The organism is Streptacidiphilus anmyonensis (assembly GCF_000787855.1).
Lineage (GTDB): Bacteria > Actinomycetota > Actinomycetes > Streptomycetales > Streptomycetaceae > Streptacidiphilus > Streptacidiphilus anmyonensis.
Genome location: NZ_BBPQ01000002.1, coordinates 45,432 through 99,351, shown reverse-complemented (window position 1 = coordinate 99,351; position 53,920 = coordinate 45,432). Strand labels below are relative to the sequence as shown.

57 protein-coding genes (1 of these 57 running past the window's edge) are annotated in these 53,920 nt (G+C 73.2%); 30 read left to right on the top strand and 27 right to left on the bottom strand.

The genetic code is table 11. The annotated features are described in order from the left end of the window. Window positions 1–581, bottom strand: partial view of a DEDDh family exonuclease gene (locus tag TR50_RS03090; RefSeq protein ID WP_042413624.1) — the 5' portion only. 460 nt of this gene lie to the left of the window's left edge; 581 of the gene's 1,041 nt are visible here — the first part of the coding sequence; the start codon lies at window positions 579–581; its stop codon lies off the left edge, out of view. Between the two features lie 76 nt (window positions 582–657). On the opposite strand from TR50_RS03090, the gene TR50_RS03085 reads away from it, so the two are divergent. Then, window positions 658–1,701, top strand: coding sequence for a zinc-dependent alcohol dehydrogenase family protein (locus TR50_RS03085; protein ID WP_042413622.1), 1,044 nt, complete (start codon window positions 658–660; stop codon window positions 1,699–1,701). Window positions 1,702–1,821: 120 nt separating this feature from the next. On the opposite strand, the gene TR50_RS03080 is transcribed toward TR50_RS03085, so the two are convergent. The 4 genes from TR50_RS03080 to TR50_RS03065 form a co-directional block, all read right to left on the bottom strand. Beyond that, the gene (locus TR50_RS03080; RefSeq protein WP_439654192.1) at window positions 1,822–2,805 is read right to left on the bottom strand and encodes a sigma-70 family RNA polymerase sigma factor; all 984 of its coding nucleotides are present in this window, start codon (window positions 2,803–2,805) and stop codon (window positions 1,822–1,824) included. A gap of 1 nt (window position 2,806) precedes the next feature. Continuing rightward, a complete protein-coding gene (locus TR50_RS03075) occupies window positions 2,807–3,535 on the bottom strand; it encodes an SDR family oxidoreductase (RefSeq protein WP_042413618.1) in 729 nt (242 codons plus the stop codon). Between the two features lie 98 nt (window positions 3,536–3,633). Further along, window positions 3,634–4,821, bottom strand: coding sequence for an acyl-CoA dehydrogenase family protein (locus TR50_RS03070; protein ID WP_042413614.1), 1,188 nt, complete (start codon window positions 4,819–4,821; stop codon window positions 3,634–3,636). Then, on the bottom strand, window positions 4,818–6,065 hold the full coding sequence (locus TR50_RS03065) for a CaiB/BaiF CoA transferase family protein (protein WP_042414414.1): 1,248 nt from the start codon (window positions 6,063–6,065) through the stop codon (window positions 4,818–4,820). Before TR50_RS03065 ends, TR50_RS03070 begins: the two co-directional genes overlap by 4 nt. A 178-nt stretch (window positions 6,066–6,243) precedes the next feature. Between TR50_RS03065 and moaA the strand changes: the two genes are divergently transcribed. Together moaA and TR50_RS03055 are read left to right on the top strand one after the other, a co-directional pair. Further along, on the top strand, window positions 6,244–7,284 hold the full coding sequence (moaA, locus tag TR50_RS03060; protein ID WP_152648225.1) for a GTP 3',8-cyclase MoaA: 1,041 nt from the start codon (window positions 6,244–6,246) through the stop codon (window positions 7,282–7,284). Between the two features lie 112 nt (window positions 7,285–7,396). Further along, the gene (locus TR50_RS03055) at window positions 7,397–8,698 is read left to right on the top strand and encodes a glycosyltransferase 87 family protein (RefSeq protein ID WP_042413611.1); all 1,302 of its coding nucleotides are present in this window, start codon (window positions 7,397–7,399) and stop codon (window positions 8,696–8,698) included. Here TR50_RS03055 and TR50_RS43900 read toward each other — a convergent pair. From TR50_RS43900 to TR50_RS03035, 4 genes are all read right to left on the bottom strand, one after another. After that, entirely contained in the window at window positions 8,628–8,891 is a 264-nt protein-coding gene (locus tag TR50_RS43900) for a hypothetical protein (RefSeq protein ID WP_042413608.1), read from the bottom strand. The genes TR50_RS03055 and TR50_RS43900 overlap by 71 nt on opposite strands. Window positions 8,892–9,070: 179 nt before the next feature. Beyond that, on the bottom strand, window positions 9,071–9,403 hold the full coding sequence (locus TR50_RS03045; protein WP_042413605.1) for a DUF3099 domain-containing protein: 333 nt from the start codon (window positions 9,401–9,403) through the stop codon (window positions 9,071–9,073). Window positions 9,404–9,524: 121 nt separating this feature from the next. Further along, window positions 9,525–10,946: a TldD/PmbA family protein gene (locus TR50_RS03040; protein ID WP_042413604.1), complete on the bottom strand. Its 1,422-nt coding sequence runs from the start codon at window positions 10,944–10,946 to the stop codon at window positions 9,525–9,527. After that, window positions 10,946–12,442, bottom strand: a complete 1,497-nt coding sequence (locus TR50_RS03035; RefSeq protein WP_042413601.1) for a TldD/PmbA family protein — start codon at window positions 12,440–12,442, stop codon at window positions 10,946–10,948. The genes TR50_RS03040 and TR50_RS03035 overlap by 1 nt, the downstream gene beginning before the upstream one ends. A 217-nt stretch (window positions 12,443–12,659) precedes the next feature. Between TR50_RS03035 and fabG the strand changes: the two genes are divergently transcribed. Together fabG and fabI are read left to right on the top strand one after the other, a co-directional pair. Continuing rightward, entirely contained in the window at window positions 12,660–13,364 is a 705-nt protein-coding gene (gene fabG, locus TR50_RS03030) for a 3-oxoacyl-[acyl-carrier-protein] reductase (RefSeq protein ID WP_042413598.1), read from the top strand. Window positions 13,365–13,369: 5 nt separating this feature from the next. After that, window positions 13,370–14,140 (top strand): enoyl-ACP reductase FabI, encoded by a 771-nt coding sequence (fabI, locus tag TR50_RS03025; RefSeq protein ID WP_042413595.1) that lies wholly within the window; start codon window positions 13,370–13,372, stop codon window positions 14,138–14,140. A gap of 138 nt (window positions 14,141–14,278) precedes the next feature. Here fabI and TR50_RS03020 read toward each other — a convergent pair whose 3' ends face one another. Further along, a complete protein-coding gene (locus TR50_RS03020) occupies window positions 14,279–14,881 on the bottom strand; it encodes a hypothetical protein (RefSeq protein WP_042413592.1) in 603 nt (200 codons plus the stop codon). Window positions 14,882–14,920: 39 nt separating this feature from the next. After that, entirely contained in the window at window positions 14,921–15,586 is a 666-nt protein-coding gene (locus tag TR50_RS03015; protein WP_042413589.1) for a FadR/GntR family transcriptional regulator, read from the bottom strand. Between the two features lie 103 nt (window positions 15,587–15,689). On the opposite strand from TR50_RS03015, the gene TR50_RS03010 reads away from it, so the two are divergent. Genes TR50_RS03010 through TR50_RS03005 form a run of 3 tightly spaced genes read left to right on the top strand, consistent with a single transcriptional unit; the run spans window position 15,690 to window position 17,675 of the window. Next, window positions 15,690–16,976: a CynX/NimT family MFS transporter gene (locus tag TR50_RS03010; protein WP_042413585.1), complete on the top strand. Its 1,287-nt coding sequence runs from the start codon at window positions 15,690–15,692 to the stop codon at window positions 16,974–16,976. Between the two features lie 17 nt (window positions 16,977–16,993). Next, window positions 16,994–17,116: an SGM_5486 family transporter-associated protein gene (locus TR50_RS49640; RefSeq protein ID WP_268874044.1), complete on the top strand. Its 123-nt coding sequence runs from the start codon at window positions 16,994–16,996 to the stop codon at window positions 17,114–17,116. Window positions 17,117–17,156: 40 nt separating this feature from the next. Continuing rightward, the gene (locus TR50_RS03005; RefSeq protein ID WP_042413583.1) at window positions 17,157–17,675 is read left to right on the top strand and encodes a SixA phosphatase family protein; all 519 of its coding nucleotides are present in this window, start codon (window positions 17,157–17,159) and stop codon (window positions 17,673–17,675) included. A 121-nt stretch (window positions 17,676–17,796) separates the two neighbouring features. Here the strand turns inward: TR50_RS03005 and TR50_RS03000 are convergent, their stop codons facing one another. The 3 genes from TR50_RS03000 to pnuC form a co-directional block, all read right to left on the bottom strand. Next, window positions 17,797–18,111 (bottom strand): putative quinol monooxygenase, encoded by a 315-nt coding sequence (locus TR50_RS03000; protein WP_042413580.1) that lies wholly within the window; start codon window positions 18,109–18,111, stop codon window positions 17,797–17,799. Between the two features lie 81 nt (window positions 18,112–18,192). Then, entirely contained in the window at window positions 18,193–19,308 is a 1,116-nt protein-coding gene (locus tag TR50_RS02995) for an AAA family ATPase (RefSeq protein WP_042413577.1), read from the bottom strand. Further along, window positions 19,305–19,961 carry a nicotinamide riboside transporter PnuC gene (pnuC, locus tag TR50_RS02990; RefSeq protein WP_042413573.1) on the bottom strand — a complete coding sequence of 219 codons (657 nt, stop codon included), beginning with the start codon at window positions 19,959–19,961 and terminating at the stop codon, window positions 19,305–19,307. Before pnuC ends, TR50_RS02995 begins: the two co-directional genes overlap by 4 nt. Before the next feature lie 74 nt (window positions 19,962–20,035). Here pnuC and TR50_RS02985 point away from each other — a divergent pair, with 74 nt between their 5' ends. Next, window positions 20,036–20,407, top strand: coding sequence for an ArsC/Spx/MgsR family protein (locus TR50_RS02985; protein ID WP_042414408.1), 372 nt, complete (start codon window positions 20,036–20,038; stop codon window positions 20,405–20,407). A 12-nt stretch (window positions 20,408–20,419) separates the two neighbouring features. Here TR50_RS02985 and TR50_RS02980 read toward each other — a convergent pair whose 3' ends face one another. After that, entirely contained in the window at window positions 20,420–21,322 is a 903-nt protein-coding gene (locus tag TR50_RS02980; protein WP_152648224.1) for a hypothetical protein, read from the bottom strand. Between the two features lie 240 nt (window positions 21,323–21,562). Here TR50_RS02980 and TR50_RS02975 point away from each other — a divergent pair, with 240 nt between their 5' ends. Both TR50_RS02975 and TR50_RS02970 read left to right on the top strand, forming a co-directional pair. Next, window positions 21,563–22,039 (top strand): carboxymuconolactone decarboxylase family protein, encoded by a 477-nt coding sequence (locus TR50_RS02975; RefSeq protein ID WP_042413568.1) that lies wholly within the window; start codon window positions 21,563–21,565, stop codon window positions 22,037–22,039. A 57-nt stretch (window positions 22,040–22,096) separates the two neighbouring features. Beyond that, entirely contained in the window at window positions 22,097–23,068 is a 972-nt protein-coding gene (locus TR50_RS02970) for an RNA polymerase sigma-70 factor (RefSeq protein ID WP_042413565.1), read from the top strand. Here the strand turns inward: TR50_RS02970 and TR50_RS02965 are convergent. Beyond that, window positions 23,065–24,678 carry a peptide chain release factor 3 gene (locus TR50_RS02965; RefSeq protein WP_042413563.1) on the bottom strand — a complete coding sequence of 538 codons (1,614 nt, stop codon included), beginning with the start codon at window positions 24,676–24,678 and terminating at the stop codon, window positions 23,065–23,067. The genes TR50_RS02970 and TR50_RS02965 overlap by 4 nt on opposite strands. 156 nt (window positions 24,679–24,834) lie before the next feature. Between TR50_RS02965 and TR50_RS02960 the strand changes: the two genes are divergently transcribed. Continuing rightward, window positions 24,835–25,629, top strand: a complete 795-nt coding sequence (locus TR50_RS02960; protein WP_042413559.1) for a methyltransferase domain-containing protein — start codon at window positions 24,835–24,837, stop codon at window positions 25,627–25,629. Here the strand turns inward: TR50_RS02960 and TR50_RS02955 are convergent. The 5 genes from TR50_RS02955 to TR50_RS02935 form a co-directional block, all read right to left on the bottom strand. Then, window positions 25,601–26,680, bottom strand: a complete 1,080-nt coding sequence (locus TR50_RS02955) for a monodechloroaminopyrrolnitrin synthase PrnB family protein (RefSeq protein ID WP_152648223.1) — start codon at window positions 26,678–26,680, stop codon at window positions 25,601–25,603. The genes TR50_RS02960 and TR50_RS02955 overlap by 29 nt on opposite strands. Window positions 26,681–26,840: 160 nt before the next feature. Beyond that, a complete protein-coding gene (locus tag TR50_RS02950; RefSeq protein ID WP_042413556.1) occupies window positions 26,841–27,491 on the bottom strand; it encodes a response regulator in 651 nt (216 codons plus the stop codon). Then, a complete protein-coding gene (locus TR50_RS02945; protein WP_042413546.1) occupies window positions 27,479–28,729 on the bottom strand; it encodes a sensor histidine kinase in 1,251 nt (416 codons plus the stop codon). The genes TR50_RS02950 and TR50_RS02945 overlap by 13 nt, the downstream gene beginning before the upstream one ends. Before the next feature lie 123 nt (window positions 28,730–28,852). After that, complete coding sequence (locus TR50_RS02940) at window positions 28,853–29,983, bottom strand: Zn-dependent alcohol dehydrogenase (RefSeq protein ID WP_042413543.1); 1,131 nt, start codon at window positions 29,981–29,983, stop codon at window positions 28,853–28,855. A 144-nt stretch (window positions 29,984–30,127) separates the two neighbouring features. Then, window positions 30,128–31,546: an aldehyde dehydrogenase family protein gene (locus TR50_RS02935; protein ID WP_042413539.1), complete on the bottom strand. Its 1,419-nt coding sequence runs from the start codon at window positions 31,544–31,546 to the stop codon at window positions 30,128–30,130. Between the two features lie 139 nt (window positions 31,547–31,685). On the opposite strand from TR50_RS02935, the gene TR50_RS02930 reads away from it, so the two are divergent. Further along, complete coding sequence (locus TR50_RS02930) at window positions 31,686–32,369, top strand: TetR/AcrR family transcriptional regulator (protein WP_236654237.1); 684 nt, start codon at window positions 31,686–31,688, stop codon at window positions 32,367–32,369. A gap of 17 nt (window positions 32,370–32,386) precedes the next feature. On the opposite strand, the gene TR50_RS02925 is transcribed toward TR50_RS02930, so the two are convergent. Beyond that, a complete protein-coding gene (locus TR50_RS02925; RefSeq protein WP_042413533.1) occupies window positions 32,387–33,958 on the bottom strand; it encodes a phytoene desaturase family protein in 1,572 nt (523 codons plus the stop codon). Window positions 33,959–34,002: 44 nt separating this feature from the next. Beyond that, window positions 34,003–35,226 carry a PucR family transcriptional regulator gene (locus TR50_RS02920; RefSeq protein WP_084699688.1) on the bottom strand — a complete coding sequence of 408 codons (1,224 nt, stop codon included), beginning with the start codon at window positions 35,224–35,226 and terminating at the stop codon, window positions 34,003–34,005. A gap of 125 nt (window positions 35,227–35,351) precedes the next feature. On the opposite strand from TR50_RS02920, the gene lysA reads away from it, so the two are divergent. The 8 genes from lysA (at window position 35,352) to TR50_RS02880 (ending at window position 43,586) form a co-directional block, all read left to right on the top strand. Further along, window positions 35,352–36,692, top strand: coding sequence for a diaminopimelate decarboxylase (gene lysA, locus TR50_RS02915; protein WP_042413528.1), 1,341 nt, complete (start codon window positions 35,352–35,354; stop codon window positions 36,690–36,692). Between the two features lie 76 nt (window positions 36,693–36,768). Next, entirely contained in the window at window positions 36,769–38,244 is a 1,476-nt protein-coding gene (locus TR50_RS02910) for an APC family permease (protein WP_042413526.1), read from the top strand. Between the two features lie 102 nt (window positions 38,245–38,346). Next, the gene (locus TR50_RS02905; RefSeq protein ID WP_042413523.1) at window positions 38,347–39,129 is read left to right on the top strand and encodes an ABC transporter ATP-binding protein; all 783 of its coding nucleotides are present in this window, start codon (window positions 38,347–38,349) and stop codon (window positions 39,127–39,129) included. Window positions 39,130–39,148: 19 nt separating this feature from the next. Continuing rightward, complete coding sequence (locus tag TR50_RS02900; RefSeq protein WP_042413520.1) at window positions 39,149–39,952, top strand: ABC transporter permease; 804 nt, start codon at window positions 39,149–39,151, stop codon at window positions 39,950–39,952. A 26-nt stretch (window positions 39,953–39,978) separates the two neighbouring features. Next, on the top strand, window positions 39,979–41,286 hold the full coding sequence (locus TR50_RS02895; RefSeq protein WP_052440632.1) for a sensor histidine kinase: 1,308 nt from the start codon (window positions 39,979–39,981) through the stop codon (window positions 41,284–41,286). Then, window positions 41,283–41,939: a response regulator gene (locus tag TR50_RS02890; protein ID WP_304941197.1), complete on the top strand. Its 657-nt coding sequence runs from the start codon at window positions 41,283–41,285 to the stop codon at window positions 41,937–41,939. The genes TR50_RS02895 and TR50_RS02890 overlap by 4 nt, the downstream gene beginning before the upstream one ends. 171 nt (window positions 41,940–42,110) lie before the next feature. Continuing rightward, complete coding sequence (locus tag TR50_RS02885) at window positions 42,111–42,713, top strand: hypothetical protein (RefSeq protein ID WP_236654236.1); 603 nt, start codon at window positions 42,111–42,113, stop codon at window positions 42,711–42,713. Between the two features lie 156 nt (window positions 42,714–42,869). Beyond that, window positions 42,870–43,586, top strand: coding sequence for a bifunctional DNA primase/polymerase (locus TR50_RS02880; RefSeq protein ID WP_042413514.1), 717 nt, complete (start codon window positions 42,870–42,872; stop codon window positions 43,584–43,586). Window positions 43,587–43,635: 49 nt separating this feature from the next. On the opposite strand, the gene map is transcribed toward TR50_RS02880, so the two are convergent. Then, on the bottom strand, window positions 43,636–44,484 hold the full coding sequence (map, locus tag TR50_RS02875) for a type I methionyl aminopeptidase (RefSeq protein WP_439654191.1): 849 nt from the start codon (window positions 44,482–44,484) through the stop codon (window positions 43,636–43,638). Between the two features lie 53 nt (window positions 44,485–44,537). Here map and TR50_RS02870 point away from each other — a divergent pair, with 53 nt between their 5' ends. The 6 genes from TR50_RS02870 (at window position 44,538) to TR50_RS02845 (ending at window position 49,688) form a co-directional block, all read left to right on the top strand. After that, window positions 44,538–44,729 carry a hypothetical protein gene (locus TR50_RS02870; protein ID WP_042413508.1) on the top strand — a complete coding sequence of 64 codons (192 nt, stop codon included), beginning with the start codon at window positions 44,538–44,540 and terminating at the stop codon, window positions 44,727–44,729. 173 nt (window positions 44,730–44,902) lie between these two features. After that, the gene (locus TR50_RS42250; RefSeq protein WP_052440629.1) at window positions 44,903–45,868 is read left to right on the top strand and encodes a DUF4129 domain-containing protein; all 966 of its coding nucleotides are present in this window, start codon (window positions 44,903–44,905) and stop codon (window positions 45,866–45,868) included. Then, complete coding sequence (locus tag TR50_RS02860) at window positions 45,868–46,584, top strand: hypothetical protein (RefSeq protein ID WP_152648221.1); 717 nt, start codon at window positions 45,868–45,870, stop codon at window positions 46,582–46,584. Before TR50_RS42250 ends, TR50_RS02860 begins: the two co-directional genes overlap by 1 nt. A gap of 61 nt (window positions 46,585–46,645) precedes the next feature. Then, complete coding sequence (locus tag TR50_RS02855; RefSeq protein WP_439654190.1) at window positions 46,646–47,689, top strand: AAA family ATPase; 1,044 nt, start codon at window positions 46,646–46,648, stop codon at window positions 47,687–47,689. Next, entirely contained in the window at window positions 47,686–49,020 is a 1,335-nt protein-coding gene (locus tag TR50_RS02850) for a DUF58 domain-containing protein (protein WP_042413505.1), read from the top strand. The genes TR50_RS02855 and TR50_RS02850 overlap by 4 nt, the downstream gene beginning before the upstream one ends. Next, complete coding sequence (locus TR50_RS02845; RefSeq protein ID WP_052440626.1) at window positions 49,017–49,688, top strand: hypothetical protein; 672 nt, start codon at window positions 49,017–49,019, stop codon at window positions 49,686–49,688. The genes TR50_RS02850 and TR50_RS02845 overlap by 4 nt, the downstream gene beginning before the upstream one ends. 34 nt (window positions 49,689–49,722) lie before the next feature. On the opposite strand, the gene TR50_RS02840 is transcribed toward TR50_RS02845, so the two are convergent. Both TR50_RS02840 and TR50_RS02835 read right to left on the bottom strand, forming a co-directional pair. Beyond that, window positions 49,723–50,769, bottom strand: coding sequence for a terpene synthase family protein (locus TR50_RS02840; RefSeq protein WP_042413502.1), 1,047 nt, complete (start codon window positions 50,767–50,769; stop codon window positions 49,723–49,725). Between the two features lie 127 nt (window positions 50,770–50,896). Further along, window positions 50,897–51,499, bottom strand: a complete 603-nt coding sequence (locus TR50_RS02835; protein WP_042414387.1) for a hypothetical protein — start codon at window positions 51,497–51,499, stop codon at window positions 50,897–50,899. 47 nt (window positions 51,500–51,546) lie between these two features. Here TR50_RS02835 and npdG point away from each other — a divergent pair, with 47 nt between their 5' ends. Both npdG and TR50_RS47555 read left to right on the top strand, forming a co-directional pair. After that, window positions 51,547–52,263: an NADPH-dependent F420 reductase gene (npdG, locus tag TR50_RS02830; protein ID WP_042413496.1), complete on the top strand. Its 717-nt coding sequence runs from the start codon at window positions 51,547–51,549 to the stop codon at window positions 52,261–52,263. Window positions 52,264–52,370: 107 nt separating this feature from the next. Further along, on the top strand, window positions 52,371–52,547 hold the full coding sequence (locus TR50_RS47555) for a hypothetical protein (protein WP_162837946.1): 177 nt from the start codon (window positions 52,371–52,373) through the stop codon (window positions 52,545–52,547). Window positions 52,548–52,568: 21 nt separating this feature from the next. Here the strand turns inward: TR50_RS47555 and TR50_RS02825 are convergent, their stop codons facing one another. Next, entirely contained in the window at window positions 52,569–53,384 is an 816-nt protein-coding gene (locus TR50_RS02825; RefSeq protein WP_042413493.1) for a site-2 protease family protein, read from the bottom strand. A 191-nt stretch (window positions 53,385–53,575) separates the two neighbouring features. Between TR50_RS02825 and TR50_RS02820 the strand changes: the two genes are divergently transcribed. Continuing rightward, window positions 53,576–53,920 (top strand): AfsR/SARP family transcriptional regulator (locus TR50_RS02820; RefSeq protein WP_042413490.1); only part of this gene is annotated, 345 nt, incomplete at its 3' end.

Below are 53,920 nucleotides of genomic sequence, written 5' to 3'. Positions count from 1 at the left end.
GGGATGCACGGCACGAGCGGCAGCCGCAGCCCGGACTCGGCCGCCAGCCGCAGGCTCGGCCGGAAGACCTCCGCCAGCACCCGCGCGTCGTCCAGCGCGTGGTGCGCGTGCCGCGTCTCGACGCCGAAGTGCGCCGCCAGGGTGCCGAGTTTGTGGTTGGGCAGCGGCAGCCCGAGATCGCGGGAGAGCACGATGGTGCACAGCCGCTGCTCGATCGGCGCGCGGTCGCTCATCCGGGCGTACTCACGCGAGATCATCGACCAGTCGAACAGGGCGTTGTGAGCGACCAGCACCCGCCCCGCCAGCCGCCGGCTGAGCTCCTCGGCCACACCGGGAAAGGTCGGCGAGCCCTCAAGCATGTCGCTGGTCAGCCCGTGGATCCAGACCGGCCCGGGATCGCGCTCCGGGTTGACGGTCGCGTACCAGTGGTCCTGGACCGCACCGCGCGGGTCGAGCTGGTAGACACCGACGGAGATGACGCGGTCCGTCCGGCCGAGCCCGGTGGTCTCCACGTCGACCACGGCCCACCCCGCGTCCGGGTAGTCCGCGGGCCAGGTCTCGGTGTCAGATCCAGGAAGCACGGTGGAACACAATACGGTGGAAGGCCGACAGCGCCCGACCGGCCTGCGCGGAGAGAACCAGAGAGAGACGAGCAACATGCGCGCCACAGTGATCCACGGACCGAACGACATCCGGGTGGAGGAGGTCCCCGACCCCGTCGTGCGGAAGTCCACCGACGCCGTGGTCCGCACGGTCCTCGCCTGCATCTGCGGCAGCGACCTGTGGGCCTACCGCGGCGTCGCCGCACGCGAGAAGGGGCAGCGGATCGGGCACGAGTTCCTGGGCGTGGTCGAGTCCGTCGGCGCTGACGTCCGCGGCGTCAAGCCCGGCGACCTGGTGGTCGCGCCGTTCGTCTGGTCGGACGGCGTGTGCGAGTTCTGCGCCGAGGGCCTGCAGACCTCCTGCCCGCACGGCGGGTTCTGGGGCGAGCCCGGCTCCGACGGCGGCCAGGGCGAGGCGGTCCGTGTCCCGTTCGCCGACGGCACGCTGGTCAAGCTCCCCGCTGACGCCCAGTCGGACCCGCGGCTGCTGACCGCGATGCTCGCCCTGTCCGACGTGATGTCCACCGGCCACCACGCGGCCCTGGCGGCGGGCGTGCGTCCCGGCGCGACGGTCGCCGTCGTCGGCGACGGCGCGGTCGGCCTGTGCGGCGTCCTCGCCGCCAAGCGGTTGGGCGCGGAGCGCATCATCGCCATGGGCCGCCACGAGACCCGCACGGCCATCGCCCGCACCTTCGGCGCCACCGACGTCGTCGCCGCCCGCGGCGACGAGGCGGTCGACGCGGTGCGCGAGCTGACGGGCGGTCTGGGCGCGCACGCGGTGCTGGAGGCGGTGGGCACCGAGCAGTCCATGAAGACGGCGATCTCCATCACCCGCGACGGCGGCGCGGTCGGCTACGTCGGCGTCCCGCACGGCGGCAGCGCGGGCGTCGACATCAGCCAGATGTTCAACCGCAACGTCGCCCTGCGCGGCGGCGTGGCCCCGGCCCGCGCCTACATCCCCGAGCTGCTGGCGGACGTCCTCGCTGGTGTCATCGACCCCTCCCCGGTCTTCGACGCCGAGGTGCCGCTGTCCGGGGTCCCGGACGGCTACAAGGCGATGGATGAGCGCACGGCGCTGAAGGTGAAGATCACCTTCTAGTTCAATCTGACGACCGCGGCGCTGATGGTGCTGCTGTTCCGCACCGGTGTGGTGCTGGTCGGCGAGGACACGGTCCGTCGCCGACCGGCCCGCCGGTCCCCGCTTCGGCGTCGGCCGGGCTCAACCCCGCGACGGCGCGGAGCTGAACAACGGGACCAGGCCCGGGTCGTTGAAGGACGTGACGCGGGCCACCGCCGATCCGTTCAGCGTCAGCACCTGGACGCCGTACGGGTGGTAGCCGCCGTCCTCGCCGCGCCTGCGGATGACGACGGCGGCCTGGCCGTTGGCGCGGGTCGGTTCCATCCGCCACAGGCCCGGACGCATGACCTTGGCGGCGAGGAAGCCGACGACCGCCGGGCGGCCGGTGAACCAGGTGGGTGTCGGCGGCATCTCCAGCTCGACGTCGGCGCGCAGCAACCGCACCAGCGCGTCGGGGTCGGCGCGGGTGAACGCGTCGACGTAGTCGTCGAGCAGGCGGCGCCGCGCGGTCTCCTCCGGTTCGGCGAGGTCGTCCGCGACGGGGCCGACCTCGGCGAGGACCGTGCGGGCGCGCCGCAGCGCGCTGTCGACCGCGGCGGCCGTGGTGTCCAGCATCTCCGCGACCTCGGCGCCCCGGAACGCCAGCACGTCACGGAGCGTCAGGACCGCGCGCTGGCGGGCCGAGAGGAACTGGAGCGCGGCGATGAACGCCAGCCGCACGCCGCTGCGCGCGGCGACGACCGCCGCCGGGTCGTCCCCGCCCCCGCCGAGCAGGGTGTCGGGCGCGGGCTCCAGCCACGGCACGCTCGGCTCCCGCTCGGCGACGGCGACCCGGTGGTCGTCCTGCGGCGCGCCGAGCCCGGACGGCAGCGGCCGCCGCGACCGGGTCTCCAGCGCGGTCAGGCAGGCCATGGTGGCGATCTTGTAGAGCCACCGCCGGATCGAGGACCGCCCCTCGAACCGGTCGAAGCCGCGCCACGCCCGCAGGTACGTCTCCTGCACCAGGTCCTCGGCGTCGTGGATCGAGCCCAGCATCCGGTAGCAGTGCGCGAGCAGCTCCGGCCGGAACGGCTCGGTGAGCGTGGCGAACTCGGGGGCCTGGACCATGGAGTCCACGGTAGTCACGTCAGCGGTCCAGCGGCTTCAGGCCCGCGCCGGCGACGACGTACTCGGCCGCGCTCGAAGGGTCGGTGGCCACCTGGAGGACCGCTTTCGCGACCAGCTCGGGAGTCAGGACCGGCTCCAGGCCCCTGACGAAGGTCTCCCGGTCCACCCCGGCCCGTGCGGCGTACCCGTCGACGGCGAGCGAGCCGATCCCGGTCAGCGGCGTCAGCTGCGGCAGCAGCGCGACGAAACGGATCCCGAGGCCGGCCCGGGCCGACTCCTCCGCGCCGTAGCCGCTGATGAAGCGGATCGCCGCCTTGGCCGACGCGTACCCGCCGCTGAGCGGGGAGCCCTTGAGCGCGGCCCCGCTGGACATCTCCACCACGACGCTCCCGGGTGCGAGCGGCTGCCGCAGGGCCGCGCGGGTCCAGACGAAGGCCTGGCGGGTGTCGGTGTTCCAGTTGACGGTGAAGGTCTCCCACGTCTGCTCGTGGACGGCCCCGAGGTGCGGCCCCACCCCGGCGTTGAGGACGAGCAGCTCCGGGCGGTGCTCGCTGAGCAGCCGCTCGGCGAGCGCCTCGTCGGTGGCGTCGCCGACGACGGGTACGAACTCCTCGCCGAGCTCGTCGCGGACGGCGGCGAGCTCGGCCCTGTCCCGGGCGATCCCGAGGACGCGGTTCCCGTTCGCGACGAGTGCGGCGGCGATGGCGCGGCCGAAGCCACGGCTCGCGCCGGTGATGATCGCGGTCATCGGATTCTCCTTGCGGCTTGTCGGTGCGGCTGGTCGGTGCTGTCGGTATTCAGACCAGCCGCAGCGCGGGAATCCGTCGCGGTCCGCCGGGGGATCTGCTACCGGAACGCGTCCTGGCCGGTCAGCACCTTGCCGATGACGAGCTGGTGCATCTCGACGGTGCCCTCGTAGGTCAGCACCGACTCCAGGTTGTTGGCGTGGCGCATGATCGGGTACTCGTAGCTGATGCCGTTCGCGCCGAGGATCGTCCGGGCCGTGCGCGCGATCTCGATGGACTCGCGGACGTTGTTGAGCTTGCCGTAGCTGACCTGCTCCGGGCGCAGCGTGCCCGCGTCCATGCGGTTGCCCAGGTGCCAGGCGAGCAGCAGGCCCTTGTTGAGCTCCAGGGACATGTCGGCCAGCTTGGCCTGGGTCAGCTGGAACCCGCCGATCGGCTTGCCGAACTGCTCGCGGGTGATGCTGTACTCGCGTGCGGTCTCCAGGCAGCTGCGGGCGGCGCCGAGCGCGCCCCAGACGATGCCGTAGCGGGCCTGGTTCAGGCAGGAGAGCGGGCCCTTCAGGCCGCGGACCTCCGGGAAGACGGCGTCGGCGGGGAGCCGGACGTTGTCCAGCACCAGCTCGCTGGTGACCGACGCCCGCAGCGAGCCCTTGTGCTTGATCTCCGGCGCCGAGAAGCCGGGGGTGTCGGTGGGGACGGCGAAGCCGCGGATGCCCTCGTCGGTCTGCGCCCAGACCACCGCGACCCCGGCGACGGAGCCGTTGGTGATCCACATCTTGCGTCCGTTGAGCACCCAGTCAGCCCTGTCGGACGAGCCGTCGCGCTTCGCGGTGGTGCGCATCGAGGCCGGGTCGGAGCCGTGGTCGGGCTCGGTGAGGCCGAAGCAGCCGATGATCTCGCCCGCGGCCATGCCTGGCAGCCACCGCTGCTTCTGCTCCTCGCTGCCCCAGCGGTGGATCGCGTACATCGCCAGCGAGCCCTGGACGGAGACCAGCGAGCGCAGGCCCGAGTCGGCCGCCTCCAGCTCCACGCAGGCCAGGCCGTACTGGACGGCGGTCGCGCCCGCGCAGCCGTAGCCGTGCAGGTGCATGCCGAGCGCGCCGATGGCGCCGAGCTCGCGGGCCAGCTCGCGCACGGTCGGCAGCTCGCCCGCCTCGTACCAGTCGGCGATGTGCGGCAGCACCCGGTCCGCGCACCACGCGCGGACGGTGTCGCGGACCGCGAGGTCCTCCTCGCTCAGCAGGTCGTCGAAGCCGAGCGGGTCACGGGGGTCGAGAGCGGTGCTCATGCGCGGTCCTTGTCAGCGGGGAGAGGCGGGTGGGAGACAGGCGGGTGGGGGAGAGGCGGGAGAGCATGGGAGGCGGGAGCGGCGAGCCAGGCGCGTACGGCGTCATTGTGCTCGCCGAGTCGCGGCGGCGCGACGGGCGGCCGGACGGGGGTGGCGGTCAGCGTCAGCGGACTGCGCACCTGCGGCACCCGGCCAGGGCCCACCTCCGCGACCGGGTCCAGGCCCAGTGAGGCGGCGAGCGTGAACGCGCCGGCCAGGTCGTTGACGGGGCCGCACGGCACGCCCGCGTCTGTCAGCAGCGTCTGCCACTCGGCCGCGCCACGCGCGGCCAGCGCCGCCTCCAGCACGAGGACCAGCTCGGCGCGGTTGCGCACGCGCTCGCCGTTGGTGGCGTAGAGCGGGTCCTCGGCGAGGCCCGGTACGTCGAGGGTCCGCGCGAGCGCGCGGAACTGCCCGTCGTTGCCGCAGGCCACCGCGAGCAGCTCGGCTCCGCCCGCGCCGCAGTGCAGCGTCTCGTAGGGGGCGATGCTGGGGTGCCGGTTGCCCATCCGGCCGGGCGCACGGCCGGTGGCCAGGTAGGAGGAGGCCTGGTTGGCCAGTGAGCCGAGCAGGCTGGCGAGCAGGTTCACCTCGACGTGCTGGCCCTGACCGGTGCGCTCGCGGTGGTGCAGCGCGGCGAGGATCGCGGCGACCGCGTCCTTGGCCGTCAGCACGTCCACCAGCGCGACGCCGACCTTGTGCGGCTCGCCGTCCGGCGCGCCGGTGATGCTCATCAGGCCGCCCACGGCCTGGACCACGAAGTCGTAGCCGGGCAGCGCGCTGCCGGTGCCGAAGCCGGTGATCGAGCAGTAGACCAGCCCGGGGTTCGCGGCCAGCGCGGAGGCCTGGTCCAGGCCGTAACGGGCGAGCGAGCCGGGCTTGAAGTTCTCGATCAGGATGTCGGCGCGGGCGGCGAGCTCGCGGGCCAGGGCGGCGTCGTCGGCGTCGGCCAGGTCCAGGGTGACGCCCTGCTTGGAGCGGTTGGCGCAGTCGAAGTAGGCGGCGGTGCCGTCGACGAACGGCGGGCCCCAGGCACGGGTGTCGTCGCCCTCGCCGGGGCGTTCGACCTTGACCACGGTCGCCCCCAGGTCGGCGAGCGTGGCCGCGGCGAGCGGGCCGGCCAGCACGCGGCTGAAGTCGGCCACGAGCACGCCGTCGAGCGGCGGTGGACTGGATGCGGGTGGGACATCCGGGGTGCTTGCCATGGACGTCATGCTTGCAAGATCCAAACAAGGGTTGGAAGAGGCCCCAGCGGTGAGAAGCCCGACATGGACACTCCTCAGTGTCCATGGCGTGTCCGTGTCCACGGCGTGGTCGGCGGGGCGGCCGTGTCGCACACGGGCACTAGGCTGGAGCGGAGGCGAACGGAAGGCGGACGGCATCGTGACCACGGCGGAGAGGGGCCCGGCGGAGCGGGGCCTGCTCGACACCTACGGGCGTCGTGCGGTCGACCTGCGCGTGTCGCTGACCGACCGCTGCAATCTGCGCTGCACGTACTGCATGCCCGAGGAGGGCATGCAGTGGCTGGCCAAGGACACCCTGCTGACGGACGACGAGGTGGTGCGGCTGGTCCGCATCGCCGTGCGGGAGCTGGGCGTCCGCGAGGTCCGCTTCACCGGCGGCGAGCCGCTGCTGCGCCCCGGGCTGGTCGGCATCGTCGCCCGCTGCGCGGAGCTCACGCCGCGACCGGAGCTGTCGCTCACCACCAACGGCATCGGCCTCGCACGGACGGCGTCCGCGCTGAAGGCCGCCGGGCTCGACCGGATCAACGTCTCCCTGGACACCCTCGACCGCGAGACCTTCCGTACGCTGTCGCGCCGAGACCGTCTCGACGACGTCCTGGCCGGCCTGGCCGCGGCGGAGGCGGCCGGCCTGCTGCCGGTCAAGCTGAACGCCGTGCTGATGCGCGGTGTGAACGACCACGAGGCGGCGGATCTGCTGGCCTGGTCGCTGGAGCGCGGCTACGAGCTGCGCTTCATCGAGCAGATGCCGTTGGACGCCCAGCACGGCTGGGTCCGCGCGAACATGATCACGGCGGAGGAGATCCTCGACCGCCTCTCCGCGCGCTTCACGCTGACCCCGGAGCCGAGCGCGGCCCGCGGCGCGGCGCCGGCGGAGCGCTGGCTCGTCGACGGCGGCCCGGTGCGGGTCGGCGTCATCGCCTCGGTCACCCGGCCGTTCTGCCGCGCCTGCGACCGTACGCGGCTCACCGCCGACGGCCAGATCCGCAACTGCCTGTTCGCGACGGACGAGACGGACCTGCGCGGCGCGCTGCGCGGCGGCGGCACGGACGCCGACGTCGCGGAGCTGTGGCGCAAGGCCATGTGGGGCAAGAAGGCCGCCGCCGGCACGGACGCCCCGGCCGGCATCGACGCCCCGGCGTTCCACCAGCCCGACCGCCCGATGTCCGCCATCGGCGGCTGAAGCCCCTTCAGGGGCGCGGCAACGTCTCCTCGACCGGATATGAACGGTCGTGCGAATCCCGTACGGGCAGGGCATAGAGTGGCGCGTGCCATCCGAGCCTGGGGGAGCCCGCATGTCGCGTGAGACCCGGACGTTCCGTCCGCTTCTGCTGCCGACCCGTCATCCCGCAGCTGCCATATCCCTGGTGCTGGGCGTGACCGCGGTCGTGGGCTGGGTGCTCGGGTGGCCGATGGGGTTCGACGACGCGGTGTACCGGGCCGGCGCCTGGGCCGTCCTGCACGGCAAGCCGCTGTACGAGCCGCTGGCGACCCTCCCGGACTGGTCGCAGGTGCGGCAGCTGCCCTTCACCTATCCGCCCGTCGCGGCCCTGCTGTTCACGCCGCTGACGCTCCTTCCGCTGCAGCTCGCGTGGGGGGTGATGGCCGTCGCCTCGACCCTGGCCCTGGCGTTCGTCGTGCGGACGCCCCTCGGGGTCGGGAAGGCCCGGTGGACGCCCGCCGCCGCGCTGACCCTGGTGGGGGCGTTCGCGCTGGAGCCGGTGTGGCGCACCTTCTCGCTGGGGCAGGTGAACCTGCTGCTGCTCGCGCTGGTCGTCGCGGACGCGCTGCTGCTGCCCCGCACCCGCTGGGGCGGGACGCTCATCGGGCTGGCCGCGGCCGTCAAACTGACGCCGCTGGTCTTCGTCGCGCACCTGCTGGTCACCGGACGCCGCGCGGACGCCGCGCGGGCGGTCGGCGTCTTCGTCGGGCTCAACCTGCTCGGCGCGCTGCTGCTCCCGGCCGACACCGTCAGCTACGTGACCGGGGGCATGACCGGCGGAGACGACGCCACCGGGAACGCCTGGGGCGGCAACCAGTCGCTCAACGGGCTCGTGCAGCGGCTGACGGGGCAGGCGAGCTGGGCCTTCGCCGTCGCGGCGACGGCGGCCTGCGTGTGCGTCGTCGTCGCGCTGCTCCTCGCGCGCAGGCTGCACCGCCGTGGCGAGGCGCTCGGCGCGCTGCTGGTCACCGGGTGCGCGGGCGCGCTGGCCAGCCCCATATCGTGGAGTCACCACTGGGTCTTCGTGGTCCCGCTGGCCGCCCTGCTGGTCCGTCAGGCGCGGCGCTCGTCGGCGCGTGGGCCGCGTCTGCTGCTGGGGGCGCTGGTGGCCGTCTTCAGCGGCTGGTCGCTCTTCGTCGTGCCCATCGGCGAGCAGCGCGAACTGACGTGGAATCCGCTGCAGATGCTGCTGGGCAACGCGTATGTGCTCGTGGGTGTGGCCGCGCTGGCGCTGCTGGCGTGGCGGCTGCTGCGTCCGGGGGCCGAACCGGCGCCGGCGTTGCCGGCGCTCTCGGCGGTGCGGATCAGCTTGCCCGGGGCTCGCCCTCCTGCGACCGGGCAGCCTGCCAGTCGGTCAGTGTCACGACGTCCTTGAGGAAGCCGCGCAGGTCCAGGAACTGCGACAGGTGGTCCTTGTGCTCGTCGCAGGCGAGCCAGGTCTTGCGGCGCTCGGGGGTGTGCAGCTTGGGGTTGTTCCAGGCCAGCACCCACGCGGCGTCGGCGCGGCAGCCCTTGGCCGAGCAGACGGGCTGATCCGGGGTCTCGGAGGCGAGGGTGTCGGAGCTCATGCCGACCACCCTAGTCCGCGCGGCGGGCAAGGCGATGCCGGGCAGCCACGGGGGGAGCCGCCCGGCATCGGTCCGTCGCTCCGACGGGGGATGCGGAGCGCGTCAGCAGTATGGCATGAAGGCATGTGCCGTTGGCCAGTGATCCCGGGAAACTAGTCCCGCCTCCGGCCAAGGCTCCGTCAGGGCTTGAGGCTGTCGGTGGTCGAGTCGTCGGCGCCCGCGCCGGGGCCCAGCGCGGGCGGCGGGCGGAAGTCGACGGCGAAGGACTCCGGCGCCTTCGGCGCGCCCTCCCGGCCGGCGTTGGCGAAGACGACGGCGAAGTAGGGGATGACCGTGCCGCCGACCAGCGCGACGATCGCCGCGATCCGCGACTCCTGCCAGAGCACCACGGCGAGTATCACGCAGACGGTGCGGACCAGCATGGAGAACATGTAGCGGCGCTGCCGCGCGCGCACGTCGTCGGTCAGGCTCGACCGCGCGCCGGTGATCCGGACCGCCTTCGCCTTGCCCATCCTGCCGTACCGCCCCTCAGCGCTCTGCGGGGCTCGCTCCCCCGTCGCTCCACCGTACGCCGCGGGCACCCGCCCGAGGAGAGGGGGGTGCCCGCGACATGCCGGAGAGGCCGGAAGGGTGCTACGACGCCTGGCTCACGGAGCTCATGTGGAAGTCCGCGACCCGCACCGGCGGCATCGCCGCGCGGGTGAACCAGTCGCCCCACTCGCGCGGCAGGCAGGGCTCGGTGCGGCCGACCTCGGTGATCCGGCCGAGCAGGTCCACGGGGGACTCGTTGAACCGGAAGTTGTTGACCGCGCCGGTCACCTCCCCGTTCTCGACCAGGTAGACGCCGTCACGGGTGAGGCCCGTCAGCAGCAGCGTCGCCGGATCCACCTCGCGGATGTACCACAGGCAGGTCAGCAGCAGGCCGCGCTCGGTGCGGGTGACCATCTCCTCCAGCGTCGGGCCGGCCTGCGGGTCGGCGCCCTCGAAGACGAGGTTGTCGATGGCGGGGCGGACCGGCAGTCCGGTCAGGCCCGCCGAGTGACGCGTGGTCAGCAGGTTGGTCAGCTCGCCGTCGCGGATCCAGTCCGTCGGGGCGAGCGGCAGGCCGTTGTCGAAGACCGAGCTGTCGCCGCCGGAGGCGTGCGCGACGACGAAGGGCGACGCCTCCAGGCCCGGGTAGGCCGGGTCGCTGCGCAGCGTCAGCGGCAGCCGGGCCAGCTTCTCGCCCAGCCGGGTCTGCCCGCCGGGCTTGGAGAAGACCGTGCGGCCCTCCTTGGCGTCGCGGCCGCCCGCCGACCAGCTCATGTAGATCATGAGGTCGGCCAGCGCCGAGGGCGGCAGCAGCGTCTCGTAGCGGCCGGCGGGCAGGTCCACCTTCCGCTCGGCCCAGGCCAGGCGCTGCGCGAGCTGCGCCTGGAGGGCCTCCACGTCCACGTCGCGGAAGTCGCGGGTGGCCGCGCCCGCCCAGGCGGAGGCGGACAGGTCGGCGGTCTTGGCGTTGAGCTCCAGGGTGCCGGAGGGCTGGTCGTGCCGGAGCCGGATGCCGGTGGAGGTGCCCAGGTAGGTCGAGGTGACCATGTGGTTCGCGAAGCCGTAGAGCAGCTGGCCGCTCTTGCGCGCCAGCGCGAACGCCTCGCCGAGCGCCGGCGCGAAGGCGGCGAAGACGTCGGCGGTGGTCTCGGCCGGGGCCTCGGTGAAGTCGGCGGAGGCCGGACCGTCGGCCGCGAGCAGGGGCTGGGCGTCCTCGGCCGGGCCCGCCGCCCGCGCGGCGGCCTCGGCGGCGCGGACCAGCGCCTCCAGGTCGTCCCTGGTGACGGCCTCGCGGGAGACGACGCCGGAGGCGGTGCCCTCCTGGCCGTCGACGGTGGCGACGACGGTGAGGGTGCGGCCGCGGGTGACGCCGTTGGTGGTGAGGCTGTTGCCCGCCCAGCGCAGGTTGGCCGTGGACTCCTCGTCGGCGATGACGACGCAGCCGTCGGCGCGGGACAGCTCCAGCGCGCGCTCGACCAGCTCGTGGGGCCGGGCGGAGTTCTGACCGGAGTTCTGTGCGGTCATCAGCGACCTGCCTCCTGCTGGGTGTTGAGCACGTTGACGGAGCGGAACAGGGCCGAGGGGCAGCCGTGCGAGACGGCCGCGACCTGGCCGGGCTGGGCCTTGCCGCAGTTGAACGCGCCGCCCAGCACGTAGGTCTGCGGACCGCCGACGGCCTCCATGGAGCCCCAGAAGTCCGTGGTGGTCGCCTGGTAGGCGACGTCCTTGACCTGTCCGGCCAGCCTGCCGCCGCGGATGCGGAAGAACCGCTGCCCGGTGAACTGGAAGTTGTAGCGCTGCATGTCGATCGACCAGGAGCGGTCGCCGACGATGTAGAGGCCGTCCTCGACGCCCGCGATCAGCCCGGCGGTGTCCGGGCCGTCGGCGGCGGGCCGGAGCGAGACGTTGGCCATCCGCTGCACCGGCACGTGCGCGGGGGAGTCGGCGAAGGCGCAGCCGTTGGAGCGGCCCAGGCCCTTCAGCTTCGCCATCCTGCGGTCGAGCTGGTAGCCGACGAGGGTGCCGTCCTTGACCAGGTCCCAGGTCTGCGTCCGCACGCCCTCGTCGTCGTAGCCGATCGTCGCGAGGCCGTGTTCGACGGTGCGGTCGCCGGTGACGTGCATCAAGTCCGAGCCGTAGCGCAGCGAGCCGAGCTTGTCGAAGGTGGCGAAGGAGGTGCCCGCGTAGGCGGCCTCGTAGCCCAGCGCCCGGTCCAGCTCGGTGGCGTGGCCGATCGACTCGTGGATGGTCAGCCACAGGTTGGACGGGTCGACCACCAGGTCGTAGCGTCCGGCCTCGATGCTCGGGGCCTTCATCTTCTCGGCCAGCAGCTCGGGCATCTCGGCCAGCTCGGCGTCCCAGTCCCAGCCGGTGCCGCGCAGGTACTCGAAGCCGCGGCCGACCGGCGGGGCGATGGTACGCATCGAGTCGAACGCGCCGGTCGCCTCGTCGACGGAGACGGCCTCCAGCTCCGGGTGCACCCGGACGCGCTGCTGGGTGGTGGTGGTGCCCGCCGTGTCGGCGTAGAACTTGTTCTCCTGCACGGCCAGCAGCGAGGCCGTCACGTGCGAGACGCCCTGGGCGTCCAGCAGGCGGCGGCTCCAGTCGGCCAGCAGCGCGACCTTCTCCGCGTCCGGTACGTCGAAGGGGTTCTCCTCGTAGGCCGAGACCCAGCTGACGTCGCCGTAGGCTGGCTCCTCGGCCAGCTCGACGGTCTCCTCGCTGAGCACCCCGGAGAGCCTGGCCACGGCCACGGCCTGGTCGGCGACCCGGGCGACGGCCTCCGGCGTCAGGTCCACGCCCGCGGCGAAGCCCCAGGCGCCGTCGACGACCACGCGCACCGCGTAGCCGAGCTGCATCGAGTCCGAACCGCCCGCCGGGCGCGCGTCGCGCAGGCGCAGCGAGGCGCTGCGCACCCGCTCGAGGCGGAAGTCGGCGTGGCTGACGCCGAGCGCCCGGGCCCGGCTGAGCGCTGCGTCGGCGAGGGGCCGCAGCGGCAGGGCGAGGAAGGAGTCGTCCATGCCTGGCGATGTCCGCGACATCGGTCTCCTCTGAAGGGGTCGAGGGAAGATTTGCTGGTACGCATCCTGCCCCGAACCGCGCGTTCCGTGCGTGCGACTGTCGGAAGCCGACAGATACCACCGCGCTGCGCTGTGGAGGGTCGATTCGCCCACGCCGTCGTGGAGCGGATAGCGTCGCAATGTCCGCGAGATCGCTGCACGTGAGAGAGGTATGCCTGTGAGCCGGTCGGTTCTGGTCACCGGAGGCAACCGGGGCATCGGCCTCGCCATCGCCCGCGCCTTCGCCGAGGCGGGCGACAAGGTCGCCGTCACCTACCGTTCCGGTGAGCCGCCGGAGGGTCTGCTGGGCGTCAAGTGCGACATCACCGACTCCGAGCAGGTCGAGCAGGCCTTCAAGGAGATCGAGGCCGCGCAGGGCCCCGTCGAGGTGCTGGTCGCCAACGCCGGCATCACCCGCGACACCCTGCTGCTGCGCATGTCCGAGGAGGACTTCAGCGCCGTCCTCGACACCAACCTCACCGGCACCTTCCGTGTCGTCAAGCGCGCGACCAAGGGCATGCTGCGCGCCCGCAAGGGCCGCGTCGTGCTCATCTCGTCCGTGGTGGGCCTGCTGGGCTCCGCGGGCCAGGCCAACTACGCGGCCTCCAAGGCCGGTCTGATCGGCTTCGCCCGCTCGGTGGCGCGTGAGCTGGGCTCCCGCAACATCACCTGCAACGTCGTCGCCCCCGGCTTCGTCGACACCGACATGACCGCGGTGCTGAGCGACGACCGCCGCGCCGAGATCGTCTCGCAGGTCCCGCTGGGCCGCTACGCCTCTCCGGCCGAGATCGCCTCGGCCGTCCGCTTCCTCTCCTCGGACGAGGCCGCATACATCACCGGAGCCGTCATCCCCGTGGACGGCGGATTGGGAATGGGTCACTGATCACCATGAGTGGAATCCTCGACGGAAAGCGCGTCCTGGTCACCGGCGTGCTGATGGAGTCCTCCATCGCCTTCCAGGTCGCCAAGCTGGCCCAGGAGCAGGGCGCCGAGGTCATCCTGACCGCGTTCCCCCGCCCGAGCCTGACCGAGCGCATCGCCAAGAAGCTGCCGAAGCCCACCAAGGTGCTGGAGCTGGACGTCACCAACGCCGAGCACCTCGCGTCCGTGGAGGACGCCGTGCGCGCGGAGCTGGGCGGCCTCGACGGTGTCGTCCACTCGATCGGCTTCGCGCCGCAGGACGCCCTGGGCGGCAACTTCCTGAACACCCCGTGGGAGTCGGTCGGCACGGCCATGCACGTCAGCGCGTTCTCGCTGAAGTCGCTGGCGATGGCCTGCCTCCCGCTGATGCCGGCCGAGGGCGGCTCCATCGTGGGCCTGACCTTCGACGCGACGGTGGCCTGGCCGCAGTACGACTGGATGGGCCCGGCGAAGGCCGCGCTGGAGTCGACCTCCCGCTACCTCGCCCGCGACCTGGGGAAGCAGAACATCCGCTGCAACCTGGTCTCGGCCGGCCCGATCAAGTCCATGGCGGCGAAGTCCATCCCCGGCTTCGAGCAGCTGGCCGACACCTGGAACGTCCGCAGCCCGCTGGAGTGGGACGTGACGGACCCGGAGCCGGCCGCGCGCGGCGTCGTCGCGCTGCTGTCGGACTGGTTCCCGAAGACGACGGGCGAGATGATCCACGTCGACGGCGGCCTGCACGCCATCGGCGCGTAGGCACGACCTGGCAGCACCGGGTCGAAGGGCGCGGGGAGCCTTGCTCCCCGCGCCCTTCGCCTTCACTGCTCGCCTTCACTGCTCGCCTTCACTGCTCGCCTTCACTGCTCGCCTTCACTGCTCGCCTTCACTGCGCGTTCACAGCGAGCCCGTGTAGAGCAGGGCGAGCAGCTTGCCGTCCTCGTCGTGGGCCTCGAAGCAGAGCGCCGACTCGTCGAGCACCGGGAACGCCAGGACGTTGGCACCGGTCTCCTCGTCGGCCACGACGCTCACCCAGGCCGCGCCCGACGTGCCGAGCTCCGACTCGACGTGGGCCACGAAGGCGTCCAGGTCCGCGAACCCCTTCGGCGGGGTGCCGCCCGGCCGGAACGAGTCCATCGCGGTCGAGTCCCACAGGAAGCCGGTCGCGGCGCCCAACGGCTGCCAGTCCTCGGCCGCGTCCTCGAAGCCCGCCCCGCCTATCGCCCCCGGGTCGGCCAGCGGGACGAACACCATGGTGACGAACGTCGAGGTGTCGCCGCTCTCCTGGTCCGTGCGCCGGACCGTGCCGATGTAGACGGGGTACTCGCCCGGCGGCACGTCGCCGCACTCGTACCACTCCGGCGGCTCCGGGCAGCTGAACACCACGCTCCCGGCGACCGTCAGGTCACCGGCGCGCTGGAACTCCTCGGGGCGGTCCCACTCCTGGACGTGCTCGTCCGCCAGCCGCCGCAGCAGCGTGTCGATCTCCATGGACTCCATGGACGCAGATCCTGCCAGGCGCCACCGACAGCGGGCGTGTCAGCTCCGGCACTGCTGGAGGGCGTTCGCCGCCTCCGCCGCCGCGCGTTCGGCGTCGCCGTCGCGGATCGCGTCGAGGATGCCGGCGTGGCTCACGTACCGGTGCTCCTCCAGGACCGGGCCGACCGTCTGCCGCAGCTCCGCGCGCAGGACCTCGCCGAGGTCGGCGTAGAGGTCCGACAGCACGCGGTTGTGGGAGGCGGCCATGACCGCCTGGTGGAAGGCCGCGTCGTTGAGCACGAAGGCCTCGGCGTCGCCCGAACTCCAGGCCTCCTCGCGGCGGTTCAGCGCGGTGCCGAGCAGGCGCAGGTCCTGCGCGGTGCGGCGGGTGGCGGCGAGGCGGGCCGCGGCGGCCTCCAGCGCCAGGCGCAGCTCCGTCACCTCGGACTTCTCCGCCTCCGCGAAGCGGCGGTGCATTACGCCCGCCAACTCGCTGGTGGCCAGCACGTATGTGCCGGAGCCCTGGCGGATGTCGAGCAGGCCGTTGTGCGCGAGGGCGCGCACGGCCTCGCGGACCGTGTTGCGGGCGACGCCGAGGCGTTCGACGAGCTCCGCCTCGGTGGGGATGCGGGAGCCGACGGGCCACTCGCCAGAGGTGATCTGCGCGCGCAGCTGCGAGATCACCTGATCGGCCAGCGGCTCGCGCCGGGGCGTCGTGAGGGCCATGTCACTCCTGATCCGTTCGTTTCCGATCCTGACACATCATCCCGCTCCGATCGGGGCGGGAAAACCGTTCTCCGGATTCATCCCATGATTGTATGATCCCCTCATGCCTGCCGAGTCGTCCACCGCGCCTGCCGCCGCGCCCCTCACATCCGCCCGGAAGAACCCCACGTCGCCCGCCGCTTCCCCCGTCGCCGCGCCGTCGCCCGCCGCCAGGGTCCGCGTCCGGTGGCTGCTCGCGCTCGCCCTCGCGGTCGCCGCGTTCAACCTGCGCCCCGCCGTGGCCGCGCTCGGGCCGCAGCTGGACCAGGTGCGCGGCTCGCTGCACATGAACGCCGGCGTGGCCGGTCTGCTGACCGCGCTGCCCTCGCTCTGCTTCGCGCTCGTCGGCCTCGCCGCCCCGCACCTCGCGCGCAGGCTCGGGCCCGCCGTCACCGTCTGCTTCGGCATGGGCGCGATCACCCTCGGCGTCGCCGCGCGTTCGTTCGCCCCGAACAGCGCCGCCTTCCTGCTGCTGAGCGCGCTCGCGCTGGCGGGAATCGCGGTGTCGAACGTGCTGATGCCGGTGCTGGTCAAGCGCTACTTCCCGGACCGGATCGGCCCCGTCACCGGCCTCTACTCGATGTCGCTGGCGCTCGGCACCTCCGTCGCGGCCGCCGTCGCGGTGCCGCTGACCAGCGCGCTGGGCGGCGGCTGGCGGGTCGGGCTCGGGGTCTGGTCGGGCGCGGCGGCCGTCGCCCTGGTGCTCTGGCTGGCGCAGGCGGCGATGCTGGGCCGCGACGGCGCCGGGGCGCCGAGCGCCCACGCACCGCGCATCCGGATCACCCGCAGCCCCACCGCCTGGCTGCTCGGCGTCTTCTTCGGCCTCCAGGCCACCGCCGCCTACGCGACCATGGGCTGGCTGCCGCAGATCTTCCAGGACTCCGGCATCTCCGCCACCGAGTCCGGCCTGCTGCTCGCCGTCACCATGGCCGTCGGCGCGCCGCTGTCCTTCCTGATCCCCTCGCTGGCCGCGCGGCTGCCGCACCAGGGTCCGGTCGCGGCCGTCCTCGCCGCCTGCGGGCTCGCCTCCTACGCCGGGCTGGCCTTCGCGCCCGGGGCCGCGCCGTGGCTGTGGGCGCTGCTGCTGGGCATCGCCAACTGCGCCTTCCCGCTCGTGCTCACCATGATCGGGCTGCGTTCGCGCACCTCCGAGGGCGTCGCCAAGCTGTCCGCCTTCGTCCAGGGCGTCGGCTACCTGATCTCGGTGCCCGGCCCGGTCCTGATCGGCGTGCTCTACCAGCGCGAGCACGGCTGGCACGGCGCACTGGCGCTGCTCGCCGGGCTGATGGCGGTCCAGCTGGTGCTCGGCCTGCGTGCCGGACGACCCCGGCAGATCGAGGACGAGGTGTGAGTGGCACACTCGTCGTCATGCCAGTTCTCGAACCGAACCCCACCGGCGGCAACAAGAAGCTGCTCCAGATGTTCGCGCTGATCGGCGCGATCCTCGTGGTCATCGGCATCATCGCGACGATCGCGTCCAACATGGGGTGAGCCCCTGCCGGTTCGTCCTGATTCTGGGAAGCTGGCAGTCATGAGCGTCGACACGACCCGCACGATCATCGTCCTCCGGCACGCGAAGGCCGACTGGCCCGCCGTGCCCGACCACGAGCGGCCGCTGGCCGACCGCGGCCGCAAGGACGCCCCGACCGCCGGCCAGTGGCTGGCGGTCGCGGGCATCACGCCCGACCTGGCCCTCTGCTCGACGGCCACGCGCACCCGGGAGACCTGGAAGCTCTTCGCGCACGAGCTGCCGCAGCGCCCCCGCACCGTCTACGACGACCGGCTGTACGAGGCCGCGCCGGGCCTGCTCATCGAGATCCTCCAGGAGCTGCCGGAGGACGTGCACACCGTCCTGCTCGTCGGGCACAACCCCGGCGTCCAGGGCCTGGCGGAGATCCTCTCCGGCGAGTTCGACGACGACTCCCTGACCCGCCTGCGCGCCACCGGCTTCCCGACCGCCGGGGTCGCGGTGATCGACGTCCCCGGCCCGTGGAAGGCCCTCGAACCGGGCGTCGGCCGCCTCCGCGCGTTCCACGCGCCGGTCGAGTGACGCGTCCCCGAGGCTGACGCAGGGCGCGATCCCCCGGCTCCGGCGACGGAGACGGGGGATCCGCTGTTTCAGGCGCGTCCGAACTCACCCGAACAGGTGAGTGGACGAACCGTTTCGTTCGCTACAGCGAACCCTTGCCCGCCGCGTCCGACCCGGCCGGGCGCTGCTCCAGCACGGTGACGTCCGCGGGCCGCTCCCGCAACGCGTCCAGCTCCGGCCCGAGCCGCGCCAGCACCTCGCCCTTCGCGTGCGCGTCGAGATCGGCCCGCGAGGCCCACTTCTCAATCACGACGATCGAGGCGCCGTCGGTGTGCAGCGCGTACAGCTCGCATCCGGGCTCGGCGTGCACGGCGTCGACGTACGCGCCGTAGACGGCGAGCGCATCCTCCAGCTTGCCGGGCTTCGGGTGCACCACGGCGGTGACGACGACGGACATCGGCGGTTCTCCTTCGGTTGCGGCCGGCTCCTGCCATTCCTGTCGGGGCCAACCGCGCCCGTCCCGGTGGTGTTCCCGACCTCAGCCGAGGGGGTCCGCCAGCGCCCATCCCCCGGCCAGCATCGCGTCCACCGCCGTGAGCGCCCGGCCGAGCCGTTCCTCGCGGTCGCCGCGCAGTTCGAGCCAGGGGACGCCCTGGGCGGCCAGGACGGCGCGGAAGCGTTCGTGCATCCACGGCCGGATGTCCTCGCCGTCGCGCAGGCCGTCGTCGTGGAAGGCCACCCCCTCGGGCGAGGTCAGCAGGTAGAGCGCCCGCGGCGGGACGGCCTCGGCGAAGGCGCGCACGGCGGGGGAGGTGGCGCCGAGGTAGCGCTCCTGCCAGACCGTGGTCGCCAGGGCGTCGGTGTCGCAGACCAGCACCGGCCCGCCGTCACGGGCCGCACGCTGCTCGGCCTCCAGCTGTCGGCGGCAGACGAGGTCGAAGTCCCGGTCGTCCCAGTCGAGGTCGAAGACGGTCGGTTCCGGGGCGGCGGCCGCGCGGGCCCGGCCCCGGGCGGCGGCCAGCTTCGCCGCCGTCAGTTCCCGCCCGTACTCGGGCACCCAGCGGGTGGCGCCGTGTACGCCGCCCCGGGCCCGCAGGGCGGCGGCCAGGTCGCGGGAGAGCGTCGTCGTCCCGGTGGACTCGGCGCCCAGCACCACCACGCGGCGCGCGAACCAGGCGCGTACGGGCGGGGCGAGCTGGTCCCAGGCGGCGACCGGGTCCTCGCGGACCTTGGTGCCGGAGACCGGGAAGGTGTCCCGTCCGGTGTCCAGGAGCACGGCCGTGGCGCCGAAGCGGTCGGCGAGTTCCAGCCCGTACGGCTCCGAGCTGAACACCGCGTCCACGAGGGGCTGGTGGCCGGCCAGCCGCACGCCGTCGCGCATCAGGGCGACATGGCCGGACCAGATCTCGTCGCTGTCGTAGTCCACGGTGAGGTCGTCCGCCACGCCCGCCACCCGCACGTGCGGCTCGTCGGTCCAGAACTCCCGGATCCAGCCGACGCGTTCGGCCAGCGGGACGGACTCGACGTCGGCGGCCATCACCACGACGGTGACGCGCTCGCAGGCGTCCGCGGCGCTGCGGATCAGGAAGTGGTGGCCGGCGTGCGGCGGGTAGAACTTGCCGATCACGAGCCCGTGCCGGAACCGCCCGCTCATGCCGACACCGCCACGGCCGCCGGGGCGGTCGGGGCGCCCTGAGCCCTGAGCCGACGCTGCCAGTCACGGAGACCGACCAGGCACATGGCCAGGAAGAGGCAGTAGACGATGGCCGTGAGGTCGAGCCGCTTGACGGCGTAGAGGGGGATGTAGACCAGGTCGGCGGCGATCCAGAAGTACCAGTTCTCCACCTGCTTGGCGTTCAGCAGCCACTGTGCGGCGAGCGACAGCGCGGTGGTGAGCGCGTCCCAGAACGGCGCGATGTCGTGCGCCTGCCGGAGCACCACGGTCAGTCCCCAGGCGGCGGGCACGACCAGGGCGACGAGCACCAGAAGGGTGCGTGGTGCGGCGTGCCCCATCGCCCGCCGGGAGCGCTGCGCGCCGCCGCGCAGCCACTGCCACCAGCCGAGCGCGCCGAGGACGAGGTAGACCACCTGGAGCGAGGCGTCGGCGTACAGCGCGGCGTTCCAGAACAGCACCAGGAAGAAGATGTTGTTGGCGATGCCGGTCGGGAAGTTCCAGATCGTCGCCCGGACGCAGAGCCAGACGCAGACCGCGCCGGTCACGAACCCGAGCAGCTCCGCCCAGGTGACGGCGTCCTCGCCGAGGTGGAAGAGAACGTGGTTGAGCACGTCCATGGTGATCGCCTCCATTAATGTCAGAGTGACGATAATGGAGGCGGTCACCGTGCGCAATCCCCGTGGGCGCCGCGCGTAGGCTGGCGCCCATGGAGATCTGGATCAATCCCCGCTGCTCGAAGTGCCGCGTCGCGATCGGCGAGCTGGACGCCGCCGGTGCGCAGTACACCGTGCGCCGCTACCTGGAGGAGCCGCCGAGCGTCGCCGAGCTGGAGGCGGTGCTGGAGCGGCTCCACCTGGAGCCGTGGGACATCACCCGCACCGACGAGCAGGCGGCCAAGGACCTCGGGATGAAGGACCGTGAGGCCTGGCCGCGCGACGCCTCCGGGCGGGCGCGGTGGATCGCGGCGCTCGCGGATCACCCGGTGCTGATCCAGCGTCCGATCATCACCGCCGACGACGGCACGACGGTCGTCGGCCGCACCGAGGAGGAGCTCGCCAAGGTGCTGCCGAAGTCCTGAGCGCGGCCGGCGCTAGGAGCAGGCGGGGGCCCAGAGGTGCTGCGGGAAGGTGCGGCCGTCGCTGGTCCGCGAGCTCACCATGAGGTTGAGTTCGGTCCCCGCGGTGGGCGTGACGGTGAAGCTGAGGGTCGCGTTGCCGTTCGTGTCGAACGAGCCGGTCTGGCCCTGGGTGTAGCCGGTGCTGCCGCCGTCGGTCCAGTAGTCCACCCAGGCGGGCATGCCCGCGTACGCGGCGCCGGTGAGGTTCTTGTTGTCCGGGCCCGCGTGCACGGTGACCGTCTCCCAGGGGAGGCGGATGATGCCGCCGTGCAGGACGTAGATGTAGCGGACGCCGCACGTCGCGGTGGCCGACGCCGACGAGAAGGGCCAGGAGCTGGCGGAGAACACGGCCGAGGACGGCGAACCGCCCGCGACGCAGCCCGTCAGCGGCGCCGTGAAGGTGTCGGTGTCCTGCGGCTCCGCCGGGGAGCTCCAGAACCCGGTCACCTTGAGGCTGAGGCTGTCCGCGGCGCTCGAGTCGGGGACCGCGAAGGTGAAGGTGGTGTTGTGCCGGCTCGCGTCGAAGCTCTGCCCCGAGCTGCCGGTGCGGGTGACGACGTTGCCGGGCGCGACGTCGCTGTAGGCGACGATCACGCCGGTGGAGGTGAGGCCGTTCTGCGGCCCCAGGTTCTCCACGTTGACCGTGATCTCGTCGGTCGGGACCCCGCCGACGGTGGTGCAGTGCTGGTCGAAGTAGGTGGACATGGGCGCGTCGAGGCCGGCGTGGGCGGCGGGCGCGAACACGGCCGAGGCCGCCAGGAAACCGCCGGTCGCGGTGAGCGCCGCCAACGCCGTACGCCGACGGCGCCTGCCGCCGCCGGACTGCCGCACTGCGTCGGACTGCCGCACTGTGTCGGACGGTTCGGATGAAGACATGTTTCCCCCCGGGATCGGGCCGGTGATCAGGACATGAGCCCGCTCGGCTGCCGCGCCGAACGATCCGCTCAACGGCCCTGACGCAGGGGGCGGCGTGGCGGTTGCTCCGGGCCGCGCCGACCACCGTCGAGCGCGCCGCGACCTTGCGGGTGTGGGCCAGGTCACATGCGGTGATGTCACGGGCGGGAGGGTTCGGTCGTCTCGGGGGTGTAGGCACTCACGAGTACGGAGGAACACACCATGGACGCGCGACTCGACTTCTTCGCCGCTCCCGTCTCCGGCAAGGCCCTCAAGCACTTCATGGCCGCGGGCAAGATCATCAGGGAGTCGGGGCTGCCGGTCACGCTGCAGGAGCTCGTCTCGACCCGGGTGAGCCAGATCAACGGCTGCGCCGTGTGCCTGGACATGCACGCCAAGGAGGCGCTCGCGGCCGGCGAGAGCCCGGTGCGGTTGGCGCTGGTGGCCGGGTGGCGGGAGGCCGCCGTCTTCAGCGAGGCCGAGCGGGCCGCGCTCGCTCTCGCGGAGGAGGGGACCCGGGTCGCGGACGCGGCCGAAGGGGTCGGCGACGGGGTGTGGGAGAACGCCGCCCGGCACTTCGACGCCGACCAGCTCACCGCGCTGGTGATCCACATCGGGTTCATGAACATGGTGAACCGGATGAACATCATCACCCGGCAGCCGTGCGTCGGCGACTACGTCGCCGGGCAGTTGCACTGAGACAGAGGCAGAACAGGGCAGGGCAGGCGGGCCGGGGAAAAGGGAAAGGACGGCGGAATGAGCAAGGTCGAGGAGTTCGCGGAGCTGCGGCCGCTGCTGTTCTCCATCGCCTACCGGATCCTCGGCAGCGTCGGCGAGGCCGAGGACGCGGTCCAGGAGTCCTGGCTGCGCTTCGAGGCCACCGACACCGAGCCGAGGTCGACCAAGTCCTTCCTCTCCGCGGTGGTCACCCGGATCTCCATCGACGTGCTGCGCTCCGCCCGGGTCCAGCGGGAGGAGTACATCGGGCCGTGGTTCCCCGAGCCGCTGCTCGTCGACCCGTACCAGGACCCGGCCCGCTCGGCCGAGCTGGCCGACTCCGTCTCGACAGCGGCGCTGTTGCTGCTGGAGCGGCTCAGCCCGCTGGAGCGGGCGGTCTTCGTGCTGCGTGAGGTGTTCGACTTCGGCTTCCCCGAGATCGCCTCCGCCGTCGGACGCTCCGAGGAGGCCTGCCGCCAGCTCGTGGTGCGGGCCCGGCGTCACATGAACGCCGGCCGGCCCCGCTTCGAGGCCGACCGCAAGGAGCGTGAGGAACTCGCCGCGCGGTTCTTCGACGCGCTGCGCGAGGGCGACGTCGAGGGCCTGCGGCACCTGCTCGCCGCCGACGTCTCCATGGTCGGCGACGGCGGCGGCAAGGCTCCGCAGCTGGCTCGGGCGATCATGGGCGCCGACAAGGTGGCCCGGCTGCTGGCCGCCGTCTTCCCGGGTCTGGCCCGGCTCGGTCTCACGACCGAGCCCCACGCGATCAACGGCCAGCCGGGCGCGATCGTCCGCGACCGCGACGGGAAGGTGTTGCACACTCTCGAACTGGACGTGCTCGACGGGCAGATCCAGGCGATCCGCATCGTGCTCAACCCCGACAAGCTGGGCCACGTCGGCCCGGTCGCGGACGCCTGGGAGGTCTCCCGCGAGTTCCGGGAGGCCCGCCAGTCCGGGAACCGCCCCTCCGGGAACCGCCCGTCCGGCAACCGCCCCTCCGGGAGTCGCTAGTCCGCGGTGGCGATCAGCGTCTCCAGCTTCACGTCCGGGTTGCCCCGGACGAAGCTGTTCAGCTGCCACTTGTCGCCGAACAGCGCGAGCATCGCGTTGTCGCTGCGGCGGGTCAGCGGCTCGCCGGTGACCAGGCGGGCCTTGTTCAGCACGTCCGCGCCGGCCGCGTCGGTGACGCGGGCGAGCGAGTAGGGCAGGCGCTCCAGCACGATCGGCGAGGAGAACTCGTGCTCCATGCGGTGCAGCACGACGTCGAACTGCATGGGGCCGACGGCGGCCAGCACCGGGGCCTGGTCGCCGCGGCGGTCCGAGGTGAGGACCTGGACGACGCCTTCCTCGTCCAGCTGCGAGATGCCCTTGCGGAACTGCTTGCTGCGGCTGATGTCCTTCGGGCGGGCCACGGCGAAGTGCTCGGGGGCGAACGCCGGCAGCGGCGGGAACTCGGCCTTCTTGCCGACGAAGAGTGTGTCGCCGACCCGCAGCGCGGTCGCGTTGATCAGGCCGACCACGTCGCCGGGGTAGCAGATGTCGGCGACGGTGCGCTCCGCGCCGAAGACGGTGTGCGCGTACTTGGTCGCCAGCGAGCGGCCGGAGGCGGCGCGGGTCACGTTCATGCCGCGCTCGAAGACGCCGGAGCAGACGCGGATGAACGCGATGCGGTCGCGGTGGGCCGGGTCCATGTTGGCCTGGATCTTGAACACCACGCCGGAGAACTCCTCCTCCACCGGGCGGCGGTCGCCGTTGGCCATCTCGCGCGCGTCGGGGGAGGGGGCCAGGTCCACGACGGCGTCGAGCAGCAGCCGGACGCCGATGTTGGTGAGTGCGGAGCCGAAGAAGACCGGGGTGATCTTGCCCTCGCGGAAGGCCTGCGGGTCCCAGCCCGGCCCGGAGTCGAGCGCGAGCTCCAGCTCCTCCAGCGCGGTCGGCCACAGCTCGCCCTCGACGGTCTCGGCCGCGGCGGCGTCCATCCGCTCCTCCACGGCCTCGTGGGTGCCGCCGGGGACGCGGGTGTACTTCAGGAACTGCTCGGTGTCCGCCGCCTCGACCAGGCCGCGGAAGTTGCCCGCGTTGCCGACCGGCCAGACCTGCGGGACGGGCGTGATCTCCAGGATGTTCTGGATGTCGTCCAGCAGCTCCAGCGCCTCGCGACCACGGCGGTCCCACTTGTTGATGAAGGTGATCACCGGCACGCCGCGGTGGCGGCAGACCGAGAAGAGCTTGCGGGTCTGCTCCTCCAGACCCTTGGCCGCGTCGACCAGCATGATCGCGCAGTCGACCGCGGACAGCACGCGGTAGGTGTCCTCGGAGAAGTCGGCGTGGCCGGGGGTGTCGACGAGGTTCATCACGTGGTCGCGGTGCCCGAACTGCAGCGCTGCGGAGGTCACCGAGATGCCTCGGTCCCGCTCCAGCTCCATCCAGTCGGACGTGACGCCCTTGCGCCCGCCCTTGCCGTGCACGGCGCCGGCCGAGGTGATCGCCTGCGCGTGCAGCGCCAGCGCCTCGGTCAGCGTCGACTTGCCGGCGTCGGGGTGCGAGATGACGGCGAAGGTGCGGCGGCGCGAGGCCTCCTGCAGAACCTGGGCAGCGGTGGCGGGGGAGTCGGTGCTCACGTCGTTCCTCAGGTCCTTCGCACGGTCTCGTTCTACGGCATGCCGTTCGGGGCAACCGCACCACTCTACCTGCCCGGCCGGGCGGAGCGGGCTCGGATGCGGAGCGGGCTCGGATACAGTGGGCCAAGATCCGCGACGCACAATGGGGGAGCGCCGATGGTTGAGTCGTATGTGTTCGAACAGACCTGGGAGAGCGAGCGGGATCGCCTGGCTTCGCTGGAGGCCGTCTACGACGGCCCGACCAGGGAGCGGCTCGCGGCGCTGGGCGTCGGCGAGGGGTGGCGCTGCCTGGAGGTGGGGTGCGGAGCCGGGAGCGTCGCACGCTGGCTCGCGGAGCGGGTCGGCGGCACCGGCCGGGTGCTGGCCGTGGATCTGGATCCGCGTTTCGCGCTCGGCGTGGACGTTCCCGGCCTGGAGGTGCGGCAGCACGACCTGATGGCCGATCCGCTGCCGGAGGGCGCGTTCGATCTGGTGCACGCCCGTGCGGTGGTGGAGCACATCCCGGAGCGGGACGAGGCGCTGCGGCGCCTGGTGGCCGCCGCCCGCCCCGGCGGCTGGGTGGTGCTGGAGGACTTCGACGTCGAGGGCCCGATGGCCGACGCGGTGGCGCGGTACTGGCCGTCCGGCTCCGAGGAGTTGGCGGGGCGGCTGTTCCGGGCGCTGGAGGCGGCGTTCACCGCGGCCGGAGTGGACGCCGGATATGGACGTCGGCTGCCCGAGGCGCTGGCGTCGGCCGGGCTGGTCGAGGTGGCCGCGCGGGTGCACGCTCCGCTGCTGCCCGGGGGCACGGCCTTCCTCGGGCTGACCCTGCGCAGGCTTCGGCCGCGCCTGGTCGGCACCGGTCTGCTGACCGATGCCGACCTCGACGCGACGATCGAACTGACCGAACGTCAGGGCGTCATGCACGTGCCCAACTTCATGGTCACGGCCTGGGGTCGACGGGTCGGCTGAGTCGGGGTCGCAGCTGCTGGGCGCACTGGCGGGTGAGGTCCAGGATCAGCTGGACCACCTCGGGCGCCGCGCCGGCGCTGCCCGTCCCGTACGGGGTGGCGTCGGTGTACGCCTGCCGGACCAGCCGGACATGGCGGCCGCGGAAGGTGATCAGCGTCCGCAGGATCCGGGCGACCGCGTCCGCCGAGCGCAGCAGCTGGGCGTCCGGCTCCGGCCCGGCGCCGCGCAGCCGCTCGACCAGGGCGGTGACCACCGAGGCGCCGCTGACGTGCTTGCGGTAGAGCCGGCCCCAGTCGGGCAGGCCGTACTCGACCAGTTCCTCCTGGAGCGCGGCCTGGACGGGATCGGGCCGGTCGCAGGACCAGAGCAGGTGGTCCACGAGGTACAACGGCACATGGGCCGCCGCCGGCCCGTAGTAGCGGTGCCCGTCGATCAGGACGTCCTCCATGTACGGGCGCAGGCGGGCCGCGAAGAAGGCGGACGGGTCGACCTCCCGGGCCACCCGTCCGATCATCTCGGGCAGCACCGCCAACCGCTGGTCCGCGGCGGCGCAGACCTCCGCGAACTCGGGCCCGGCCGGGTCGAGTTCGGTGAGCTCCGCGAGGTGGAGCGCCGCCTGCTCGATGGCGGGGGCGGTGCGGAGCACCGAGTCGATCAGAACGTGCTCCTCCGCCGCTCCCAGGTACATCCGGCGCCGGGGCCCGGTCGGATTCCACGGGCCGTAGTGCAGCACGGTGTCGCGGGGCGCCATGCCGACCGCGGCGCCGAGATCCAGCAGTAACGGCTGTGCCCGCGGTACGGCGCTCAGCGGTTCCACTTCGTGCCTGCGCAGCGAGCCGAGCAGCATCCCCAGGTCCCGCATGGCGGCCAGCCGGTCCCCGGTGGTGCCGATTTCGGCGTGTGCGGCGGCGTCGGCCAGATCCCCCAGCATGCGGGCCAGCGTTTCGGTGTCCGCGCGTGCGTTGACCTCGGGCAGTGCGGCCAGCAGGTCGTCCGCCCTCAGCGGGTCCCGCACGGCGACATCGAGGCAGAACGAATCAGTTAATTGCACAATCCCAACCTCCCCCAGTTGATCACACTCTCGCACAGGTGTGCGTGCAATTCATGTGATTGCGAACGGAACTGGGGGAGGAATGCGCCATTCCGAGGTCGGGACTTATTCGGAGCGGCTGTTCCGCTACGAACTGCGTATGGAAGAGGAGTCGGGAAGGTCAGGCCCGGGACGTTCCGAGGAACCGCAGCACGGCCAGGACGCGGCGGTGGTCCGCGTCGACCACGGGCAGGTCGAGCTTGGCGAAGATGTTGTTGATGTGCTTCGCCACGGCGCTCTCACTGACCACCAGCGCCTGCGCGATGCCGGCATTGGAACGCCCTTCGGCCATCAGGCCGAGCACCTCCCGTTCGCGGGGGGTCAGCCGCGCGAGCGGGTCGCTGTCGCGCCGCAGCAGCAACTGGGCGACGACCTGAGGGTCCAGGGCCGTGCCCCCGTCCGCCACTCGCCGGACCGCCGCCACGAAGTCGGCGACATCGGCAACCCGCTGCTTGAGCAGGTAGCCCACACCGCTGGTGTTCGCGGACAGCAGGTCGGCCGCGTACCGCTCCTCCACGTACTGCGAAAGCAGCACCACCGGCGTCCCCGGCCAGCGCCGACGGATCTCCATCGCCGCCCGCACCCCCTCGTCGGTGAAGCCGGGCGGCATTCGGACGTCGATCAAGGCGAGTTCGGGCCGGTGCTCCGCCACTGCCGCCAACAGCCCCTCGGCGTCGCCGGCTTCCGCGGCGACCTGGAACCCGCCCATCTCCAGCACCTTGATCAGGCCGACCCGCAACAACACCGAATCCTCGGCGATCACCGCGCGCACGGCAGCTCCGCGGTGACGGTGGTGGGCCCGCCGACGGGGCTGCTGACGTGGAAGGCCCCGTCGAGGGAGCCGACCCGCTTGGCCAGCCCGGTCAGCCCCGTGCCGACGGCGGCGTCGGCACCGCCCAGCCCGTCGTCGGTCACGCGCACGCGCAGCACCTCGCCGACCTGACGGACGGTCACCTCCGCGCGCATCGCGTTGGCGTGCTTGGTTGCATTGGTCAGCGCCTCAGAGATCACGAAGTACGCGACCGACTCCACGTCGGGCGCCACCCGGTCCTCCAGATCGACCCGCAGCCGCACCGGCAGGGGCGTGCGGGCAGCCAGCCCGGACAACGCCGCGTCCAGACCTCGGTCTTCGAGCACGGCCGGGTGCAGCCCCCGCACCAGGTCGTTGAGTTCGACGATCGCCTCCTTCGCCTCCAGATGCGCTCTCGCGATCACCTCACGGGCATCACTCGGCAGGTCCGGGCGGGTGGCCATGGCCAGACCCAGGTTGACCGCGAGGGAAACCAACCGCTGCTGGGTGCCGTCGTGCAGGTCGCGCTCGATCCGGCGGCGCTCCGCGTCGACGGCCTCGATCAAGTCGGTCCGGCTCACGGCCAGCTGATCGACCCGCTCCTGGAGCCGCTGCGCCCGGCTGGGCCCGAGCAGGCCCAACGCCAGCCGCGCCTCGGCCCCGGCCACTGCCCGCGCGGTCCAGGGCAGGGTGCACAGGAGGAGGAGTCCAGCCGCCGTGTAAGCCGGCAGCTGGGTCGGGTAGCCGAACCAGTCCTGGCGGATTCCGGTGGGCAGCGCCCATGACCAGGTGCAGGCGATGACGCCCGCCAGGCACGCCGCTGCCTCCGCGAGCACCAGCAGCTCCAGCAGCGCGAGCAGCGGGCCCAGCAGGAGGTGGTAGCCGATCCTGCGCCACGGCCGCGTCGCCGTGAGCCACCGGGCGGTCGAGGCCCACGTCCGTTGTTCCGGCGCGGTGGGGGTGAGCCGGGGGACGTCCACACCGATGAGCACCCGGTAACGAGCCCGATGAACGGCCGTCAGCACCGGGGTGCCGAGCAGGACCAGGACGGCCGACACGGAAACCGTGAGGAGCCAGTTCCCCGTCCTGGCGGTCGTCGTCGTCGCCGCCCAGGCCCACACGGGCACCAGCGCCAGGTGCGGCAGCACACCAGCGGCAAGAAAGCCGGTGTCCCGCCGCGCCCGGAGGACCGTGCGTCTCAGTCCTGCTGGAATCGTCATGCCACGACGCTAGGGCACCGCAGGAGGACGGTGCCATGAATCCTGTACCCGGTCCCATGGTGAACCTAGGTACTCCAACTGTGTGGTCACCGCCGCCGGGCACCACGCGGTCAGGCGCACTGGCTAGAAGACCACCAGTGAGCGGCCGCCCTTGCCCTCGCGCATGCGGTCGAAGGCGGCCGGGATGTCGTCCAGGGCGATCCGGTCCGTGATGAGGGCGTCGAGGTCGAGGCGGCCCGCGCGGACGTGGTCGGCGAGGATCGGGACGTCGCGCTCCGGGACGCCGTCGCCGTAGACGCAGGCGGTCAGGGTGCGGGCGAAGTGGAAGATCTCCAGGGCGTTGAAGGCGACCTGGTCGTCCTTGGAGCCGATGCCGACGACGGTGGTGCGGCCGCCGCGGCGGGTGGAGTTCCAGGCGGCGCGGATCGTGGCGGAGCGGCCCACGCACTCGAAGGCGTGGTCGGCGCCGTGTCCGCCGGTGAGCTTGCGGACGGTCTTGGCCGTCTGCTCGTCGGCGAGGACGAAGTCCGTCGCGCCGTGACGGCGGGCCAGCTCCTCCTTCTCCGGCGTGACGTCCACCGCGACGACCGGCCCCGCCCCGGCGATCCGCAGCCCCTGGAGCACGGCCAGACCGACGCCGCCCAGGCCGAAGACGACGGCGGACTCGCCCTCGCGCACCCGCGCGGCGTTGTGGACCGCGCCGTAGCCCGTCAGCACCGCGCAGCCGAGCAGCGCGGCGGCGTCCAGCGGGACCCCCTGCGGGAGGGGGATGATCGCGCTCTGCGAGACCACCGTCTCCTCGGCGAAGGCGGCGACGCCGAGGCCGGGATACACGTCGGAGCCGTCGCTCGCACGGCTCGCGTACGTCTCGACGGAGGCGGCGTAGGAGTTCTCGCACAGCCAGGGCTCGCCGAGCCCGCACAGGTGGCAGTGCCCGCAGGCCGGCGCCCAGTTCAGTACGACCGAGTCGCCGGGGGCGACCTTCGTGACGCCCTCGCCGACGGCGACGACGGTGCCCGCGCCCTCGTGGCCGAGCACGACCGGGGTCGCGGCGCGGAGCACGCCGGTGGCGAGCGACAGGTCGGAGTGGCACACGCCGGCGGCGGCGAGCTTCACCCGCACCTGGCCGGGCCCGGGGTCGGGCAGGCTGATCTCGGTGAGTTCGAGGGCTGCGCCCACGGAGGGGAGCAGGGCGGCGCGGACCGTCGTCGGCACGAGGGGGGAGCCTTTCTGATCATCGGATGGTTGCCCCATCTGGGGGCGCGAGGAGCTGCGTGAGCAACCACCCTGTGCGGATGGCCCCGCGCGTTCGGCGCGCTACGGAGGTGGGTGGGTGGCTTGTCGCGCCCACGCGGCGCAGCCGCAGCCGCATATCGGCGGTTCCTCGCGCCCTTGGGGTCAGAACTGCAGCGACTTGGTCCGCAGGAACTCCTCGAGGCCGTGGCGGCCGAGCTCGCGGCCGATGCCGGAGCCCTTGTAGCCGCCGAACGGTGCCAGCGGGTTGAAGCGGCCGCCGTTGATGTCCACCTGCCCGGTGTCCATCCGGCGCGCGAACGCGACGGCCGACTCCTCGTCCGCCGCCCAGACCCCGCCCGCCAGGCCGTAGTCCGTGCCGTTGGCCAGCTCCACCGCGTGGTCCTCGTCGCGGTAGGCCAGGACGCACAGGACGGGGCCGAAGATCTCCTCCTGCGCCACCGTCATGTCCGGCGTCACGTCCGCCAGGATCGTCGGGCGGACGAAGAAGCCGCGCTCGGCGCCCTCGGGGGCGTCGACGCCGCCCGCGACCAGGCGCGCGCCCGCGTCGAGACCGGCCTGGACGTAGCCGCGGACGCGGTCCCGCTGCTTGGCGCTGACGACGGGGCCGAGGCGGGTCTCGGGGTCGGTCGGGTCCCCGGGCACGTACTTGGCCGCGGCCTTGGCCGCGATGGCGACGGCCTCCTCGTACTGGTCCTGGTGGACCAGCAGGCGGGTCCACGCGCTGCACGTCTGGCCGGAGTTGGCGAAGACGTTGCCGACGTTGACGTTGACCGCGCGGGCCAGGTCCGCGCCGGGCAGGACGACGTTGGCCGACTTGCCGCCCAGCTCCAGCGCGACGCGCTTGACACCGCGCCCGGCCTGCTCGGCGATGGCGCGGCCGACGGCCGTCGAGCCGGTGAAGGAGACCAGCTCCACGTCCGGGTGCGCGGCCAGTGCCGCGCCCGCGACGGAGCCGAGGCCGGTGACGAGGTTGAAGACGCCCGCCGGCAGGCCCGCCTCGTCGACGATCCGCGCGAACAGGCGGGCGACCAGCGGGGTGTCCTCGGCCGGCTTGAGCACGACGGTGCAGCCCGCCGCCAGCGCCGGGACGACCTTGGCGACGATCTGGTGCAGCGGGTAGTTCCATGGCGTGATTGCGCCGACGACGCCGGCCGGCTCGCGGTAGACGGTGGAGTTGCCGACGCGCTCGGTGAACTCGAAGGAGGCCAGCAGCTCGACGTAGCCGGACGCCACGGCGAGCGGCAGGCCCGCGTGGACGGCGGTGGAGAAGCCGATGGGCGCGCCGAGCTCGGCGGTGACCGTGGCGGCGATCTCCTCCTGGTGCGCGGCCAGGCCGTCGCGGATCGCGGTCAGGTAGCCGAGCCGGGTCTCCCTGCTGCTCGCACCCCACGCGCGCTGCGCGGCGCGGGCCGAGGCCACGGCGGACTCCACGTCGGCGGCGTCGCCCGCGGCGACGGCGGCGAGGGCCTCCTCGGTGGCCGGGTTGAGGACGGTGATCGTCCCCTCACCGAGTGAGGGACGCCAGCCGCCGCCGATGTACTGGTCGGTGTAGGTCTCCACCTTCGTCCCTCCGGGCCGCGCGCGACGAAAACTTAGCAGTGCTAGTCAAGGCGCGGACGGGCCCGCGCGCAAGGCCCCTTCCGAGTGCCACAGGTCACGTGGCGTCGCGTCATGGCGCGGAGCACATAGACTCGGGGGCGTGCGATCGGAAGCTCGGGACGAGGCCCCTGTGAAGGCGAAGCGCGTGCCGAGGGCACAGCGTGAACAGCAGATGCTGGACGCGGCCGTGAAGGTGTTCTCCCGGTCCGGGTACCACGCGGCGTCGATGGACGAGATCGCCGAGGAGTGCGACGTCTCCAAGCCGATGCTCTACCTCTACCTCGGCTCGAAGGAAGAGCTGTTCGCGGCGTGCATCCGCCGCGAGGCCGACCGCCTGATCGCCCGCTTCGCGCAGGCGGCGGACCCGTCGCTGGATCCGGGGGAGCAGCTGTTCCGCGGGCTGACCGCGTTCTTCGCGTTCGTCGCCGACCACCGGGACAGCTGGATCGTCCTCTACCAGCAGGCGCGGGCGCAGGGCGAGCCGGTGGTCGCGGAGGTCGCGGCGGCGCGGGCCGAGGTCAGCAGCGCGGTGACCGCGCTGCTGCGCCGCGCCATACGCGAGGGCGTCGACGATGACGTCCCGGGCCCGCGCTCCGGCGAGGGCCGCCCCGACCGCGGCGAGGCCGCGGCCATGGCCGCGATCATCACCGGCGCGGCCGACGCCCTCGCGGGCTGGGTCCTCGACACCGGCCCCGAAGCCGCTGAGGAGTCCGCCCGCCGCCTCATGTCGGTCATCTGGATCGGCCTGGAGCCGCGCCTGCGCGGCGCCCGCTACGGCGGCTGAGGCCCGGACCGTCCGGGTCACGCACCAAGGACCGCCATCGCGGCGTTGTGGCCGGGGATGCCGCTCACCCCGCCGCCGCGCGGCGCGCCCGCGCCGCACAGCAGGAGGTTGGCGGCGTAGGGAGTGCCGACGCCCCAGCGGCCCGCGGTCGGGTCGGCCGCCTCCGCGAAGGGGAAGACCAGCGGGCGGTGGAAGATGTTGCCGCCCGGCAGGCCGAGGTCGGCGTCCAGGTCCAGCGGGGTGCGCGCCTCGATGCAGAACTCGCCCTCGGCGTCGCGGGCCAGGCAGTCCGTCAGCGGCTCGTCGAGCACCGCGTCCAGTGCGTCGAGGACCGCGCGCAGCGCCGACTCCCGGTCGTGGGCGGGGAAGAGGCGCGCGGGCTGGTGCAGGCCGAAGAGGGTGAGCGTCTGGTAGCCGCGCTGCCGCAGTTCGGGGGAGAGGATGCTCGGGTCCGTCAGCGAGTGGCAGTAGATCTCCGAGGGGGCCGGGCTCGGCAGCCCGCCGGACGCCGCCTGCCGGTAGGCCGTCTCCAACTCGCGGTAGCCCTCGGCGATGTGGAAGGTCCCCGCGAACGCGGCGCGCGGGTCGACGGAGCGGTCGCGCAGCCGCGGCAGGCGCGTCAGCAGCATGTTGACCTTCAGCTGTGCTCCCTCCACCGGCTCCGCGGGAGCCGTGTCGCCCACCAGGCGGGCGAGTTCGCGCGGGGACGCGTTGCACAGCACCCAGCGCGCGCCCACCGTCCGCTCGGCGCCCGAGGCGTCGGTGAAGCCCACCTCGGCCGAACCGCCGTCCGCCTGGACGGAGGTCACCTCACAGCCCGTCAGGATCTCCGCGCCCGCGCCCCGCGCCGCCCGCTCCAGCGCGCCGGAGACCGCGCCCATGCCGCCGACCGGGACGTCCCAGTCGCCGGTGCCGTTGCCGATGACGTGGTAGAGGAAGCACGCGTTCTGGCGCAGTGAGGGGTCGTGCGCGTGCGCGAAGGTGCCGATCAGGGCGTCGGTCAGGACGATGCCGCGCACCACGTCGTCGGCGAAGGCGGACTCCACCGCCTCGCCGACGGGCCGCTCGAACAGCGCCTGCCAGGTCTCCTCGCCCGCCGCGTCCGCGACGAGCTTGCGCAGTTGCGCGCGCTCCGGCAGCGGCTCGGTGAGCGTCGGGAAGACGGCCTCGGCCACCCGCCGGGTGCGGCCGTAGAAGTCCTGCCAGGCGGTGAACTCGCGGTCGCCGCCGGTCAGCGCCCGGAAGCCGGCCGCCGTCGCCGCGTCGTCCCCGTTGTCGACGAGCAGCCCGCGGCCGTCGCCGTAGGGCGTGTAGGAGGAGTAGCGGCGGCGGCGCAGGTCCAGGTCGAGGCCCAGGTCCGAGACGATCTTCTTCGGCAGCAGGCTGACCAGGTACGAGTAGCGCGACAGTCGCGCGTCCACGCCCGCGAAGGCCCGCGCGGAGACCGCCGCGCCGCCGGTGTGGTCCATCCGTTCCAGCACCGCGACGCGCCGGCCGGCGCGGGCCAGGTAGGCGGCGGCGACCAGCCCGTTGTGGCCCCCGCCCACGACGACGGCGTCATAGGCAGCGTCATAGGCAGCAGAGTTCATGCGGACCGTCCTACCAGCACCCGGGGCACGGCGGAAGGAGGCGTTCAGCGGGCCATGCGCAGTTGGAGCCAGCAGGAGAGCCGGTCGTCGGGGTGGTCCAGGTCGATGCCGAAGAGCTCGCCCGCACGGCGCAGGCGGTACTTGAGCGTGTTGGGGTGGATGGTCAGCCGGGCCGCCGCCTCGCCGATGTTGCCGACCGCGTCGAGCCACGCCGTGACGGACGCGCCGAACGCGGTGCCCTTGGTGCGGTCGTGCTCCAGCATCGCCTCGACGCCCGGGTGCCGCAGGCGCGGGCGGCGGGCCAGTTCGTCGCCGACGTGCGCCAGCAGAACGCGGGCGTGGGTCTCGCGCAGGGTGGCGAAGCCGGGCGCGTCCGGGTCGGCGGTGGTGACGCGCAGGATGTCGTCGACCTCGGCGCGCAGCTCCGGCAGCTCCTCGGGGCCGGCCGCGATCCTGGAGCAGGCCGCGCGCAGCGGCGTCTCCAGGCTGCGATCGAGCACCGCCGCCGCCTGCTCGCCGAGGCGGCGCGCGGTCGCCAGCGCGGCCGGGCCCTCGTCCAGCGGCAGCAGCACGTAGACGGTGCGGCCGACGGTGGCGACGGAGGCCTCCGCGTGGACGGCCGGCCAGTGGCGCGTCGACGCGGCGGCGAGGCGGACCAGCAGGTCGTCTGCGGGAGCCTCCGCCCCGGACAGCACGGCGACGGGCGCGAAGCCGAGCAGGGCGAGGGGGCGCCGGCCGGGCAGGCCGAGCTCGAAGCGGACCTCGCGGGCGGACCGGCGGCCGCGCAGCGCGGCGCGCAGCGCGTCCTCGCGCGCCTGCAGGTCCAGCTCGGCGGCGCTGCGGCGGCGCAGCATGTGCAGGGCGGCCAGGCGGGCGCCGTCCAGCATCGCCCGCTCGCCCGCGTCGTCGATCGGCCGCTCGCCCTCGATGGCCCAGATCGTGCCGAGCGGCCGCTGTCCGGCCCGGATGGCGACGGCGGCACGCGGCAGCTCGGCCTCGGCCAGCACCGGCAGCCGGACCACGCCGGGCGCGGCGAGCACCTCGCGGTACTGCGCGAGCTGCTCGGGCTGGTGCGGGACGCGGCGCTCCAGGATGCCCTGGCGCCGGTGGTCGTCGATCCGCTGGTCGGGCAGGGTCGAGTAGGCCAGGATCCGGTGGTCCAGGTCCTCGATGGCCACGGCCCCGCCGGTCACCGCCCCGATGGCGTCGGCGAGTGCGTACAACTCCTCGCTTGTCCCACTATGGGTCGGCAGATTCGCCATCTTCATGCTGCGATCTTAGGCGAAATCGCCAATGACTGAACGTGACGGGAGATTGAACATAAGGGAGCACTTCGGAGGGAGGGTCGGAGAGCCGGGTAAACGGGGTCGAACACGAGGAAAAGGGAGCGCGGATGGCGGCGACGCAGGCAGCCCAGGAGCTGGTGGGCCTCTTCCCGCCCGGCACCACCCTGGACGCGACGGGTGCGCTGGTGCTCGGCGGCGTCCCGGTCGCCGAACTCGCCGAGACCTACGGCACCCCCGCACTGATCGTCGACGAGGCATCGATCCGCGCCCGCGCCCGCCGGTACGCCGACGGCCTGGCCGCCCGCTGGCCGAACTCCCGCGCCACCTTCGCCTCCAAGGCCTTCCCCTGCACCGCCGTTTACCGGCTGCTGGCGGAGGAGGGCCTCGGCATCGACGTCGCCGGCGGCGGCGAGCTGACCCTCGCCCTGGCGGCGGGCGCCGACCCGGCCGGGCTGGTCGTCCACGGCAACGCCAAGACCGAGGAGGAGCTGCGCCTCGCCGTCGAGGCGGGCGCGGGGACGATCGTCGTCGACAACTTCGACGACATCGACAAGCTGGAGAAGATCCTCGGCCAGACGTCGACAGCGCAGAAGTCGACAGCGCAGACGTCGACAGCGCAGACGTCGACGGCGCGGACCGGCGGCGAGCAGGGCGTGCTGGTCCGGGTCACCCCTGACATCCGCCCCGACACCCACGAGGCGGTCTCCACCGGCCAGAACGGCTCCAAGTTCGGCCTGCTGCTCCCGCAGGCCCGCGAGGCCGTCGCCCGGCTGCGCGGCAGCGACCGGCTACGGCTGGACGGCGTCCACGTCCACGTCGGCTCGCAGATCCTCGACCTCGAGCCCTTCGCGCAGGCCGTCGAGGCCGTCGCCGAGCTCGGCGAGTTCGCCGTCTACGACCTGGGCGGCGGCCTCGGCTCCCGGTACACCTACACCGACCACCCGCCCACGGTGGAGGCGTACCTCGACGCCATGACCGACGTCGCCAAGCGCCTGCTGCCCGCCGACGCCCGGATCCTGATCGAGCCGGGCCGCTCGATGGTCGCCGAGTCCGGGGTCTCGCTCTACCGCGTCGTCTCCGTCAAGCGCGGCGGGGGCCACACCTTCGTCGCCGTCGACGGCGGCATGGGCGACAACCTCGAGGTCTCCCTCTACCAGCAGCGCTTCGAGGCCGCCGTCGCCACCCGCCCGACCGGCGCGGGCGAGCTGTGCCGCCTGGTCGGCCGCCACTGCGAGTCCGGCGACACCCTCAGCGCCTCCGTCCGGCTCGCCGACCCGCGCGTCGGCGACCTGATCGCGGTGCCGGTCACCGGCGCCTACACCTACGCGCTCAGCAACAACTACAACGGCGCGCGCCGCCCCCCGGTGGTCTTCGTCCGCGACGGCGCGCACCGCGCCGTGGTGCGCCGCGAGACGTACGCCGACCTGATGCGCCGCGACCTGCCGTAACCGTTCGCCCGTCCCGTACCTCACGTCCGGGACGGGAGGTCACCCCTGCCCCGACCGACCCCCGAAAGGCACCCGCATGCCCCCGAACGATGTGAGACTCCGCCAGCAGCTGCTGCGCCGCAAGCCCGTCTCGGCCTTCCTGGCCGACGCCGCCCACGGCGAGGGCGAAGGCCATGAGAGCGGCGGGCTGCGCCGGACCGTGGGCACCTTCCAGCTCACGATGATCGGCGTCGGGGCCACCATCGGTACCGGGATCTTCTTCACCCTCAGCACGGCCGTCCCCGAGGCCGGGCCGGCGGTGATCCTCTCCTTCGTGATCGGCGCGGTCACCGCCGCGCTGACCGCCCTGTGCTACGCCGAGCTCACCTCGGCCGTGCCGGTCTCCGGCTCGTCCTACTCCTACGCCTACGCGACCCTCGGCGAGCTCGCGGCCTGGATCGTCGGCTCCTGCCTGCTGCTGGAGTACGCCGTCTCCGGCGCGGCCATCGCGGTCAGCTGGGGCCAGTACCTCAACGACCTGACCCAGCGCCTCTTCGGCTTCACCATGCCCGCCGCGATCTCGGCCCCGCCGGGCGACGGCGGCTACGTCAACCTGCCCGGCGTCGTCCTGGTCGTCCTGTGCTGCCTGGTGCTGATGCGCGGCAGCAAGGAGTCCGCGCTGGTCAACACCATCATGGTGCTGATCAAGCTGGCCGTGCTGGTGCTGTTCGTCGTCATCGGCGTCACCGGCTTCCACAGCGCCAACCTGCACCCCTTCGCCCCGCTGGGCTTCGCCGGCATCAGCGCGGCCGCGTCCTCGGTCTTCTTCTCCTTCATCGGACTCGACGCGGTCTCCACCGCGGGCGAGGAGGTCAAGAACCCGCAGAAGACGCTGCCGCGGGCCGTCATCGGCGCGCTGCTGGTCGTCACCGCCTTCTACTGCGTCGTCGCCTTCGTCGGCGTCGGGGCGCAGAAGTGGACCCTCTTCAACGGCCAGGACGCGGGCCTGTCCGCGATCCTCCAGCACGTCACCGGCGAGACCTGGCCCGGCGCGGTGCTGTCGGCGGGCGCGGTCATCTCCATCGTCAGCGTCACCCTGGTCGTCATCTACGGCCAGACCCGCATCCTCTACTCGATGGGCCGCGACGGCATGCTCCCGGCGGTCTTCCGCAAGGTGAACCCGCGCAGCGGCACGCCCGTCGCCAACACCCTGATCGTCGGCGCCTTCATCGCCCTGCTGGCCGCGTTCGTCCCGCTGGACTGGCTGGCCAACCTCACCTCCATGGGCACGCTGGTCGCCTTCGCGGTCGTCTCGGTCGGCGTCATCGTCCTGCGCGTGCGCGAACCGCAGCTGAAGCGCGGCTTCAAGGTTCCCGGCTACCCGGTGGTCCCGGCGCTGTCGGTGGTCTTCTGCGCGTACCTGATCTGGAACCTGCCGGCGGACACCTTCCTGCTGTTCGCCGCCTGGCTGGTGCTGGCCCTGGGCGTGTACTTCGGCTACAGCCGCAAGCACTCCCGGCTGGGGCGCCAGGCCGCGGAGGCCGGTCAGCCGGAGCCGGTGCTCGCGGACTGAGTCCTCTGGCGCCCCATGGGCCGGGGTTCGTGCCAGCCCCACCCCCGGGCACACGTGGCAGCGCCATGTCGCGTGGAGGGCTCTCCACGGAACCGTGGAGGCATGCAGAAAACCGATGCACCAGCTCTCGAAGCCCGTGGTCTGACCCGTCGTTACGGCGGCCGGGCGGTCGTGGACGACGTCAGCTTCCAGGTGATGCCCGGCCGAGTGACCGGCTTCCTCGGACCGAACGGGGCGGGGAAGTCCACGACCCTGCGTCTGCTGCTCGGGCTCGAGCGGCCCGACAGCGGAGAGGCGCTGGTCCTCGGCCGGCCGTACGCCGAACTGGAGGCTCCGCTGGCGACCGTCGGCGCCCTGCTGGAGGCCCGCTCGTTCCATCCCGGGCGTTCCGCCCGGAACCATCTGCTCGCTCTCGCCCGCGCCTCCGCGCTGCCGGAGGCGCGCGTCGAGGACGTGCTCGCGCGCGTCGGGCTGAGCGAGGTCGCCGACCGCCGCGCCGGCGGCTACTCGCTCGGGATGGGACAACGCCTCGGCATCGCCGCCGCGCTGCTCGGGGACCCGCGCGTCGTCGTGCTCGACGAGCCCGTCAACGGGCTCGACCCCGAGGGCATCCTGTGGGTGCGCACGCTCGCCAAGGCCCTCGCCGCCGAAGGGCGCGCCGTGCTGATCTCCTCGCACCTGATGAACGAGATGGCGCTGACCGCGGACCATCTGCTCGTCATCGGTCGGGGCCGGCTCCTTGCGGACTGCTCCACCGCCGAGTTCATCCGGCGGCACACCGATCCCGCGACCTACGCCGCCACCCCCGAGGTCGCCCGTCCGGCACTGCTGGAGGAGGCGTTCCTGCGCCTCACCTCCGACAGCGTCCAGTACACGGCCGTCTGAGCAGAGAGGACACAGAGACATGTCGACCTCGACCGTCACCGCTCCCCGCTTCGCCGACCTCCTGCGCGGTGAGCGCACCAAGCTGACCAGCCTGCGCTCCACCTGGTGGTGCCTGGCCGCGCTGACCGTCCTCGGCCTCGGGTTCAACGCGCTCGTGCCGGCGCTGATCTCCGGCGGCTGGAACACGATGGACCCCGCCTCCCGCGAGCGGTTCCGCAGCGACGCTCTCGGGCTGGTGCTGCAACCCGGCGCGGAGTGGGCGCAGATCGCCGCGTGCGTGCTGGGCGCGCTGCTGTTCGCCTCGGAGTTCTCCACCGGGACGATCCGCTCGACCGTGCTGGCGACGCCGCTTCGCACGCCGGTGCTGGCGGCGAAGGCGGCGGTCTTCGCGGCCGTGCTCTTCACGACGGGTGTGCTGATCGCGATCCCGTCACTGCTGCTCGGCTCGGAGCTGGTGAGCGCGCACGCCTCGCTCGACCTGGCCTCCTGGACGACGCAGCGCGCGCTGCTGGGCTTCGGCGTCTACCTGGCGCTGACGGGTGTGCTCGCGCTCGGCGTCGGCGCGCTGGTCCGGCACACGGCGGGAGCGGTCGCGACGATCCTGGCGCTGCAGTTCGTCGTTCCCGCGGCCTTCCAGTTCCTGCCGGGCACCGTCGGACGCCACCTCGCCCAGGCCCTGCCGGCCGCGGCCAACGTCATGCTGGGCAGCGGACGCGACGCGGACTCCGTCTACAGTCCGCTCCAGGGGCTGCTGATCCTGGTGGTCTGGGCGGGCGTCGCCTACGCCGCCGCGCACCTGAGTCTGAAGAAGCGCAACGTGTGATCCGGAGAGTGAGCGAGACTGTGCCCATGGCCCGGACGATCAGGTGCGCGCTGCGGGAGCCCTTCACGGCGCGCGCCTGGCGGGAGTTGCTGTACTCGCTGCTCAGCGCGCCGTTCGCGCTTCTGGGGCTGGCCGCCGTGCTGGCCACCTGCCTGCTCGGGATCCTCTCGGCCGGGGTGATCCTGTTGCCGCTGCTTCCGCTGCTGCTGGCGGTGGACCGGGCGCTGGCCGCCGCGTACCGGGGGATGGCGCGCTCGATGCTCCGTCTGGAGATCGAGGTCCCGCCGCGGCCGCCGCGCGGCCGAGGGATCGAGGGGTACCTCGTCCGCAACCTCTCCGACGTCGCCTCCTGGCGGGCGGTCGGCTACCTGGCGATCCGCTTCCCGCTCGGAATGGTCCAGTTCCTGCTCGGCTTCGGCTGGTGGCTCTACACCCTGCTCTTCCTGCTCTACCCGCTGATGTGGCAGCTCCAGGAGGCCACCTCGAAGCACGCCGGCGGCGACCGTGCCGGCCTCGCGGTCGCCGGTTTCCGCTTCGACACCTGGCCCCGCTCGCTGATCCTGGTGGCCTTCGGCGTGCTGGTGCTGCTCGTCTGGCCGTGGGTGCAGCGGCTGCCGCTGGCGCTGGACCGGTGGTTGATGGTGCGTCTGCTCGGTCCGTCCGCGTCCCAGCGGCGGCTGCTCCAGCTGGAGCAGACCCGCGAGCTGGCGATCACCGAGGCGGCCGCGACCCTGCGACGCATCGAACGGAACCTGCACGACGGACCCCAGGCCCGCATCATCGCCCTCGGCATGCGCCTGGGACGCGCCGAGTCGCGCCTGGCCAGGGGTCAGGCGGAGAAGGCCGCCGAACTGATCGCCGAGGCGCGGGCGGAGACCCGGGAGATCGTGCAGGAGCTGCGCGAGCTCGTCAGCGGCATCCACCCGCCCGCCCTCGACTCCGGCTTGGCGGCCGCGCTCACGACGCTCGCCGCGCGGGCGCCGCTGCCGACCACCGTCCGCGTCGCCGTGACGCGCCGCCCGCAGGCCGCCGTGGAGACGATGCTGTACTTCGCCGCCGCCGAGCTGCTCGCCAACGCGGCCAAGCACGCCGAGGCGAAGGCGGCCGTCATCGCCGTGCTGGAGTCGGAGGCAGGTCTGCGGCTGCTCGTCACCGACGACGGCCGCGGCGGCGCGACGCTGGACGCCGCCGGTTCCGGACTGCGCGGACTCGCCGAGCGCGTCCGGGTCGCGGACGGGCGGCTCATCCTCGACAGCCCGCCCGGCGGGCCCACCACCGTCACCGTCGAGTTGGAAACCGTCGAGTTGGAAACCGTCGAGTCGGAAAGGCGTTGAGCACCCCCATGCGCGTCGTCGTCGCCGAGGACACCGCCATCCTGCGGGTCGGTCTCGTGCAACTGCTGGAGGACGAAGGCCACCACGTGGTCGCCGCCGTCGCGGACGGCGAGCAACTGCTCGCGGCCGCCGCCGAGTTCGCGCCTGACGCCGTCGTCAGCGACGTGCGGATGCCGCCGACCCACACCGACGAGGGCCTGCGCGCGGTGATCGCACTGCGGGCCCGGCAGCCCGCCCTGCCGGTGCTGATCTTCTCCCAGTACGTGGAGACCCAGTACGCCTCCCGCCTGCTGGCCCAGGGCTCCGCCGGCGTCGGCTACCTGCTGAAGGAGCGGGTGCTGGACACCCGGGACTTCGTCGACGCGCTGGAGCGCGTCGCGGCCGGCGGCACCGCGCTCGACCCCGAGGTGGTCACCCAGCTCGTCGGCGCGAGCCCGGCGCGCGGCACCGTGGACGCGCTCAGCCCCCGCGAGGGCGAGGTGCTGGGGCTGATGGCGGAGGGTCGCTCGAACGCGGCGGTCGCCGCACGTCTCGTGATCACCGAGCGGGCGGTGGAGAAGCACGTCGCCAACATCTTCCTGAAGCTGGACCTCCCGGTCTCCGCCGCCGACCACCGCCGGGTCCTGGCCGTGCTGCGCTACCTGGGCGCCTGACCGGCGCCCGCCCGGGATCCCAAGAGAACTCGGCCCTTCGGGTGGTTGGCCGCCCTTTCGGTGTGCGTTCGGCGTGTGCGCCGTCGCCCGCCGGGCGGGTGCGTGTGAGCGTGGGCGTCTGAGACGAACTTCACGACGCGACCGACGTGTCCGAACCGCCCGGAGGCTTCCGTGTCCTTGGCCCGCCCGCTCTCGTTCGGCGCCCGCATCCGAACGTCCGTCGTCGCCGTGGTCGTGGCGGGCGCCCTGCTGGCGCTGCCCGCCTGCGCGTCCCCCACGTCGAGCGGTGCGAGCGCACCCGTCAGCGGCGCCGCGGTGGCGGCGGCCACGGTGAGCCCGACCAGCAGTGCGGACCGGGTGAAGCTCGCCAAGACCAGGTTCGTGCTCAACGCCGGTCTGGCGGCGGGCGCGACCTACCAGTGGATCTACAAGCCGTTCAAGGCCGGCACGTTCAAGAAGGGCGCGAAGGGCCGCACCGCCGCGGTGATCAAGGGCGCGCTGGCGGCCGCCTTCACCTACAACCGCGCCAAGGCGGCGCTCAACGACGCCAAGGGCGACCCGACGCTGTCCAAGGCCACGACCGCGCTGTCGAACACCGTGGACAACCTGAAGAACCTGCCGAGCAAGATCCGCAACGGCAGCGCCTCGGACGCCGACTACAACCAGTTCACCAGCGTCACCGACAGCATCAAGCAGGCCGGAGCCTCCGCGGGGGCGCCGGTCACCGACCAGGTCCCGAGCGCGGGCCAGCTGACCCAGATGGTCAACAGCTGAGGCCCGACGCCTATCACGGCGCATCGCCGGGATGTCACGGGAACGCCACCGAATCACCCCGGAAGTCACCCCTGGCACACAGCACATCCCGCGCGGCCGTATCCTGCTCTGTACGCGTCCCGGTGACCCCGGGAGCGGGGCAGGAAAGGGGCACCAGTGGATTCGGCGGGCAAAGTCGGCGCCTGGTGGCGCAGGTGGCTCCGGGCAAGCGGTCGTGTCGACGAGACCGATATCGCTGCGGAGCGCGCCCGACGCCTGCGCGTCCTGCTGGACGCCGCCCGGGCCGGGTTCCCGGTGGCGCCCGCCGCGCACGCGGTCGACTTCCGCTGCTCCTGCGACCGGGTCGGCTGTCCGGCCCCCGCGCAGCACCCACTCTCCTTCGCCTGGCAGTCCCAGGCCACGACCGACTTCGACCAGATCACCCGCTGGCTCGCCCGGGACCCGGACGCCAACGCGATCACCCCGACCGGCCGCGTCCACGACGTCCTCGACGTCCCGGCGGAGGCCGGTCGTCTCGCATTGGAGCGCCTCGCCGAGTCCGGGGTCGCGGCCGGTCCGGTCGCCGCCCTCGGCGAGGACCGCTGGTTCTTCTTCACCACGAGCCGGTCCCCGCTGGACGAGGACGAGTGGTGGACCTCCGAGCTCGACTCCCACCCCGACGAGGACGCGGACGAGCACCCCGGCCTGCGCTGGCACACCCGCGGCAGCTACGTGCTGCTGCCGCCCGCCCGCCTCGCCGAGGGCGCGGAGGTCACCTGGGTCCGCGGCCCCGAGCATCCGCTCCCGGACCCGCTGCGGCTGCTGGACGTGCTCACCGACGCCTGCGCGGAGGTGGGCGCCCCCGCGCTCGGCGAGCAGTGGCTGATCCGCTGATCCACTGATCCGCCGGGCTGCCGGGCTGCCGGGCTGCCGGGGGCCGCTGCTACGGCAGGGTGAGGATCTCCGCGCCGTCGTCGGTGACGACGAGCGTGTGCTCGAACTGCGCGGTGCGCTTGCGGTCCTTGGTCACGACCGTCCAGCCGTCCGCCCACAGGTCGTGGTGGTAGTCGCCGAGGGTCAGCATGGGCTCGATGGTGAAGGTCATCCCCGGCTTCATCACCGTGGTGGCGAACTCGCTGTCGTAGTGGGGGATGATCAGGCCCGAGTGGAACGCGGTGTTGATGCCGTGGCCGGTGAAGTCCCGTACGACGCCGTAGCCGAAGCGCTTGGCGTAGGACTCGATCACCCGCCCGATCACGTTGATCTGCCGCCCCGGCTTGACCGCGGCGATGCCGCGCCGGGTCGCCTCGCGGGTCCGCTCCACCAGGAGCTTGGACTCCTCGTCCACGTTCCCCACCAGGTAGGTGGCGTTCAGGTCGCCGTGCACGCCGTGGATGAAGGCAGTGACGTCCAGATTGACGATGTCGCCGTCCTGGAGCACGGTCGAGTCCGGGATCCCGTGGCAGATCACCTCGTTGACGGAGGTGCAGATGGACTTCGGGAAGCCCCGGTAGCCGAGGTCCGAGGGGTAGGCGTCGTGGTCGCACATGTACGCGTGCGCGATCCGGTCGAGCTCGTCCGTGGTCACCCCCGGCTCGATCGCGGCGGCGGCGGCGTCCATCGCCTGCGCGGCGATCCGGCCCGCGATCCGCATCTTCTCGATCGTCTCGGCGGTCTGCACCTCCGGCCCGTCGTAAGGCCGGGGGGCCTTGCGGCCCACGTACTCCGGGCGCGGGATGTGCGCCGGCACGCTGCGGGTGGGGGAGAGCGTTCCAGGGACGAGGGGTGCCATGGTGGCCATCCTAATCAGCGGGTAGACCTCCGGTACGGAACGAAGGAGCGACGATGGCCAAGCAGGCGACGGGCAAGCCCGGCGAGTGGTTCTACTGCCTGAAGCACAAGAAGGTCGAGGAGGGCCCGGAGTGCCCCGCCCGCAACCGGCTCGGCCCCTATCCGACGGCCCAGGCGGCGTCCCACGCGCTCGAGCGCGTCGCGGAACGCAACGACGAATGGGACCACGACCCGCGCTGGGAGTGACCCCGTAGCCCCAGGTCGTGTCCGGCGACCGCCAGCCGGCGGGGCTGCAACCGTGTACGAAGTGCGACAAGGCGGGCAGGCACCTGACGCGGTACGGAGGGCTGTGGCAGGGTGTGCCGAAGCAACTCGCACTGTGGGGGACACCGGTGGCACGTGGCAGTGACAATCCGCGCGTGGCCGCGCGGCTCGCCGCGGCCCTCGGGGCCGCGGTCGTGCTGGGCGTGGCCGCCGTCGCGATGAACGCCGCGCGGGGGACCGCGCTGGCCGGCGAAGGGCCGGCGAAGGGCACCTGGGTGCTGCTCGCGCTCGGCGTCATCGTCGTGGGCTGGACGCTCGCCGTCCAGGTGCGGCGACGTCAGGAGCGGCTGACCGGCGGCGGCACGCCCGCCCAGTCGCGGATCGCCTCGCTCGTCCTGCCGGGCTTCATCCTCATGGGCTTGGCCACCGTGGTGGGCGTGACGATCCTCGGCACGCGCAGCGTCCAGCTCCCGCCGCCGCCGCAGCCGAACCAGGGCGTCGCGGTGGGCCCCCCGACCGGCGTGGGGCGGACGCCGACGGAGTTGCCGTCCGTCGCCTCGGCAGGCCCGTCGAACTCGACCCAGAACAGCAGTCCGATCAACTTCCAGGACGTGCTGATCGGCTTCCTCGTCCTTCTCGGCGTCGCCCTGGTCGTCCTGCTGGCCGTCGTGCTCTCCCGCTGGCTGATCGCCCGTCAGCGGGCCGGCGCTGCCGGCGAGGGAGCCGTCGACGGAGGGCTCGACGACGGCACGGGAGACGCCCTGGCCGGCGCCGTGCAGGCGGGTCGGGAGGCCCTCGCGGACGACCCTGACCCGCGCACGGCGATCATCGCCTGCTACGCCGCGATGGAGAAGTCCCTCGCCGGGGGCGGCGTCAGCCGCCGCACGGCGGACACGCCGACGGAGCTGCTCCAGCGCGCGGCGGAGGCCGGGCTGGTCCAGGGCCGTGCCGCGCAGACCCTGACCGACCTGTTCGGCGAGGCGCGCTACTCCACCCACCCGATGGGCGAGCACCAGCGCGACCAGGCCCGTGCCGCACTGGAGTCCATCGGCGCCCACCTGACCGCCGCCGGGGCCGCGGCCGACGCGCGCTTCGGCGTGCGCGAGGAGGTGGAGATCTGATGCCGGCTCAGCACGCTCCCGGAGTGCCGCAGCCCGCGCAGCCGCAGTCTGTGGAGCCGCAGCCCGTGCAGTCCCAGTCCGGGCCGCAGCAGCCGTTCCGCTCGGCGTTCCCCGGCTACGACGGGGGCCGTCGGTCCGTGTCCGCGCCCATGCGCCCGCCCGTCGCGTCCCCGCGCCAGCCGTGGCTCGGTCCCGACCGGCTGGCGCTGCTGACGCTCGCGGGCTTCGGCATCGCCTGCCTCGCCGCGCTGTGGGCCGTCGGCGGCGCCGCCGGTCTCTCCGTCGGAGCCGTCGTGCTCGTCGCGGCCGGAGCCTGGGCGGCCCGATGGGTCGGCGGCGCGGGCGTCATGGACAGCGGGTTCCGGCGCCGCAGCCGGCTCGTGGGCACGCGTGAACCGACGCTGCGCTACTGGGACGCCGCGCTGTCCGACGCCGCCCGCACCCCGGAGGGCTACGCGCTGCACCTGTACCCGCTGCTGCTGCGCCTCTACGAGGTCCGGCTGGCGGAACGTCACGGCGTCTCGCTGCGGATGCAGCCCGAGCAGGCCGCGGCGATCATCGGGCCGCAGCTGTGGCCGTGGCTCGACCCGTTCCGCCCCCGCACGCCGGCCGCGATCCGCGCGGCCCGGCAGGCGGGCCACCGCAACGTCCCCGATCCCAGGCCGCTGCCTCCCGCGCTGCTGGAGCTGCTCGTCGAGCGCCTGGAAACCCTGTGACCGTTCCACCGACCGCCGCGGAGACGTCTCCGCAGCGCGATCAAGTCCATCGAGGAGCACCGTGACCGCATCCGTGACCGCATCCGTGACGGACAAGTTGACCCCGCAGCAGGCGGGGACGCGCGCCCACGCGGTGCTGGACGAGATCGAGCGCGCCGTCGTCGGCAAGCGCTCCGCGCTGGAACTGGTCATGCTCGGCGTCCTGGCGGGCGGCCACGTGCTGATCGAGGACCTGCCCGGCCTCGGCAAGACGCTGCTCGCACGGTCCTTCGCGACCGTGCTCGGCCTGGACTTCCGCCGCATCCAGTTCACCCCCGACCTGCTGCCCTCGGACGTCACCGGCGCGCCCTTCTACGACCAGCGCAGCGGTGAGATGGTCTTCCGGCCCGGCCCCGTCTTCGCCCACCTGCTGCTCGCGGACGAGATCAACCGCACGCCGCCGAAGACCCAGGCGGCGCTGCTGGAGGCGATGGCCGAGGCCCAGGTCTCCACCGACGGCGTCACCCGCCCGCTGCCGAAGCCGTTCGTGGTCATCGCCACGAACAACCCGATCGAGTACGAGGGCACCTACGCGCTGCCCGAGGCGCAGCTGGACCGCTTCCTGCTGCGGGTGCGGATGGGCTACCTGCCCGTGGCCGAGGAGGCGGCGATGCTGCGCCGCCGTCTGGACCGCGACACGCCGGAGGCGGTGCTGAACACGCTGAGCAACCCCGGCGAGGTGGTCGCCATGCGTGACGCGCTGGAGCAGGTCGAGGTCAACGACGACCTGGTCGACTACGTCGTCGCCCTGGTCGACGCCACCCGGCGGCACGCCCAGATCCAGGTCGGCGCCTCCCCGCGCGGCGGCCTCGCGCTGGTCCAACTGGCCCGCGCGCGGGCCGTGATGGCCGGCCGCGACTACGTGATCCCGGAGGACGTCAAGGCGGTCGCGCTGCCCGCGCTCGCGCACCGCGTCACCCTCAAGCCGGAGCTGTGGGTGCGCCGGATCTCCGCCGACGACGTGATCGCCGGACTGGTGCAGAGCGTGCCCACGCCGCAGACGACGCCGGTGCCCGCCCAGGGCGGCGCCAGGGACCCGCACGCGCCTCACTCGGTCGGCGCATGATCCACTCGCTGGACCGGGTCCTCGGCGGCCAGGCGCAGGGCACCGAGCACGAGGAGATCCCCGGCGCGCCGGAAGCGGGCGTGCGGCTGACCGAGCGGGCCGTCCGGCTGCTCTCGGTCACCGTCGCCGCGGTGGTGGTCGCGCTGCTCACGGCCCAGCCGTGGCTGCTGACGCTGGCGGCCGGGCCGCTGTGCCTGATCCTGTTCGCGGCGCTCAGCGTGCACCGGGTGGCCGGCGAACCGGTGCTCGCGGACGGCCGGGTGCGGCAGTCCAGCCTGCGCGTCTTCGAGGGCGAGCCGGTCACCGCCCGGTTCCGGGTCGCCTTCGCCGGCTCGGCCGAGTGGCTCGACCCCGGGGTGGTGGTCGGGGCCGGATGCGAGCTGGTCTCCGTCGAGTCGGAGGGGGCCCAGCTCACCCTCGGCTTCGTGGCCCGGCGTTGGGGCCGCTGGACGCTCGGCACGGCGGACGTGGACGTGCACGACCGCGGCGGGCTGCTGCGCCGCACGCTGCGCGTGGAGCTGGGCCAGATCGAGGTCTTCCCCACCCCCGCCGACGGTGGGCTCACCCCGGTGCCGGTGCGGCTGCCGGGCAACCTCGGCGAGCACACCTCGCGCCAGCAGGGCGAGGGCGTCGAGGTCATCGGCACCCGCCCGTTCGTCTGGGGCGAGCGGCAGCGCCGGATCAACTGGCCTGCCACCACCCGCCGCGGCGCCGTCCAGCTCCAGCAGTTCGCCTCCGAGCGGGCCGCCGACGTGGTGGTGCTCCTCGACGCCTTCGCCGACCTGCGCGACCCGGCCACCGGCGGGTCCAGCCTGGACGAGTCGCTGCGCGTCGCCGCCGGGATCGCCCGCGCCTACCTGCGCAGCCACGACCGGGTCGGCGTCGTCTCCGTCGGCGGACGGCTGCACTGGCTCCAACCCGGCCAGGGCGACCAGTACTTCTACCGGCTGGTGCAGACGGTCCTCGACGTGCGGCGCGATCTCGCCTACCAGACGCCCGACCTGAACCGGCTGCCCCCGCCCGCGCTGCCGCACGGCGCGCTGGTCCACGCGGTCACCCCGCTCGCGGACAACCGGATGATGGGCGTGCTCGGCGGGCTCGCCGAGCGCGGCAACCCGGTGGTGGTCGTGGAGATCCCCATCGGCGACCCGCGGATCAGCAAGGCCGAGTACACCGAGGAGTTGGCGCTGCGGCTGTGGCGGCTCGACCGCGAGGCGCTGCGGTTCAGCCTGGCCGAGAAGGGCATCCCGGTCGTCCCGTGGGAGGGCGGCACCCTCGACCTGTCCTTCGCGCCGCTGCTGCGCACCCGGATCCAAGGGAGGCTGCGATGAGCGAGGCCACGATGAGCGGGGCCACGGTGAGCGGGGCCACCGCCGAGGCGGACGCCGAGATGGCCGCCCTGCCCGCCTTCCCGCCGTTCGACGACGACGGAGCGCCGCGCCACCCCGAGGTCGCGCGGCGGGAGTCGGAGCTGTGGGCCGGGCGCGTGCTGGGCGCGGCGCTGGCGCTGGCCGCCGCCGACCCCGCGGGCCTGGCGCACGCCGGATACCTGCTGGTCTCCTCCGTCGTGCGGCTGGCCCTGGTGGTGGTCATGGGGCTGATCGCCTGGTTCGCGGCGCCGCCGGTCGTGGCGCGGCCCGTCAGCGGCGACCCCCGCTGGGCGTCCAAGCTCTCCCGGCACCGCAACACCGTGCTGGCGGTGGGCTTCGTGGTGGTGGTCGCGATCGGATCACCGCCGACCTGGATGATGTTCTGCGACGCGGCGCTGCTCCTGGCCTATCTGCTCTTCGTCGACGCGGCGGCGGGAGGCCCGCCCGGCGCGGCCCAACTGCGGGACTGGCCGCTGCTGCTGGCCGCGATCGCGGCCCAGGGGCTGGTGCTGGTCGGCGCGGTGGTCTCCGTCGCCACGGCAGGCGCCTGGGCCCGGGCCACGGCGGCGGCGCTGGTGCTGGCGGTGGGCGTGGGCGTGGCGCTGTCCGTGCGCCGACGCCGGGCCTGAGCCGCCGGGCGGCTGCGTCCGCCGGCCGCGTTCCCTAGTCGAAGACGGTCCGGTCCCGGTGCAGCGTCATCCGCGTCGGGACCGGCAGACGTCCGGCCGCCGGCGCGGGCCGTGCTCCGTGGTAGCGGGAACAGCCCAGCGACCAGCGGAGGTTGCCGACGAGCATCAGCTCCCACGCCGTCAGGTACGGCTCCAGGGACGGGTCCTCGACGCTCCGGCGCAGACCGCCGGAGGCCGCGAGGAAGTTCTCCTCGGCGGCGGCGATCCGGGCGCAGACGGTGTCGGCGGCCTGCTGCCAGGAGTGTCCCTCGGCGTCGTGCAGCACGGCGAGGGCGTTCATCGGCTCCCCCGCGAAGTACTCCTTGCGGAACGAGAGGAGGTCGTTGACCAGGATCGTGTGCACGAAGCAGGCCCGGTGGAGCTCGGCCCAGAGGCCGGGGGCGGCGGCTTTCCGAAGGTCCGTCACATCCAGGTCCAGGCCGTGCTCGATGGCGACGCCGACCAGGTCGAAGGCGGAGTCCGCGTAGCGGGCGGCCAGATAGGCGTCGTAGCCGCGCAGGGCCTCGCGCGCGGTCCGCTCCTTGGCCGCCCCGGCCGCGATGACCTCGGAGAACCCGGCCACGAACCGTGCCCACAGCCGGTCCGGCACACCCTCGCGCGCCCGTGTCAACGTCCGCGCCAGCAGGCCGAGCGGCGCGGAGCCCGCGGGGACCGGCCCCTCGCCGCGCAGCACGGCCAGATAGTCCGAGGCCCTGGCCCGCTCCTCCGCCTCCTCGTCGGCGACGTCGTCGAGCAGGAACAGCGCCGACGCGGCCACGCAGATCCCCACCAGCCGCTCGCCGTCCGCCTCCGGGAGCACGCCGCACATCAGGCTGACGCCCTCGCACTCGCCGAACAGCCGCCGCGCGCCCGGCAGGCGCAGCCCCGCGAGCACCTCGCGGAACCACGCGTCGTGCGCGGCGCGGACGGCGTCGACGTCCGGATGCGTGCGGGCCGGCCGGAGCCTGCCGTGCGGGAGAGCGAGGTCCAGGACCACGGCCTGCCCGTCCCGTCGTCGCGGGCTGGTGGCGGCCTGACTCATCCCGTACCTCCCGTACGTCCGACGGCTACGCCCAGTCGACCACTACGCCCAGTCAACGGCTACGCCCAGCCAACGACGGCGCCCGGCCGACGGCACGCCGGGTTCCGCCACCCGGTGGACGCGGCGGTCACCAGCCCAGCGGCGGCGGGGGAGCGGTCAGCTGGTCGACCAGGCGGGCGAGCCTGCCGCGCAGGCCGGGGCCGCGGCGGCGGGTCGGCGTCGCGGGTTCGCCCGCGGCCGCGCTGACGAGGTGTTGGACGAGCTCGAAGGAGGGCGCGCCGGGATCCGGGGCGACCGTCAGGGCCTCGTGCGCCAGGCCGCGCAGCTCGGGATCGGCCGCCTCCAGGGCGAGCACCGTCGCGCCGACGCGGCGCGCGTCGTGGACCCGCTCCAGCAGGCCCTCGCCGGCCGCGTCGGGGGCGACGACGAAGACCGTCTCACCGCGCCGCGCCTCCTCCAGGCGCGCGAGCGGGACCGCGAGGTGCGCGGGCGCGCCCGGGGGGACGTGGTGCCGCACCAGCACCGGGGAGAGCTCCGGCAGGTCCGCGTAGGCGGCCTCGTCGGACAGGTGCGCCGCCAGGTGCCACGGCTCCTCGGCCTCCGTGCCCACCAGCAGCAGACCGCCGGGACGCGCCGTCTCGCGCAGCGTCCCCGCGAAGCCGCGGGTGCGTGCGATCCACGGGGTTTCCGCGAGCAGTTCCCGCAGCATTGTGACCCTCACCGCATCCATGCACGCCATGCTGCCGCACCCGGACGACGGAATGGGAGGATCTGGTCATGAGTACCTCTGATGCGGCGTCGGCCGCTGCCGGCGCCACGCCCGCCCGCACGCCCTTCGACCTGCCCGACGTCTCCGGCCTGGTGGTCGGCGTGCTGGGCGGCACCGGCCCGCAGGGCCGGGGCCTGGCCTACCGGCTGGCCAAGGCCGGCCAGCGGGTGGTCGTCGGTTCCCGCAGCGCCGAGCGGGCCGCGGCCGCGGCGGCGGAGCTCGGCCACGGCGTGGAGGGCGCGGACAACGCGAGTACCGCGGCGCGTGCGGACGTCGTCATCGTCGCCGTCCCGTGGGAGGGTCACGGCGAGCTGCTGGCCGCGCTGCGCGCCGAGCTGGCGGGCAAGATCGTGGTCGACTGCGTCAACCCGCTCGGCTTCGACAAGCAGGGCGCCTACGCGCTCAAGCCGGAGGAGGGCAGCGCGGCGCAGCAGGCCGCGGCGCTGCTGCCGGAGTCGCGGGTGACGGCCGCGTTCCACCACCTCTCGGCGGTGCTGCTGGAGGACCGCGAGGTCGAGGAGATCGACATCGACGTCCTGGTCCTGGGCGAGGACCGAGCCGCGACGGACACCGTGCAGGCGCTCGCCGACCGCATCCCCGGCATGCGCGGCGTCTTCGCGGGCCGGCTGCGCAATGCCCACCAGGTCGAGTCGCTGGTGGCCAACCTGATCTCGGTCAACCGCCGGTACAAGGCCCACGCGGGCCTGCGCATCACGGACGTCTGAGTCGGCTGCGCACGGCGCCGCCGACCCCGGGTCGGAAGCACGGGGGCCGGAGAGGGAGAATGGATCCCTGTCCGGCCCGTCCGCATGTCCTTGGTGGGAGTTCCCCGATGCCCCGCTTCGCCCTGTTCGCCTTCACCCTCGCCGTCCTGGCCGTCGCCGCCGCGGTGGTGTCGGTCCTGGCGCAGTTCTGGCTGGGCCTGGCCTTCGTCCTGCTCGCGGGCGTCGCCAGCAACGTCGGCTGGGTCCACTGGCGCCGCGCCCGCCTCGCGGCCGCCGGCAGCTGAGCCGGAGCCCGTCCGCCGGGATCAGTTGCCGAAGCCGGGGAAGCCGATGCTGAAGAAGTGGAACAGGTTGTTGCCGTAGGCGGCGTACCAGTCCGCCCCGAACCAGCTGAGGACCGGGTCGACGAGGTTGCCGAAGAACCAGTCGTTGATGGTGCGGTTCCACAGCAGCAGGAAGACGATCATCATGCCGTAGGGCGCGATGTTCGCCAGCGAGCGGCGTGTCTCGTAGGAGAGCCAGGGCTCGATGATGCCGTAGCCGTCCAGGCCGGGCATCGGGACCAGGTTCAGGATGGTCGCCATCACCTGCAGCAGGGCCAGGTAGCCGAGCGCCGAGTAGAACTCCAGGTGCGGCACGGCGGTCAGGCCGTCGAAGGTCGGGGCGACGACGGCCAGGACGATCAGCAGGACCAGCGCGAAGGCCGCGTTGATCGCCGGACCCGCGGCCGAGACGAGGGCGTTCTTCGCCTTGCTGCGGATGCGACCGCGCTCGATGAAGACCGCGCCGCCCGGCAGCGCGATGCCGCCGAGGATGATGAAGATCAGCGGCATCACGAAGCTGTACACCGGGTGCGTGTACTTCAGCGGGTTCAGCGTCAGGTAGCCCTTGGAGCCGACGGTGATGTCGCCGCCGTGCAGGGCCGCGCGCGCGTGGCCGAACTCGTGCAGGCACAGCGAGATCAGCCAGCCCGCGCAGACGAAGAGGAAGACGCCGAGTTTCGCGTTGCCCCAGCCGACCCACAGCATCCAGCCGGTGGTGGCGAAGACCGCGAGCAGGACCCAGAAGACGGTGCTGATCCGGCGGTCCGAGTGCGAATGCGAGTGGCTGAACACGCTCATGGGTGACGGGGCTCCGGTCGGGGACAAGGGGCGGCGGGCGGGCGGAAGTGCCTGCCGATGATGCCGTGCCGTCGCCGTGCACGCCAAGCCCGGCGCGCATCCGTCCGCCCCGCTGAGGTCAACGCGTGAGGTCGCGGCCCGGTTCCAGGGCTTGATCACGGGCGGGCCGGAGCGTGGGTCAGAATGTGGGGATGCGCTTCGGGATCCTCGGCAGCACGCTCGTCCTCGGCGACGACCAACGGCCCGTGGCCCTCGCGGGCGCGCGGCTGCGTGCGCTGACGGCCGCGCTCGCGCTGCGGGAGGGGCGGGCGGCGCAGCCGTGGGCGCTGATCGAGGAGATCTGGGGCGAGGCGGGCCCGGCGGATCCGCAGGACGCCCTGCAGACGCTGGTCGCCCGGCTGCGGCGCGCCCTCGGCGCCGAGCACGTCGGCTCGGGCCCCGAGGGCTACCGCCTGCTCGGCGGCGGCCGCCTCGACACCGACGCCGTCGCCTTCCGCTCCCTGGTCGCGGAGGCGGCCACCGCCGATCCCGCGCGC

What these genes read in the sequence shown, in the direction of transcription:
- TR50_RS02985 (WP_042414408.1), top strand. Translation starts at nt 20,036, where the DNA reads ATGGAGATCTGGATCAATCCCCGCTGCTCGAAGTGCCGCGTCGCGATC.
- TR50_RS02895 (WP_052440632.1), top strand. Translation starts at nt 39,979, where the DNA reads ATGGCCCGGACGATCAGGTGCGCGCTGCGGGAGCCCTTCACGGCGCGC.
- TR50_RS02905 (WP_042413523.1), top strand. Translation starts at nt 38,347, where the DNA reads ATGCAGAAAACCGATGCACCAGCTCTCGAAGCCCGTGGTCTGACCCGT.
- TR50_RS02840 (WP_042413502.1), bottom strand. Translation starts at nt 50,769, where the DNA reads ATGAGTCAGGCCGCCACCAGCCCGCGACGACGGGACGGGCAGGCCGTG.
- TR50_RS43900 (WP_042413608.1), bottom strand. Translation starts at nt 8,891, where the DNA reads ATGAGCTCCGACACCCTCGCCTCCGAGACCCCGGATCAGCCCGTCTGC.
- TR50_RS02945 (WP_042413546.1), bottom strand. Translation starts at nt 28,729, where the DNA reads ATGACGATTCCAGCAGGACTGAGACGCACGGTCCTCCGGGCGCGGCGG.
- TR50_RS03035 (WP_042413601.1), bottom strand. Translation starts at nt 12,442, where the DNA reads ATGGACGACTCCTTCCTCGCCCTGCCGCTGCGGCCCCTCGCCGACGCA.
- TR50_RS02975 (WP_042413568.1), top strand. Translation starts at nt 21,563, where the DNA reads ATGGACGCGCGACTCGACTTCTTCGCCGCTCCCGTCTCCGGCAAGGCC.
- TR50_RS03000 (WP_042413580.1), bottom strand. Translation starts at nt 18,111, where the DNA reads ATGTCCGTCGTCGTCACCGCCGTGGTGCACCCGAAGCCCGGCAAGCTG.
- TR50_RS03020 (WP_042413592.1), bottom strand. Translation starts at nt 14,881, where the DNA reads ATGGAGTCCATGGAGATCGACACGCTGCTGCGGCGGCTGGCGGACGAG.
- TR50_RS03010 (WP_042413585.1), top strand. Translation starts at nt 15,690, where the DNA reads ATGCCTGCCGAGTCGTCCACCGCGCCTGCCGCCGCGCCCCTCACATCC.
- TR50_RS47555 (WP_162837946.1), top strand. Translation starts at nt 52,371, where the DNA reads ATGCCCCGCTTCGCCCTGTTCGCCTTCACCCTCGCCGTCCTGGCCGTC.
- TR50_RS02870 (WP_042413508.1), top strand. Translation starts at nt 44,538, where the DNA reads ATGGCCAAGCAGGCGACGGGCAAGCCCGGCGAGTGGTTCTACTGCCTG.
- TR50_RS03040 (WP_042413604.1), bottom strand. Translation starts at nt 10,946, where the DNA reads ATGACCGCACAGAACTCCGGTCAGAACTCCGCCCGGCCCCACGAGCTG.
- TR50_RS02845 (WP_052440626.1), top strand. Translation starts at nt 49,017, where the DNA reads ATGAGCGAGGCCACGATGAGCGGGGCCACGGTGAGCGGGGCCACCGCC.
- TR50_RS02920 (WP_084699688.1), bottom strand. Translation starts at nt 35,226, where the DNA reads ATGAAGATGGCGAATCTGCCGACCCATAGTGGGACAAGCGAGGAGTTG.
- TR50_RS02925 (WP_042413533.1), bottom strand. Translation starts at nt 33,958, where the DNA reads ATGAACTCTGCTGCCTATGACGCTGCCTATGACGCCGTCGTCGTGGGC.
- TR50_RS02995 (WP_042413577.1), bottom strand. Translation starts at nt 19,308, where the DNA reads ATGAGCGGGCGGTTCCGGCACGGGCTCGTGATCGGCAAGTTCTACCCG.
- TR50_RS02900 (WP_042413520.1), top strand. Translation starts at nt 39,149, where the DNA reads ATGTCGACCTCGACCGTCACCGCTCCCCGCTTCGCCGACCTCCTGCGC.
- map (WP_439654191.1), bottom strand. Translation starts at nt 44,484, where the DNA reads ATGGCACCCCTCGTCCCTGGAACGCTCTCCCCCACCCGCAGCGTGCCG.
- TR50_RS03055 (WP_042413611.1), top strand. Translation starts at nt 7,397, where the DNA reads ATGTCGCGTGAGACCCGGACGTTCCGTCCGCTTCTGCTGCCGACCCGT.
- TR50_RS02860 (WP_152648221.1), top strand. Translation starts at nt 45,868, where the DNA reads ATGCCGGCTCAGCACGCTCCCGGAGTGCCGCAGCCCGCGCAGCCGCAG.
- TR50_RS03045 (WP_042413605.1), bottom strand. Translation starts at nt 9,403, where the DNA reads ATGGGCAAGGCGAAGGCGGTCCGGATCACCGGCGCGCGGTCGAGCCTG.
- TR50_RS03075 (WP_042413618.1), bottom strand. Translation starts at nt 3,535, where the DNA reads ATGACCGCGATCATCACCGGCGCGAGCCGTGGCTTCGGCCGCGCCATC.
- TR50_RS49640 (WP_268874044.1), top strand. Translation starts at nt 16,994, where the DNA reads ATGCCAGTTCTCGAACCGAACCCCACCGGCGGCAACAAGAAGCTGCTC.
- TR50_RS03015 (WP_042413589.1), bottom strand. Translation starts at nt 15,586, where the DNA reads ATGGCCCTCACGACGCCCCGGCGCGAGCCGCTGGCCGATCAGGTGATC.
- pnuC (WP_042413573.1), bottom strand. Translation starts at nt 19,961, where the DNA reads ATGGAGGCGATCACCATGGACGTGCTCAACCACGTTCTCTTCCACCTC.
- npdG (WP_042413496.1), top strand. Translation starts at nt 51,547, where the DNA reads ATGAGTACCTCTGATGCGGCGTCGGCCGCTGCCGGCGCCACGCCCGCC.
- TR50_RS02835 (WP_042414387.1), bottom strand. Translation starts at nt 51,499, where the DNA reads ATGGATGCGGTGAGGGTCACAATGCTGCGGGAACTGCTCGCGGAAACC.
- TR50_RS02940 (WP_042413543.1), bottom strand. Translation starts at nt 29,983, where the DNA reads ATGGGGCAACCATCCGATGATCAGAAAGGCTCCCCCCTCGTGCCGACG.
- TR50_RS02970 (WP_042413565.1), top strand. Translation starts at nt 22,097, where the DNA reads ATGAGCAAGGTCGAGGAGTTCGCGGAGCTGCGGCCGCTGCTGTTCTCC.
- TR50_RS02825 (WP_042413493.1), bottom strand. Translation starts at nt 53,384, where the DNA reads ATGAGCGTGTTCAGCCACTCGCATTCGCACTCGGACCGCCGGATCAGC.
- lysA (WP_042413528.1), top strand. Translation starts at nt 35,352, where the DNA reads ATGGCGGCGACGCAGGCAGCCCAGGAGCTGGTGGGCCTCTTCCCGCCC.
- fabI (WP_042413595.1), top strand. Translation starts at nt 13,370, where the DNA reads ATGAGTGGAATCCTCGACGGAAAGCGCGTCCTGGTCACCGGCGTGCTG.
- TR50_RS03070 (WP_042413614.1), bottom strand. Translation starts at nt 4,821, where the DNA reads ATGAGCACCGCTCTCGACCCCCGTGACCCGCTCGGCTTCGACGACCTG.
- TR50_RS02980 (WP_152648224.1), bottom strand. Translation starts at nt 21,322, where the DNA reads ATGTCTTCATCCGAACCGTCCGACACAGTGCGGCAGTCCGACGCAGTG.
- TR50_RS03085 (WP_042413622.1), top strand. Translation starts at nt 658, where the DNA reads ATGCGCGCCACAGTGATCCACGGACCGAACGACATCCGGGTGGAGGAG.
- TR50_RS03005 (WP_042413583.1), top strand. Translation starts at nt 17,157, where the DNA reads ATGAGCGTCGACACGACCCGCACGATCATCGTCCTCCGGCACGCGAAG.
- TR50_RS02960 (WP_042413559.1), top strand. Translation starts at nt 24,835, where the DNA reads ATGGTTGAGTCGTATGTGTTCGAACAGACCTGGGAGAGCGAGCGGGAT.
- TR50_RS02910 (WP_042413526.1), top strand. Translation starts at nt 36,769, where the DNA reads ATGCCCCCGAACGATGTGAGACTCCGCCAGCAGCTGCTGCGCCGCAAG.
- TR50_RS02850 (WP_042413505.1), top strand. Translation starts at nt 47,686, where the DNA reads ATGATCCACTCGCTGGACCGGGTCCTCGGCGGCCAGGCGCAGGGCACC.
- TR50_RS03065 (WP_042414414.1), bottom strand. Translation starts at nt 6,065, where the DNA reads ATGGCAAGCACCCCGGATGTCCCACCCGCATCCAGTCCACCGCCGCTC.